This is a genomic window from Paracoccus sp. MKU1 (assembly GCF_001447385.1).
Lineage (GTDB): Bacteria > Pseudomonadota > Alphaproteobacteria > Rhodobacterales > Rhodobacteraceae > Paracoccus.
The window spans coordinates 1-54,523 of sequence record NZ_LLWQ01000202.1; the positions used below are offsets into that span (position 1 = coordinate 1).

56 protein-coding genes and 1 pseudogene (1 of these 57 cut by a window edge) are annotated in these 54,523 nt (G+C 66.8%); 36 read left to right on the top strand and 21 right to left on the bottom strand.

Annotated elements, in window-relative coordinates; genetic code table 11:
* A pseudogene (locus AQY21_RS28015) lies at window positions 1-135 on the bottom strand (acyl-CoA dehydrogenase family protein); the annotation flags it as partial.
* 1 nt (window position 136) lies between these two features.
* Between AQY21_RS28015 and AQY21_RS19080 the strand changes: the two are divergent.
* Together AQY21_RS19080 and AQY21_RS19085 are read left to right on the top strand one after the other, a co-directional pair.
* On the top strand, window positions 137-421 hold the full coding sequence (locus tag AQY21_RS19080) for a Dps family protein (protein WP_082658181.1): 285 nt from the start codon (window positions 137-139) through the stop codon (window positions 419-421).
* 120 nt (window positions 422-541) lie between these two features.
* The gene (locus AQY21_RS19085; protein ID WP_058099194.1) at window positions 542-1,438 is read left to right on the top strand and encodes an NmrA/HSCARG family protein; all 897 of its coding nucleotides are present in this window, start codon (window positions 542-544) and stop codon (window positions 1,436-1,438) included.
* 148 nt (window positions 1,439-1,586) lie between these two features.
* Here AQY21_RS19085 and AQY21_RS19090 read toward each other — a convergent pair whose 3' ends face one another.
* Window positions 1,587-2,468, bottom strand: coding sequence for a PrsW family intramembrane metalloprotease (locus AQY21_RS19090; protein ID WP_058099195.1), 882 nt, complete (start codon window positions 2,466-2,468; stop codon window positions 1,587-1,589).
* Between the two features lie 131 nt (window positions 2,469-2,599).
* A complete protein-coding gene (locus AQY21_RS19095; RefSeq protein WP_058099196.1) occupies window positions 2,600-3,586 on the bottom strand; it encodes an alpha/beta fold hydrolase in 987 nt (328 codons plus the stop codon).
* Between the two features lie 147 nt (window positions 3,587-3,733).
* On the opposite strand from AQY21_RS19095, the gene AQY21_RS19100 reads away from it, so the two are divergent.
* Window positions 3,734-4,156 carry an Rrf2 family transcriptional regulator gene (locus tag AQY21_RS19100; RefSeq protein ID WP_058099197.1) on the top strand — a complete coding sequence of 141 codons (423 nt, stop codon included), beginning with the start codon at window positions 3,734-3,736 and terminating at the stop codon, window positions 4,154-4,156.
* Window positions 4,157-4,196: 40 nt separating this feature from the next.
* Here AQY21_RS19100 and AQY21_RS19105 read toward each other — a convergent pair whose 3' ends face one another.
* Window positions 4,197-5,048: a LysR family transcriptional regulator gene (locus AQY21_RS19105; protein ID WP_058099198.1), complete on the bottom strand. Its 852-nt coding sequence runs from the start codon at window positions 5,046-5,048 to the stop codon at window positions 4,197-4,199.
* Between the two features lie 96 nt (window positions 5,049-5,144).
* On the opposite strand from AQY21_RS19105, the gene AQY21_RS19110 reads away from it, so the two are divergent.
* Complete coding sequence (locus AQY21_RS19110) at window positions 5,145-6,458, top strand: aspartate aminotransferase family protein (protein ID WP_238986835.1); 1,314 nt, start codon at window positions 5,145-5,147, stop codon at window positions 6,456-6,458.
* Between the two features lie 218 nt (window positions 6,459-6,676).
* Here AQY21_RS19110 and AQY21_RS19115 read toward each other — a convergent pair whose 3' ends face one another.
* Window positions 6,677-7,297 carry a bifunctional 2-polyprenyl-6-hydroxyphenol methylase/3-demethylubiquinol 3-O-methyltransferase UbiG gene (locus AQY21_RS19115; RefSeq protein ID WP_058099200.1) on the bottom strand — a complete coding sequence of 207 codons (621 nt, stop codon included), beginning with the start codon at window positions 7,295-7,297 and terminating at the stop codon, window positions 6,677-6,679.
* Window positions 7,298-7,309: 12 nt separating this feature from the next.
* Window positions 7,310-8,227 (bottom strand): NAD(P)/FAD-dependent oxidoreductase, encoded by a 918-nt coding sequence (locus AQY21_RS19120; RefSeq protein ID WP_058099201.1) that lies wholly within the window; start codon window positions 8,225-8,227, stop codon window positions 7,310-7,312.
* A gap of 122 nt (window positions 8,228-8,349) precedes the next feature.
* On the opposite strand from AQY21_RS19120, the gene AQY21_RS19125 reads away from it, so the two are divergent.
* Window positions 8,350-8,820 carry an Rrf2 family transcriptional regulator gene (locus AQY21_RS19125; protein WP_058099202.1) on the top strand — a complete coding sequence of 157 codons (471 nt, stop codon included), beginning with the start codon at window positions 8,350-8,352 and terminating at the stop codon, window positions 8,818-8,820.
* 71 nt (window positions 8,821-8,891) lie between these two features.
* Here AQY21_RS19125 and AQY21_RS19130 read toward each other — a convergent pair whose 3' ends face one another.
* Window positions 8,892-9,947 (bottom strand): site-specific integrase, encoded by a 1,056-nt coding sequence (locus AQY21_RS19130; protein ID WP_058099203.1) that lies wholly within the window; start codon window positions 9,945-9,947, stop codon window positions 8,892-8,894.
* Between the two features lie 151 nt (window positions 9,948-10,098).
* Here AQY21_RS19130 and dusA point away from each other — a divergent pair, with 151 nt between their 5' ends.
* Window positions 10,099-11,049, top strand: coding sequence for a tRNA dihydrouridine(20/20a) synthase DusA (gene dusA / locus AQY21_RS19135; RefSeq protein ID WP_238986836.1), 951 nt, complete (start codon window positions 10,099-10,101; stop codon window positions 11,047-11,049).
* On the opposite strand, the gene AQY21_RS19140 is transcribed toward dusA, so the two are convergent.
* Both AQY21_RS19140 and mazG read right to left on the bottom strand, forming a co-directional pair.
* Entirely contained in the window at window positions 11,033-11,938 is a 906-nt protein-coding gene (locus AQY21_RS19140) for a phosphotransferase (RefSeq protein WP_058099205.1), read from the bottom strand. The genes dusA and AQY21_RS19140 overlap by 17 nt on opposite strands.
* Before the next feature lie 4 nt (window positions 11,939-11,942).
* Entirely contained in the window at window positions 11,943-12,779 is an 837-nt protein-coding gene (gene mazG / locus AQY21_RS19145; protein WP_058099206.1) for a nucleoside triphosphate pyrophosphohydrolase, read from the bottom strand.
* Between the two features lie 191 nt (window positions 12,780-12,970).
* Here mazG and yajC point away from each other — a divergent pair, with 191 nt between their 5' ends.
* The 11 genes from yajC to AQY21_RS19200 all read left to right on the top strand — a co-directional run bounded on the left by yajC (window position 12,971) and on the right by AQY21_RS19200 (window position 21,312).
* On the top strand, window positions 12,971-13,303 hold the full coding sequence (gene yajC, locus AQY21_RS19150) for a preprotein translocase subunit YajC (RefSeq protein WP_058099207.1): 333 nt from the start codon (window positions 12,971-12,973) through the stop codon (window positions 13,301-13,303).
* 16 nt (window positions 13,304-13,319) lie between these two features.
* A complete protein-coding gene (secD, locus tag AQY21_RS19155) occupies window positions 13,320-14,984 on the top strand; it encodes a protein translocase subunit SecD (RefSeq protein WP_058099208.1) in 1,665 nt (554 codons plus the stop codon).
* A gap of 12 nt (window positions 14,985-14,996) precedes the next feature.
* Window positions 14,997-15,989, top strand: coding sequence for a protein translocase subunit SecF (gene secF / locus AQY21_RS19160; protein ID WP_058099209.1), 993 nt, complete (start codon window positions 14,997-14,999; stop codon window positions 15,987-15,989).
* A complete protein-coding gene (locus tag AQY21_RS19165) occupies window positions 15,989-16,345 on the top strand; it encodes an Mth938-like domain-containing protein (RefSeq protein WP_152988278.1) in 357 nt (118 codons plus the stop codon). Before secF ends, AQY21_RS19165 begins: the two co-directional genes overlap by 1 nt.
* Window positions 16,342-16,974 carry a heme ABC exporter ATP-binding protein CcmA gene (gene ccmA, locus AQY21_RS19170; protein ID WP_058099210.1) on the top strand — a complete coding sequence of 211 codons (633 nt, stop codon included), beginning with the start codon at window positions 16,342-16,344 and terminating at the stop codon, window positions 16,972-16,974. Before AQY21_RS19165 ends, ccmA begins: the two co-directional genes overlap by 4 nt.
* A gap of 10 nt (window positions 16,975-16,984) precedes the next feature.
* Complete coding sequence (ccmB, locus tag AQY21_RS19175; RefSeq protein ID WP_058099211.1) at window positions 16,985-17,641, top strand: heme exporter protein CcmB; 657 nt, start codon at window positions 16,985-16,987, stop codon at window positions 17,639-17,641.
* A 52-nt stretch (window positions 17,642-17,693) separates the two neighbouring features.
* On the top strand, window positions 17,694-18,419 hold the full coding sequence (locus AQY21_RS19180) for a heme ABC transporter permease (protein ID WP_058099212.1): 726 nt from the start codon (window positions 17,694-17,696) through the stop codon (window positions 18,417-18,419).
* Window positions 18,416-18,559, top strand: coding sequence for a heme exporter protein CcmD (ccmD, locus tag AQY21_RS19185; protein WP_058099213.1), 144 nt, complete (start codon window positions 18,416-18,418; stop codon window positions 18,557-18,559). Before AQY21_RS19180 ends, ccmD begins: the two co-directional genes overlap by 4 nt.
* A 13-nt stretch (window positions 18,560-18,572) precedes the next feature.
* A complete protein-coding gene (locus AQY21_RS19190; protein WP_058099246.1) occupies window positions 18,573-19,091 on the top strand; it encodes a DsbE family thiol:disulfide interchange protein in 519 nt (172 codons plus the stop codon).
* Between the two features lie 182 nt (window positions 19,092-19,273).
* The gene (gene hisC / locus AQY21_RS19195; RefSeq protein WP_058099214.1) at window positions 19,274-20,377 is read left to right on the top strand and encodes a histidinol-phosphate transaminase; all 1,104 of its coding nucleotides are present in this window, start codon (window positions 19,274-19,276) and stop codon (window positions 20,375-20,377) included.
* Window positions 20,377-21,312 carry a prephenate/arogenate dehydrogenase family protein gene (locus AQY21_RS19200; protein ID WP_058099215.1) on the top strand — a complete coding sequence of 312 codons (936 nt, stop codon included), beginning with the start codon at window positions 20,377-20,379 and terminating at the stop codon, window positions 21,310-21,312. Before hisC ends, AQY21_RS19200 begins: the two co-directional genes overlap by 1 nt.
* Here AQY21_RS19200 and AQY21_RS19205 read toward each other — a convergent pair.
* Window positions 21,309-22,316, bottom strand: a complete 1,008-nt coding sequence (locus tag AQY21_RS19205; protein ID WP_058099247.1) for a DUF2125 domain-containing protein — start codon at window positions 22,314-22,316, stop codon at window positions 21,309-21,311. The genes AQY21_RS19200 and AQY21_RS19205 overlap by 4 nt on opposite strands.
* A 92-nt stretch (window positions 22,317-22,408) precedes the next feature.
* Between AQY21_RS19205 and AQY21_RS19210 the strand changes: the two genes are divergently transcribed.
* From AQY21_RS19210 to AQY21_RS19220, 3 genes are all read left to right on the top strand, one after another.
* A complete protein-coding gene (locus AQY21_RS19210) occupies window positions 22,409-22,963 on the top strand; it encodes a gamma-glutamylcyclotransferase (RefSeq protein WP_058099216.1) in 555 nt (184 codons plus the stop codon).
* Window positions 22,964-23,046: 83 nt separating this feature from the next.
* Window positions 23,047-24,717: a hypothetical protein gene (locus tag AQY21_RS30275; protein WP_058099217.1), complete on the top strand. Its 1,671-nt coding sequence runs from the start codon at window positions 23,047-23,049 to the stop codon at window positions 24,715-24,717.
* Complete coding sequence (locus tag AQY21_RS19220) at window positions 24,707-26,098, top strand: peptidoglycan -binding protein (RefSeq protein ID WP_058099218.1); 1,392 nt, start codon at window positions 24,707-24,709, stop codon at window positions 26,096-26,098. Before AQY21_RS30275 ends, AQY21_RS19220 begins: the two co-directional genes overlap by 11 nt.
* 49 nt (window positions 26,099-26,147) lie before the next feature.
* Here the strand turns inward: AQY21_RS19220 and AQY21_RS19225 are convergent, their stop codons facing one another.
* Entirely contained in the window at window positions 26,148-26,699 is a 552-nt protein-coding gene (locus AQY21_RS19225) for an NYN domain-containing protein (protein ID WP_058099219.1), read from the bottom strand.
* Between the two features lie 12 nt (window positions 26,700-26,711).
* Between AQY21_RS19225 and folK the strand changes: the two genes are divergently transcribed.
* From folK to AQY21_RS19245, 4 genes are all read left to right on the top strand, one after another.
* Window positions 26,712-27,305: a 2-amino-4-hydroxy-6-hydroxymethyldihydropteridine diphosphokinase gene (gene folK / locus AQY21_RS27210; protein ID WP_065169961.1), complete on the top strand. Its 594-nt coding sequence runs from the start codon at window positions 26,712-26,714 to the stop codon at window positions 27,303-27,305.
* Window positions 27,306-27,376: 71 nt separating this feature from the next.
* The gene (gene rpoZ, locus AQY21_RS19235; RefSeq protein ID WP_058099220.1) at window positions 27,377-27,733 is read left to right on the top strand and encodes a DNA-directed RNA polymerase subunit omega; all 357 of its coding nucleotides are present in this window, start codon (window positions 27,377-27,379) and stop codon (window positions 27,731-27,733) included.
* A gap of 22 nt (window positions 27,734-27,755) precedes the next feature.
* The gene (locus tag AQY21_RS19240) at window positions 27,756-29,873 is read left to right on the top strand and encodes a bifunctional (p)ppGpp synthetase/guanosine-3',5'-bis(diphosphate) 3'-pyrophosphohydrolase (RefSeq protein ID WP_058099221.1); all 2,118 of its coding nucleotides are present in this window, start codon (window positions 27,756-27,758) and stop codon (window positions 29,871-29,873) included.
* 12 nt (window positions 29,874-29,885) lie between these two features.
* Window positions 29,886-30,530, top strand: coding sequence for a DUF2062 domain-containing protein (locus tag AQY21_RS19245; RefSeq protein WP_058099222.1), 645 nt, complete (start codon window positions 29,886-29,888; stop codon window positions 30,528-30,530).
* Here the strand turns inward: AQY21_RS19245 and AQY21_RS19250 are convergent.
* From AQY21_RS19250 to AQY21_RS19260, 3 genes are all read right to left on the bottom strand, one after another.
* Window positions 30,527-31,837 (bottom strand): FAD-binding oxidoreductase, encoded by a 1,311-nt coding sequence (locus tag AQY21_RS19250; protein ID WP_058099223.1) that lies wholly within the window; start codon window positions 31,835-31,837, stop codon window positions 30,527-30,529. The genes AQY21_RS19245 and AQY21_RS19250 overlap by 4 nt on opposite strands.
* Before the next feature lie 69 nt (window positions 31,838-31,906).
* Window positions 31,907-33,265, bottom strand: a complete 1,359-nt coding sequence (locus AQY21_RS19255) for a glutamine synthetase family protein (protein ID WP_058099224.1) — start codon at window positions 33,263-33,265, stop codon at window positions 31,907-31,909.
* Window positions 33,262-33,978 carry a type 1 glutamine amidotransferase gene (locus AQY21_RS19260; protein ID WP_058099225.1) on the bottom strand — a complete coding sequence of 239 codons (717 nt, stop codon included), beginning with the start codon at window positions 33,976-33,978 and terminating at the stop codon, window positions 33,262-33,264. Before AQY21_RS19260 ends, AQY21_RS19255 begins: the two co-directional genes overlap by 4 nt.
* A gap of 137 nt (window positions 33,979-34,115) precedes the next feature.
* On the opposite strand from AQY21_RS19260, the gene AQY21_RS19265 reads away from it, so the two are divergent.
* The 3 genes from AQY21_RS19265 (at window position 34,116) to AQY21_RS19275 (ending at window position 36,477) form a co-directional block, all read left to right on the top strand.
* Complete coding sequence (locus tag AQY21_RS19265) at window positions 34,116-35,243, top strand: aminotransferase class V-fold PLP-dependent enzyme (protein ID WP_058099226.1); 1,128 nt, start codon at window positions 34,116-34,118, stop codon at window positions 35,241-35,243.
* 97 nt (window positions 35,244-35,340) lie between these two features.
* Entirely contained in the window at window positions 35,341-35,769 is a 429-nt protein-coding gene (locus AQY21_RS19270) for a YqjD family protein (protein ID WP_058099227.1), read from the top strand.
* 6 nt (window positions 35,770-35,775) lie between these two features.
* Entirely contained in the window at window positions 35,776-36,477 is a 702-nt protein-coding gene (locus AQY21_RS19275; protein WP_058099228.1) for a phage holin family protein, read from the top strand.
* Window positions 36,478-36,557: 80 nt separating this feature from the next.
* Here AQY21_RS19275 and grxD read toward each other — a convergent pair whose 3' ends face one another.
* From grxD to AQY21_RS19300, 5 genes are all read right to left on the bottom strand, one after another.
* Window positions 36,558-36,920, bottom strand: coding sequence for a Grx4 family monothiol glutaredoxin (gene grxD / locus AQY21_RS19280; RefSeq protein ID WP_058099229.1), 363 nt, complete (start codon window positions 36,918-36,920; stop codon window positions 36,558-36,560).
* 51 nt (window positions 36,921-36,971) lie between these two features.
* Window positions 36,972-37,214: a BolA/IbaG family iron-sulfur metabolism protein gene (locus AQY21_RS19285; RefSeq protein ID WP_011747710.1), complete on the bottom strand. Its 243-nt coding sequence runs from the start codon at window positions 37,212-37,214 to the stop codon at window positions 36,972-36,974.
* Between the two features lie 644 nt (window positions 37,215-37,858).
* The gene (locus tag AQY21_RS19290) at window positions 37,859-38,983 is read right to left on the bottom strand and encodes a Hint domain-containing protein (protein ID WP_238986837.1); all 1,125 of its coding nucleotides are present in this window, start codon (window positions 38,981-38,983) and stop codon (window positions 37,859-37,861) included.
* Window positions 38,984-39,471: 488 nt separating this feature from the next.
* Entirely contained in the window at window positions 39,472-40,242 is a 771-nt protein-coding gene (locus AQY21_RS19295) for a Bax inhibitor-1/YccA family protein (protein WP_058099250.1), read from the bottom strand.
* A gap of 122 nt (window positions 40,243-40,364) precedes the next feature.
* Window positions 40,365-41,333: an NADPH:quinone oxidoreductase family protein gene (locus AQY21_RS19300; protein WP_058099230.1), complete on the bottom strand. Its 969-nt coding sequence runs from the start codon at window positions 41,331-41,333 to the stop codon at window positions 40,365-40,367.
* Window positions 41,334-41,511: 178 nt separating this feature from the next.
* Here AQY21_RS19300 and AQY21_RS19305 point away from each other — a divergent pair, with 178 nt between their 5' ends.
* From AQY21_RS19305 to AQY21_RS19335, 7 genes are all read left to right on the top strand, one after another.
* Window positions 41,512-41,871, top strand: coding sequence for a helix-turn-helix domain-containing protein (locus AQY21_RS19305; RefSeq protein WP_011747707.1), 360 nt, complete (start codon window positions 41,512-41,514; stop codon window positions 41,869-41,871).
* An 84-nt stretch (window positions 41,872-41,955) separates the two neighbouring features.
* Window positions 41,956-42,771, top strand: a complete 816-nt coding sequence (gene hisN / locus AQY21_RS19310) for a histidinol-phosphatase (protein WP_058099231.1) — start codon at window positions 41,956-41,958, stop codon at window positions 42,769-42,771.
* Between the two features lie 90 nt (window positions 42,772-42,861).
* Window positions 42,862-44,247, top strand: coding sequence for a magnesium transporter (gene mgtE / locus AQY21_RS19315; protein ID WP_058099232.1), 1,386 nt, complete (start codon window positions 42,862-42,864; stop codon window positions 44,245-44,247).
* Window positions 44,244-44,837 carry a 5-formyltetrahydrofolate cyclo-ligase gene (locus AQY21_RS19320; protein ID WP_058099233.1) on the top strand — a complete coding sequence of 198 codons (594 nt, stop codon included), beginning with the start codon at window positions 44,244-44,246 and terminating at the stop codon, window positions 44,835-44,837. The genes mgtE and AQY21_RS19320 overlap by 4 nt, the downstream gene beginning before the upstream one ends.
* Window positions 44,838-45,238: 401 nt before the next feature.
* On the top strand, window positions 45,239-48,859 hold the full coding sequence (locus AQY21_RS19325) for a vitamin B12-dependent ribonucleotide reductase (protein ID WP_058099234.1): 3,621 nt from the start codon (window positions 45,239-45,241) through the stop codon (window positions 48,857-48,859).
* A 62-nt stretch (window positions 48,860-48,921) separates the two neighbouring features.
* On the top strand, window positions 48,922-49,173 hold the full coding sequence (locus tag AQY21_RS19330; protein ID WP_058099235.1) for a hypothetical protein: 252 nt from the start codon (window positions 48,922-48,924) through the stop codon (window positions 49,171-49,173).
* 212 nt (window positions 49,174-49,385) lie between these two features.
* Window positions 49,386-50,930 carry a DegQ family serine endoprotease gene (locus tag AQY21_RS19335; RefSeq protein ID WP_058099236.1) on the top strand — a complete coding sequence of 515 codons (1,545 nt, stop codon included), beginning with the start codon at window positions 49,386-49,388 and terminating at the stop codon, window positions 50,928-50,930.
* Window positions 50,931-51,005: 75 nt separating this feature from the next.
* On the opposite strand, the gene AQY21_RS19340 is transcribed toward AQY21_RS19335, so the two are convergent.
* Complete coding sequence (locus AQY21_RS19340; protein ID WP_238986839.1) at window positions 51,006-51,773, bottom strand: invasion associated locus B family protein; 768 nt, start codon at window positions 51,771-51,773, stop codon at window positions 51,006-51,008.
* 482 nt (window positions 51,774-52,255) lie between these two features.
* On the opposite strand from AQY21_RS19340, the gene AQY21_RS19345 reads away from it, so the two are divergent.
* Window positions 52,256-53,827 carry a helicase HerA-like domain-containing protein gene (locus AQY21_RS19345; protein ID WP_058099238.1) on the top strand — a complete coding sequence of 524 codons (1,572 nt, stop codon included), beginning with the start codon at window positions 52,256-52,258 and terminating at the stop codon, window positions 53,825-53,827.
* Here the strand turns inward: AQY21_RS19345 and AQY21_RS19350 are convergent.
* Window positions 53,814-54,146, bottom strand: coding sequence for a DUF6477 family protein (locus tag AQY21_RS19350; RefSeq protein WP_058099239.1), 333 nt, complete (start codon window positions 54,144-54,146; stop codon window positions 53,814-53,816). The genes AQY21_RS19345 and AQY21_RS19350 overlap by 14 nt on opposite strands.
* Before the next feature lie 211 nt (window positions 54,147-54,357).
* On the opposite strand from AQY21_RS19350, the gene AQY21_RS19355 reads away from it, so the two are divergent.
* A protein-coding gene (locus tag AQY21_RS19355) for a DUF6456 domain-containing protein (RefSeq protein WP_058099240.1) crosses the window boundary here: on the top strand, window positions 54,358-54,523 show its 5' end (the start). 1,016 nt of this gene lie beyond the right edge of the window; 166 of the gene's 1,182 nt are visible here — the first part of the coding sequence; its start codon is at window positions 54,358-54,360; the stop codon falls past the right edge of the window.

Below are 54,523 nucleotides of genomic sequence, written 5' to 3' on the forward strand. Positions count from 1 at the left end.
CGACAGGAACGATCCGACCGAGGGGCAGGCCATGGCCAGCGCCTCGAAGACCAGCGTCGCGTCGAGGCGGGTGAGCCCGGTGCCGCCGTGCTCCTCGCCGACATAGACGCCGCCGAAGCCCAGCTCGGCCGAGCGCGTGCGCAAGCTGGGCGCGCCCACCATCCACTCCTATGCCGAGGTGCTCAAGCTCACCACGCTGACCGAGAACAATGATGGTTTCGTCTCTCCTGAAGCCATGTTCAATGAGCTGATCGCCGACAACAAGGCGCTCATCAAGACCATCCGCAATGCCCATGCCGTGACCGACGCGGCGGATGACATCGCCTCTGCTGGTCTGCTTGAAGGCTATATTGATGAAGCTGAAAAGCGGCTTTGGTTCCTATTCGAAACCAACCAGAACCGTGAGGACAGCGCGAGCTGACACCGGTCCGCTTTCGGGTGACATCGCACGGGTCTGGCGGATGACAGCAGAAATGTGCCGTCTTCCGGCGTGGCCGGAACCGTATATATGGATAGCCCTTGTTAGACATGAGGGTATCCCATGGCAAATGATCAGCTTCCAATCCTGGTTTTCGGAGCCACCGGCCGACAAGGTGGGTCGGTCGCGCGGGCGTTGTTAAAGGCCGGGTGGCCTGTGCGCGCCTTCGTGCTCGATCCGGCGAAACCCGAGTCCCGTGCATTGCAGCAGGTCGGCGCCGAGCTCGTGCGCGGGTCATTCGAAGAAATCCCGAGTGTCAAAGCTGCGATGAAGGGTGTCCATGGCGTCTTCAGCGTGCTGCCGGGCGACCTGTCAGCGGAGGACGAGGTTCGGTCTGGAACAACCATCGCCAATCTTGCCGCGGAGAGCCGGATCGACCATTTCGTCTACTCCTCGGGCGCAAGCGTCGGCGACCAGCTGACAGGAGTTCCGCGCTTCGATGCCAAGCCGCGTATCGAAGCCCATATCCGTGACCTGCCGCTCACCGCCACCATCATCCGGCCGATGATCTTCATGGAGATGCTCGTTCGGCCCGGATTCGGGCTGGAGGAGGGGCGGCTGATCTCCCTGATCCGGCCTGAACGCTCGATACAGCTCACCGCTGTCGAGGACATCGGAAAGATCGTTGCAGCGGTCTTTGCGGACAAGCCTCGTTTTGCCGGTGTCACCATGAAAATCGCCAGCGACAGGCTTTCCGGCCACGCATTGGCCGCCGCGCTCACCGAGGTCGCCGGCAAGCCCATCACCTATGCCCGGTTCCCGGATGATGTTCTGGCCGCCAATGCCGATCTGGCGCATATGGCGTCAAGTCTGGAGGGCGGTCCACTAGCAGACCATGTGGATCTGGAGCTTATGCGAGAACTCAATCCAGACTTGCTCTCGTTCCGGTCCTGGCTGGCTGGCAGCGGCCGCGCAGCCCTTGATGCCGCGCTCGCTGGTGGACCGGGCGGCAGCGGCTGATTGAAATTTGCTCTCATGTCCATGACGGGCAGTCAGATCGCCCCCCTTCGGCCATCACGGTCGAATTGGTGCCCCTCGGCGCACAGTGCGCCTGATCTGCCAACGCCGCGCCTTTGTAGCATCCGGAGCCGCATGCGGCCTTTGGTTCCTATGTTCGGACATCGCAGTTCGTGGAAATCGTTGGGGCTGGCGCCCATTGCCTGCGGCGCAAGAGCAACGCGAAAATGACCAGCCCAAGAAACAGAGGAAGCATCACAAACGTGTAGATTTTGAGGATAAAGAACCGATCACTAGCGGCCAGCCCGGCCCAATCCCACAGCCCATGCAGGAAGACAGCAAACAGGAAACCGACAATTACCGAGACCGCTTGACCAAAACGCCCCTCTATGGCCGTCGCGCAGGAAATTCCCAAGCCGATGAAAGCTACGAAAAAGGGGTGCATGAATGGGACCATGATGCCACGCAGGACGAGGCTTGTGACAAACGTTGTGACCGCTGATCCCTCAGTTGCGCGGTTACTCATGTAGGTAACCGTGACATTGCCGAAATACAGGATTTGTTCGGTGAAGGCGAAGCCCGCGCCGACGAGGCCACCCAGGACAATCCCATTCATCAGCCCACGGGTATCTGAGCGACGATAGACCAGCAACCAGAGCAGGAAGAGTCCTTTGAACGCCTCTTCCGTTACCGGTGTAATGACCAGAGGGCGAAACCAACGACCAAATTCGGGCCCGGCTTGTGTGTCGACCACGGTCTGTAAACCTTCCTGTGACCACAGGGAGAAGAACGGGGCCATCGTGGCCCCCCACACGAAGGCTGACAGCAGCAGATACCGCCTTGCCGGAGCCTGGCTTCCCAACCACAAGATCGTTCCAACCACCGGCACCGTTACAAGAAGCGACAGCAGAAAGCCGTATGCGATGCCGGCCAGGCCGATCTTTGTCTGGATCCAGACCAGGGAGGTAGCCCAGGCGAGCAGTGATGCTGACAGGAAATAGGCGCCGTATTTCTGAATCGTATCTTTGGTCATAGGGGGTTGGTATCCGAAATTCCTTCGATTTGGGAAGCCTGCGCGAGTCCGCGATCAAGGCAAAACACAAGTAGATTCTGGAGTTTCAGACGCGCCAAACGGCTTTGCCTTTTCTCTGAAGCATGGAGAGATCAACCTGCCACCGTGTCGAGAAAATCCGCCAGCCTGTCGCTCACCTCGGCGGGGCGCTCCTGCGGGGCCCAGTGCCCGCATTCCTCCAGAAAGACCGGCTTGCGCAGCTTGGGCGCCAGTGCCGTCTGAGCGTCGATCATGTCCCGCATGCCGGGCATCGCCAAGCCGGTATCGCGCGTCCCGACCATATAGAACGCGGGCACATCGACCGTTCGCCCCGAGAAGGCGGTGTGAAGGGCCCAGTTCCGATCGAGGTTCCGGTAAAGATTGAGGCCGCCGCGAAATCCGCTCGTGGAATAATCGGCCTCGAAGACCGCCAGATCGGCATCGCTCAGCCAGCTCAGGTCCTGGTCCGGCATCGGCAGCGGGGCCAGCAACCCATCCTTGCGTGAGACCATGGCGAAAGGGTTCGGTGTCGTATCGCCGGCGCCGCGCGGCCCGGCATCGCCGGACGCCGCATGATAGATCTTCCGCAGCGTTGCGTGGATATCGGCTTCGAATTCGGCCTCTGCCACGCCTTCCTCCTGGAAATAGAGCGTGTAGAACAGCGCATCCCCCATGTCGGGGAAAAGCTGCGTCGGCGGCACCGGCGGTTGGCCCATGATCGGCACACCGATTGCCGCGACGGCGCTGAACCTGTCGGGGCGCAGCAGGGCGGCCTGCCAGGCGAGCGTCGCACCCCAGTCGTTGCCGACGATGGCGGCGCTTTCCACGCCCAGCGTATCCAGCAGCGCGACCATGTCCCCGACAAGCACTTGCAGGGCATAGGCCTCGACGGCCTGCGGCGCGGAACTGCCGCCAAAGCCGCGCAGGTCCGGCGCCACGGCGCGATAGCCTCGGGCCGCGAGCGCCCGAAGCTGGTGCCGCCAGGCATAGGAGGTTTCCGGGAAGCCGTGGCAAAGCAGAACCAGCGGCCCCGCGCCGTGATCGGCGATCCGCATCCGCAGGCCATTCGCCTCCACCATGCGATAGGTCAATTCTGTCATGGTCGTCGCTCCACAGGGCTGGGCTATCGTTCGGGCGCCGGGCGTGACGGCGATTCACGGTGGTGCACGTAATCTGTAACGCCTATGGTGACATATACGCCGCCGCGCGCATAATGTAACCCATGAAATTACAGTTCTAGGCCCATCGTGACCCCCGACCTCCGGTTTCCCCGCGTTCTTCATGCCCTGATCCACCTGTCGCTTCGCGATCGGGTCATGTCCTCGGCCGAGATCGCGCAGATGCTGACGACCCATCCCGTCGTGGTCCGGCGTCTGCTCGCCGGGCTGCGCGACGCCGGACTGCTGGAGGCGACGAAGGGCAGAGCCGGGGGATGGCGTGTCGCCAGACCGCTGGACGAGATCACGATGGGCGACGTGTTCAGGGCGCTTGGCCGCCCCGGTCTGGTCGAGCCGCGCGTGACCGGCGACCACCCGGGGTGCCCGGTGGAGGGCGCCGTCAATCGCACCCTGATCGAGGTGGAAACCGAAGCCTCCGATCTCCTCCTCGCGCGGTACGAGGCCACGAGCCTGGGCGACATCGCCCGGGCGGCGATGACGGACGACAGATAGACCGCGCCCGGCCCCGTAGACCGCGCCCGGCCCCGAGCGCCTATGCCGTGGCGAGGTTCGACGCGATATAGGCGCCGAAGGACCGGACCGCCCGCGACGGGTTCGCCGAGGCATAGGCGAGGCTGACGCCAATGTCCGGCAGCGGCGGCAGGCCCTCGGTGACGATCGCCAGATCCTTCGGAACCGCCGCACGCGTCACCACGCTGATCGCGAGGCCCGAGCGCGCGACGGTCAGCAGGCCGGCCAGGCCGTTGCTGGCATGGGCGACGCGGTAGCGCAGGCCGGCCGCCTCCATCGCCTTGCGGGCCTCCTGATGGTCGATCGTGTCCGGGGCCGAGAGGGCCAGCGGCAGAACGGGCTCCCCCAGCAGGGCCGGGGCGCCGGTCGCCGCGATCCAGACCAGCGGCTCGCGCCGGATGACATCGCCGGGGCGCGCCGAGCCGGGCAGCGAGACCAGCGCCAGGTCGATCCGGCGCCGCTGCAACAGCGGATGCAACGCGACCGTGGGGGCACAGACGATGTCGATCTCGATCCCCGGATGCGCGGCGCCATATCGCCCCAGCAGGTCGGGAAAGAAGGCGGTCAGGTAGTCTTCGGGGCACCCGAAGGCGAGCGATCCCTGCACGCTTTCCGACCCCAGGCCCTCGAGGGTCTCGTCATGCGCCGCAAGGATCCGCTCGGCCCCGGCGAGGAAACGCTCGCCCGCGACGGTCAGCGCCACGCCGGACCCCATCCGGTGAAACAGCCTGTCGCCGACAATCGCCTCCAGCCGCTTGATCTGAAGGCTGACCGCCGATTGCGTACGCCCGACGCGCTCGGCCGCGGCGCGGATCGAGCCGGCACGGGACACAGCGATGAAGCTGCGCAGAAGGGCGATGTCGAGCGTCGGCATGGGTATGAGAATGACTCGATTCTGAATGCAAGGAAATGAATTATCCTTGATTTGCGATTGGCGATAGCATGGCCTCGCAACGCAATGGAGAGCGCCATGACCGATACGCCCCGAAACGACCGGTTCTGGTCCGATGTCTCGGACCATGTGATGCGCTACGGTCCGGTCTTTGAGCGGCGGATCATCGAGCGCGCCGAGGGCAGCTTCGTCTATGACAGCGAGGGCACCGCGATCCTCGACTTCACCTCGGGGCAGATGAGCGCGCTGCTTGGCCATTCCCACCCGGAGGTGGTGCGCGTCGTGCGCGATCAGATCGGCCGGCTGGATCACCTGTTCAGCGGGATGCTCTCCCCGCCGGTCGTCGAACTGTGCGCCCGGCTCGGCCGCATGGTGCCCGGGCTTGAAAAGGCGATGCTGTTGTCGACCGGCGGCGAGGCTAACGAGGCCGCAATCCGCCTGGCCAAATGCGTGACCGGCAAGCACGAAATCGTCGCCTTTTCCAAGAGCTGGCACGGCATGACCGGCAGCGCGGCCTCGGCCACCTACAGTGCCGCGCGCAAGGGCTACGGGCCGGCCTCGGTCGGCGCCTTTGCCATTCCCGCGCCGCAGGAATATCGTCCGCGCTTCCGGCACGCCGATGGCAGCCTCGACTGGCAGACCGAACTGGACGATGCCTTCGCCCTGATCGACGCCCAATCGACCGGCAGCCTTGCGGCCTTCATCGCCGAGCCGATCCTGTCCTCGGGCGGGATCATCGAATTGCCGATGGGTTATCTGACCGCGCTCAAGCGCAAATGCGAGGAGCGCGAGATGCTGCTGATCCTCGACGAGGCGCAGACCGGCATCGGGCGCACCGGCACCATGTTCGCTTTCGAGCGCGACGGCGTGACGCCGAACATCCTGACATTGTCCAAGACGCTGGGGGCGGGACTGCCGCTGTCGGCGGTGCTGACCAGCCGCGAGATTGAGGAGGCGGCGCATGAACGGGGCTTCATCTTCCTGACCACGCATGTCTCGGATCCGCTGCCGGCGGCGGTGGGGCTTACGGTGCTGGACGTGGTCGCGCGCGACGGGCTGATCGCGCGGGCGACCGAGGCCGGCGGGCGCCTGAGCGACGGGATGCGCGCGCTTCAGCAGCGCTACGATTGCATCGGCGACGTGCGCGGGCGCGGATTGCTGCTCGGACTCGAGATCGTGACGGATCGCGCCAGCAAGCAGCCGGACCTTGCCATGGGCGACCGGATCGCGGCGGCGGCGATGGCGCGCGGCTTGAGCATGAACATCGTCAAGGTCCCGGCGATGGGGGCGGTGTTCCGCATCGCGCCACCTTTGACGGCGAGCGATGCAGAGATCGACATGGGGCTCGATATCATGCGCGAGGCAATCGAGCATGCCACGAGGGCGTCTTAGACTTGGGTCTCGGAGCCAGAACAAGACAATTGCACCGGGCATGACTGTGGAGACGAGGGGTCTGGCACAACGGTCTTGTCTGGCGGGCGATGCGTCTCCGGTCGTGTAACCTGGAAAATTGAGGTGGAGCGGTTCAGCGACACCAAGCGTTGGCGGGGCGGGCGGGGCCGAAACGGAACACGTGGCTGCGCGCCCCGGCGGGCGCGCAGGAAGGTCGTTTATCCCAGCCGTTCCAGGAAGATCACGTTGTCCTCGACCGTTTCTCCCTGAACCTCGGCCCGGGTGCCGGTGCGCGCGATGGCGCAGACGCAAAGCCTCCGCCACTGACGGGGATCGAGCGCGAGCGAGGCCAGCGTCTCCTCAGCGGTTGGAAAAACCGTGTCCTCGGTTGCCTTGGATCCCGGCGGGCGCGAGGCGTGTTCGGTGATCAGAAGGCGCCCGCCGGTGGATACCGCGCCTGCCGCCCGAGCCAGCACGCGGGCGCGTGGCCAGTCCTGCGGTGATTGCAGGAAGCTGGCGACCACGAGGTCGAAGCTGCCTTTCGGGAAGGTTTCGGCCAGATCGTGTTCTTCGAAACGGATATTCCCGGCCAGTTCGGCGCGGCTGGCGCTATCCGACGCATAGGCGAGCGCCACGGCGGAGACGTCCACCGCCGTCACCCGCCAGCCCTGCTGGGCCAGCCAGAGCGCATCGTCCCCTCGGCCGCAGCCCAGTTCCAGCGCACGCCCTGGCACCAGCGGACCGGCGAACTGGGACAGGACGAGCCCGGGCTTGCCGGATGTCTCGCCGGTCTTTTCGCGGTATCGGTCGTTCCAGAAGTCTCGGGTTGTCTGTTGCATGGCGATGCTCCTTCAGGCCGCAGCGGTCAGATCGGGATCGAAGATCAGTGAGCGATGCGCGGCGGCGCCTGCCATCACGCCCGCCGCCGCGGCGATCGTGGCATTGGGCATGGGGCTGGCAAGGTCGCCGGCGGCGAAGACGCCGGGCTGGCTGGTGGCCTGCATCGGGTCGACGGCCACATAGGGGCCGGTCGGTCCGTCCTTCATGGTGCAGCCTAGCTGCGCAGCCAGATCGCAGGAGGGCGCTGTGTCCGGCGCCAGGAACAGCCCCGCCAGCGCGATCTCACGACCGTCATCCAGCCGCACACCGTCCAGCGCCGGGGCGGTGCCGATCAGCGCCGCGACAGGCGTTTCCTCGACCGTGACGCCCCGGGCGGTCAGGCCCTGCCGCTGTTCCCTGGTCAGCACGAGCGCCCCTTGCGTGAAAAGCGTGGTCGGCCCCCAGTCGGGCAGCAGCATCGCCTGATGCAGCGCCGCCTCGTCGCGCGCCAGAACGCCGACCGGCCCGCCGTTCAGCTCATAGCCGTGGCAATAGGGGCAATGCAGTACCGTGGCCCCCCAGCGTTCGGACAGACCCGGCAGATCGGGCAGGCTGTCGCGCACGCCGAAGGCCAGCACCAGCCGCCGCGCGGTGATGTCTCTACCCTCTGCCAATGCCACCCGAAATCCGCGTTCCTCGCGCGCAGCCGAGACCGCCGCGCCGTCCCGGAAGGACAGGGTAGGGTAGGCCGCGAGTTCGTGTCTGAGCGCGGCGCGGATGTCCTGCGGAGTGCGCCCGTCCTGCCCGGGAAACCCGTGCGAGGCTGTGGCAAAGCGGTTACGGGGGGCGCCGGTGTCGAGAACGCAAACGCGTCTGCGGGCGCGGGCAAGCTGCATCGCGGCGGCCAGCCCGGCAAAGCTGCCGCCGATGACGAGAACATCGTGATCCATGGTGGTTCCCTTTAATGTATCACTGAAAGTTACGTGATTCGGTGCGTCACTTCAAGACATGAAACTTTCATTGTTACGTGATTGCTGCTAAGGAGCCTGAAGAGGCAAGGAAAGGAAACCCCATGGCGCGCGATCTTCGTATGTCCCGGATGCTGCACGTCTTGATCCACATGGACCGACATGTCGGGCGTGCCACTTCGGAACAGATCGCGCAGATGATCTCGACCAACGCCGTGGTGGTGCGCAGGATGATGGCGGGGCTGCGCGAGCGGGGGATCGTGTCGTCGGAAAAGGGTCATGGCGGTGGCTGGCAGCTTGCTTGCCCGCTGGCCGAGATCAGCTTACTTGACGTCTACGAGGCGGTCGGCCACCCGCCGCTGTTCAACATTGGACCGCAGGCGGATCCGTCGCCCTGTCTGGTCGAGCAGGCGGTCGACGCGCGGCTCGATGCGACGCTGGCAGAGGCCGAGACACGGCTGCTGGCGCAATTCGCCGCGATCACGGTGGAGGAGGTCGCGCAGGATTTCGAGCGTCGTTTCGAAGAAAGCGGCCATGCGGTGCCGTTCCCTTGGCATGGCGCGACGGGGGAATGATCGGTGGTGGCACTATCTGTGCGGAGATTGCAGCGATGTGAGCCGCCAGAAGTCATTTCCAGATGTGAAGGCTAGGCAACCCTGCTTGCCGCGAGCGCATGGAGACCCTCTGGGCGGATGTGGGTGTAGCGGCGCAGCATTTTCCAGTCCTTGTGCCCGGTGACAAGGGCAACCTGTTCAATGGTGAAACCTGCCTCGAACAGTCGACTGGTCGCTTCGTGGCGCAGATCATGAAAATGCAAATCCTCGATGCCCAAGGTACGGCAGACCCGTCGGAATGCCGTGCCGATTGAGCGTCCGTTGTAAGGGAAGATTCTGCCGCGACTGCCCACCAGCGCACGTTGTTCTTCGATCAACGCGCAGGGGTCGTAACCAGAAACGGACAGCAGCGGGATGCGTTGGTCGTTGCCCGTCTTGCGGCGAGGGTCTTTGCGGTCCCGGATGAGCAGCATTTTGGTTCGAGGGTTGTAGTCTTCCCATCGCGCCCGAGAGATTTCATCTTGTCGCATGGCAGTCGCGATGGCGAAACGAACGACGCGCGCTACGGGGATGAACTGTCGTGGGTTGCTTTCAAGCGCCTTCAGGATCGCGTCGATCTCCTCTTCGCTCGGCCGACGATCCCGTTCGTTGCCTTTGCCCACCAGTCCGAGCCGGGTGAGCGCAATCCGAGCGAGATCGACTCCTTCGGTTGGTGCGATGATGCCGTGAACGGCGGCAGCATGCGAAAGGATCGTCTTGATGTATCCGAGGTCGATGCCAACCGTTACCGGGCCAGCCCCTTCCTTGGCGCGCTGGCGACCGAACTCGACGAGCTTTTCCCGGCTCAGCTCGGCGGGTTTCAAAGCCCCGAGGCGCAGCGCAAGAAAATCCAGGCTCGCGGCTTTCGACCGGCCGAGCGTTCTCCCGACTTCCGCCAGATCCGCTCTGTGAAGATCGATAAGGTCTCCGAATGTCTTGGCCGCACCAACGCCAATGTGTATAGGTTCCCCCCGATCGATCTTGCCCTCAATGGTCCGCGCCCAAAGCTCCGCGTCACCGCGGCGCAGGAAGGATTCACTGACGTAGTGCCCTTTGCGTCTGACCTGGACTCGCCAGGAGCCCGAAGGAAGCTTTGATATGGTCGCCATTTCGTGTGCTCTATGTGTGCAGTGCGCGGTCGAAACGTGGCGAAAAGGGGCGTATTGGGTCGTAAATTGGAGTGCACACGCCGCCGCGCAATGAGTTGATACTACTGGAAAAATGACGAAATATCAAGCACATAGACTTGCCATTGCGCCTATGATGGACTGGACCGACAGCCTGTGCCGGCGCATCCACCGGCTGCTGTCCCGTCGCGCGCTGCTTTATACCGAGATGGTGACTGCCCCGGCGCTGGTTTACGGCGACCGGGCGAAGCTGCTGGATTTCGACGCGGGCGAGCATCCCGTGGCGCTGCAACTGGGCGGCTCGGACCCGGCGCAGCTGGCCGAGGCGGCGCGGATCGGCGCCGATTGGGGCTATGACGAGATCAACCTGAATGTCGGCTGCCCCAGCGACCGGGTGCAATCGGGCTGTTTCGGCGCCGTGCTGATGACCCGGCCCGAACTGGTCGCCGAATGCGTCGCGGCGATGATCGCCGCCAGCCCCGTCGAGGTCACGGTGAAATGCCGCATCGGCGTGGACGAGCAGGATCCCGAGGCGGTTTTGCCCGACTTCATCGCCCGCATGCGCGAGGCGGGCGTGCGCCGCATGGCCATCCATGCCCGCAAGGCCTGGCTCCAGGGCCTGTCGCCGCGCGAGAATCGCGAGGTCCCGCCGCTGGATTATCCGCTGGTGCATCGCATGAAGCAGGCGTTCCCGGACCTGCACCTGTCGATCAACGGCGGCATCGCCTCGCTCGACGCCGTGCGCGATCATCTGGCGGCGATGGACGGCGTGATGATCGGGCGCGCGGCCTATCACCAGCCCTGGGACATGCTGGGCCAGGCCGACCGGCTTTGGGGCGAGGAGCCGCGCTTTGCCGATCCGCTGGAGGCAGCGCGGGCGCTGCGCGACCTGGTCGGGGCGCATCTGGCAGCGGGCGGGCGGTTGCACCAGGCGACGCGGCACATGCTGGGCCTGTTCCACGGCCGCCCCGGCGCGCGCGGCTGGCGGCGGCAATTGTCCGAAGGCGCGTCGCGCGCCCGCGACCGGGCCGAGGCGCTGGCTGTCTATGACGCCGCGCTGGCCGAGGTCATGGCACCGGCCTGACCGTGCCCTCCTGAGCGGCCCAGGCCCGCATCGCCCGCACCAAAGCCCGGCGCCGCAGCGGCTGGCGCGCGCTGTCGAGATAATAGGCCAGCATCAGTTCGCCGATCAGGAAGCGCAGGATCGGCGCCTGATCCGGGGCCAGAAGGCCCGGCACGCCGGTCAGGGCCAGCCAGTCGGGCAGGGCGATCCCGTCCCGCACCCGCGCCGGCGGCTGCTCGCGCCGGCTTTCCAGCCAGACCAGCAACCGCGCCATGTCGCGGGCCAGCGCCATGACCGTGCAGCCCTGCATGTCGATGGCAGTCAGCCGCAGCACGCCCGGGCGGGGAGTGTCGGCGAACAGGTTGTCGGGCGTCAGGTCGCCGTGGCAAAGCCCGCGCTCGACCGCGGCGCCGCGCAGCAGCTCGGCTTCGGAACGCATCCGCCGCATATGGCCGGCCACCAGGTCGCCGTCGATCCAGCCGCCCGAGGCAGCGGCGATCCGCGCCTCCAGCCCGTTCAGCCAGAAGCGCGGGCCGAACCTGCCGCGGGCGCGTGTCGGAGCGGCCAGTTGGCGCAGCCACGCCCCCATGCGGGCGATAAGCGCGGCGCGCTCTGCCTTGCCGGCCTCGGCCAGCAACTCGGCGACCGGACGGCCCGGCGCCGGGGCGGTGATCAGGATGCCCTGTTCGGGCAGCGCCAGCAGGGGCGGGGCGACGGCATCGAGGTCCTGGCCCAAAGCCAGCGCCGCCGCGTGCAGACGGGCCTCGGCCTGACGCACGCTGGCCGCCGGTTCGGTGCCGCAGAACAGTTTCAGCCAGGCCGGGCGGCCGTCCAGCCGGACCTGTATGACCAGCCGGTCGGAGCGGTCGCGCACCAGGCGCAGCGGCTCGACCCCCGGCAGGGCGGCCAAGGGATCAGGCGCGTTCGGCAGCCTTGGCCTCGTTCCACAGCGCGTCCATCTCGGCCAGGTCGCTGTCCTGCGGGTGGCGGCCCTGCGCGGCCAGCGCCGCTTCGATGGACTGGAAGCGGCGGGTGAACTTGGCATTCGCCAGGCGCAGCGCCTCCTCTGGGTCGATATCCAGGTGCCGGGCCAGATTCGCCATCACGAACATCAGGTCGCCGAATTCCTCGGTCAAATGCGCGTGATCGGCGCTGTGCCTGGCCTCGACCAGTTCGCGGGTCTCCTCGGCGATCTTGTCCAGCACGTCGGCCGGGCCGGGCCAGTCGAAACCGACGCGGGCGGCGCGGTTTTGCAGCTTGATCGCGCGGGTCAGCGCCGGCAGGCCAAGTGCCACCCCGTCCAGCACGCCCTTTTCGGCCTTGGCGGCGCGTTCGCGTGCCTTGATCGCTTCCCAGTCCTTGATCTGCTGGGCGGCCGACTTGTCGCGGGATTCGTCGCCGAAGATATGCGGGTGGCGGTCGATCATCTTGTCCGAGATGTTGGCCACCACGTCGGCGAAATCGAACATGCCCGCTTCTTCGGCCATTTGCGCGTGGAAAACCACCTGGAGCAGCAGGTCGCCCAGCTCGCCGGGCAGTTCCTCCCAGGCCTCGCGCGTGATGGCGTCGGCGACCTCATGCGCCTCTTCGATGGTATAGGGCGCGATCGAGGTGAAGTCCTGTTCGATGTCCCAGGGGCAGCCGCTCTGCGGGTCGCGCAGCGCCGCCATGATCGCCAGCAGGCGGCGGATGCCGGTGCGGTCCGCTGCGTCATGGGCCAGCGCGGGATGGGTCGCCTTGTCCTCAGCCATCGTGATCCCCCTTGGTCGGCTTGGCCCGCATTGACCTGCCACATGCGCGGCCCCATGTCCACGCCAGTCCACGCCGCGTTACGCCCCCCGCCGGGTCCGGGCTTTCTTGCCATCGCTCCGAGCCGCGGATAGGGTGCGCGCCAATTCCGCCGGGGGACCGCCCGGAGATCGACAGCACAGGGATAGACTTAATGCTCGTGACCCCCGCCTATGCCCAGGCCGCAGGAGGCGCTTCCGGCGCCGCAGGACTTGCCTCGTTCCTGCCGCTCATCCTGATCTTCGTCATCATGTATTTCCTGATGATCCGCCCGCAGCAGAAGCGCATGAAGGAACATCGCGCCATGGTCGAGGCGCTGAAGAAGGGTGACGAGATCGTGACCCAGGGCGGGCTGATCGGCAAGGTCACCTCGGTGCGCGAGAACGAGCTCGAGGTCGAGATCGCCCCCGGCGTCAAGGTTCGCGTGATCCGCTCGACCGTGACCGGGCTCGTGAACCGCACCCAACCTGCCGCTGCCAACAGCTGAAGGCCGCATTCCCGCCATGCTGGACATCCCGTTCTGGAAGCGTCTGCTGATCCTGGGCCTTGTCGCCCTGGGCCTGCTCTATGCCACGCCGAACCTGTTCTACACCAAGGTCGAGCAGCATAACGACGCCATCACCGCCGCCGAACGCAACGGTTTCGAAACCCCCGAGGAGGCCGCGGCCCGCGCCGGCTGGCCGGACTGGCTGCCTTCGGGTCTGGTCAACCTGGGCCTCGACCTGCGGGGCGGCGCCCATCTTCTGGGCGAGGTGCATGTCCAGGATGTCTACAAGGCGCGCATGGATTCGCTCTGGCCGGAACTGCGCGACGCGCTGGTGGCGCAGCGCGAGGTGGTGGGCGCCGTCCGCCGCGTCCAGGCGCCCGAGGGCCAGCTGGCGGTCGAGATCGGCAATCCCGAGCAGATGGCCAAGGCGGTCGAGATCGCCCGCGGCCTTGCCACGCCCGTCGCCTCGCTGACCGGCGCGGGGCAGAGCGACCTTGCGATCTCGGCCAGCGGCAACCGGCTCAACGTGCAGCTTTCGGATGCGGAAAAGGCCGCGACCGATGATCGCACCGTGCAGCAGTCGCTGGAGATCATCCGCCGCCGCATCGACGAGGTCGGCACGCGCGAACCGACGATCATGCGCCAGGGCAAGGACCGCATCCTGATCCAGGTGCCCGGCATCGGCTCGGCCGAAGAGCTCAAGCAGCTGATCGGCACCACGGCGAAGCTGACCTTCAACCCGGTGGTCAGCCGCACCGCCGACGCCAATGCGCGTCCCGGCCCCGGCAATGTGCTGCTGCCCTCGATGGACGAACCCGGCGTCTTCTACGTCATCGAGGAAAGCCCGGTCGTCACCGGCGAGGAGCTGACCGATGCCCGGCCGAGCTTCGATCAGAACGGCCAGCCGGCGGTGGATTTCCGCTTCGGCCCCTCGGGGGCAAAGCGGTTCGGGGCCTATACCTCGGCCAATATCGGCCAGCCCTTCGCCATCGTGCTGGACAACCAGGTGATCTCGGCGCCGGTGATCCGGCAGGCGATCACCACCGGCTCGGGCCAGATTTCCGGCGCGATGAACGTGGAGGAATCGACCCGCCTGGCCGTGCTGCTGCGCGCGGGTGCCCTGCCGGCGCAGATGACCTTCCTCGAGGAACGCACCATCGGCCCGGAACTGGGGCAGGATTCGATCGATGCGGGCCGGCTGTCCTCGATCATCGCCACGGTCGCCGTGGTGGCCTATATGGTCGCGAGCTACGGGCTGTTCGGCGTCTTTGCCTCGATCGCGGTGATCGTCAACGTCATCCTGATCCTGTCGGTCATGTCGATGATGGGGGCGACGCTGACGCTTCCCGGCATCGCCGGCATCGTGCTGACCGTCGGCACGGCGGTCGATGCCAACGTCATCATCTATGAGCGCATCCGCGAGGAATTGCGCGCCGGCAAGCGCATCATCAAGGCCATCGACGACGGCTTCAGCGAGGCGATGTCTGCGATCATCGACGCCAACGTCACCAGCTTCATCGCCGCCGCGGTGATGTTCTTCCTGGGCTCCGGCCCGGTCAAGGGCTTCGCGGTCACGCTGACCATCGGCCTGGTTACCTCGGTCTTTACCGCCATCTACCTGACGCGGTTGATGATCGTGTTCTGGCTGGAATGGCGCAAGCCCAAAGAACTGATCTTGTAAGGGAGCAGGACCATGGCATTTCGTCTGAAACTCGTTCCCGACAACACGTCCTTCAACTTCTTCCGCTGGCAATGGCTGACCTTCGGCGTCTCGGCGGCGGCCATGGTCGGCTCGGTCCTGCTTCTGCTGGTGATGGGGCTGAACTTCGGCATCGACTTCAAGGGCGGCACCACCATCCGCACCGAAAGTCCGACGGCTTTCGAGGTCGGCGACTATCGGCAGGCGATGAGCGATCTGGACCTGGGCGATGTCTCGATCACCGAGGTCTTCGACCCCGCCTTCGGCACCACCAAGCACGTCGCCATGATCCGCATCGGCACCACGGACGAGACCGGCTCGGTCACGCCCGAACAGCTGAACGAGATCGAGGCGGCGCTGAAGACCGTCGATCCGCAGGTGGTCTTTGCCGCCGTGGAATCGGTCGGCCCCAAGGTCTCGGGCGAGCTGATCAAGACCGCCCTCTATGCGGTGGGTGCGGCGACCATCGGCATCATGTTCTATATCTGGCTGCGCTTCGAATGGCAGTTCGCGCTGGGGGCGGTGATCTCGCTGATCCATGACGTGCTGCTGACGGTCGGGCTGTTCTCGCTGTTCCAGCTGCGCTTCGACCTGACCACCATTGCGGCGCTGCTGACCACGCTGGGCTTTTCCTGCAACGATACGGTCGTGGTCTTCGACCGGCTGCGCGAGAACCTGATCAAGTACAAGACGCGGCCCCTGCTCGACCTGATGAACCTGACCTGCAACGAGACGCTGTCGCGCACCATCATGACCGCCGTCACCACCGCCATCGCCCTGACCGCGATGCTGATCTTCGGCGGCGACGTGATCCGCGACTTCGTCATCGCCATGCTCTGGGGCGTGATCGTCGGCTGCTATTCGACGATCTATGTCGCCAAGAACATCGTGCTGTGGCTGGGCGTCAAGCGCGACTGGTCCAAGCCCGATCCCAAGGAAAAGGCGCCGGGCGAGGAAATCCCCGCCGCCTTCCGGGACGCGCCCTGATGCCCAGCATGGTGCCGACGGAATTTGCCGGGGCCGTGCCGGTAGACGGGTACGGCCCCGGCTTCTTTCGCGTCGGCGGCGTCGTGCATCACGGTGCGGTGATCGTCACCGCCGCGGGCGTGACGCCCTGGGGCGGGCTCGAGGACCGCGCCGCCCTGCTGGCGCTGGCCGGCCGGGTGGATGTGCTTTTCCTCGGCATGGGAGCCGATATCGCCTTTCCGCCGCCCGCGCTGACCGCGGCGCTGGAGGAGGCCGGGGTGATGGCCGAGCCGATGAGCTCGCCCTCGGCCGCGCGCAGCTACAATGTCACGCTGTCGGAAGGCCGGCGCGTGGCCTGCGCGCTGGTCCCGTTATGAGCCTGCTCGCGGTCCGCGACCTCGCCGTGGCGCGGGGCGGGCTGCGCGCCGTCGAGGGCGTCAGCTTCAGCCTGGACCCGGGCGGCGCGCTGGTGCTGCGCGGGCCGAACGGCATCGGCAAGACCACGCTGCTGCGCACGCTGGCCGGTTTGCAGCCCGCAGTTGCGGGCGTGATCGAGGCCGCGCCAGACGCCATCGCCTATGCCGGCCATTCCGACGGGCTGAAACCGGCGCTGACCGTGACCGAGAACCTGCGTTTCTGGTCCGAGATCTTCGGCGGTCCCGACATCGCCGCCGCGCTGGAGGCGATGAACCTGCGCGAGCTGGCCGCGCGCCCCGCCCATGCGCTGTCCGCCGGGCAGAAACGACGGCTGGGGCTGGCGCGGCTGATGGTGACCGGGCGTCCGGTCTGGCTGCTCGATGAGCCGACGGTGTCGCTGGACCGCGCTTCCGTGGCTCTGTTCGCCGCCATGCTGCGCGCCCATCTGGGCCGGGGCGGGGCAGCGGTGATCGCCACCCATATCGAACTGGGCCTGCCCGAGGCCGAGATCCTCGAGCTTGGCCCCTATCGCGCCAGGGAAACCCGCCGCGAGTCGCGCCCAGCCGGCTTCAACGAGGCGTTCGGATGAGGGCGGGCGGATGAGGGCGCTGCTGATCCGCGATCTGCGGCTGGCCACGCGCGCCGGCGGCGGCTTTGGCCTGGCGCTGGCGTTTTTCCTGATCGTCTGCACGCTGGTCCCCTTCGGCGTCGGCCCCGAGGGCGGCACCCTGTCGCGGATCGCGCCCGGCATCCTCTGGGTCGGGGCGCTGCTCTCCTGCCTGCTGTCGCTCGACCGCATCTTCGCGCTGGATTTCGAGGACGGCTCGCTGGACCTGCTGGCGACCGCGCCGCTGCCGCTGGAGGGTGCGGTGGCGATCAAGGCGCTCGCGCATTGGCTGGTCACCGGCCTGCCGCTGGCGCTGTCGGCGCCGGTCTTCGCGCTGCTTCTGCACCTGCCGGGCCCGGCCTATCCCTGGCTTGTCGCCTCGCTGATCCTCGGCACGCCGGCGCTGTCGATGCTCGGCGCCTTTGGCGCCGCGGTGACGGTCGGGCTGCGCCGCGGCGGGCTTTTGCTGTCGCTGCTGGTGCTGCCGCTCTATGTTCCGACGCTGATCTTCGGCGCCGAGGCGGTGCGGCGCGGTGCCGCAGGGGCCGATCCGGTGGCGCCTCTGGTCTTCCTCGCGGCGATCACGCTCGCCACATTGGCTCTGGCGCCCTTTGCCGCGGCGGCTGCGCTGCGTGTCAATCTGCGGTGAGGGCGGCGTCGAGCCACTTGAGCGGGCGGCGTGCCCGATTTAGGAAGCAAACATGTCGATCTGGGAATATGCCAACCCCGTCAAGTTCATGCGCACCTCGGGCGCCATCCTGCCATGGGTGGTGGCCGGCGCGGCGCTTTGCACCGTGGCGGGGCTGGTCTGGGGCTTTCTGACCCCCGAGGATTACAAGCAGGGCTCGACGGTCAAGATCATCTTCCTGCATGTGCCTGCGGCGCTGATGGCGATCAACATCTGGCTGATGATGCTGGTCACCTCGCTGATCTGGCTGATCCGGCGCCACCATGTCAGCGCCCTGGCCGCCAAGGCCGCAGCACCCGTGGGCGCCGTGATGACGCTGATCGCGCTGATCACTGGGGCGATCTGGGGCCAGCCGATGTGGGGGACATGGTGGGAATGGGATCCGCGGCTGACCTCGTTCCTGATCCTGTTCCTGTTCTACCTGGGCTACATGGCGCTGTGGGAGGCGGTCGAGAACGCCGACAGCGCCGCCGACCTGACCGGGGTGCTATGCCTGGTCGGCTCGGTCTTTGCGCTGCTGTCGCGCTATGCGGTGAATTTCTGGAACCAGGGCCTGCACCAGGGAGCCTCGCTGTCCCTGGCGCCGGGCGAGCGCATGGCGGCGGTCTATCGCTATCCGCTCTACCTGACCATGGCGGGGTTCTTCCTGCTGTTCCTGGCGCTTTTGCTGATCCGCACCCGCACCGAGATCCGCCGCCGTCGTCTGGCCGCATTGCTGGCAAGGGAGAATCGTGCATGACCGAACTTGGCAGATATGCCGGAACCGTCCTGGCCGCCTATGGCGCCAGCCTGGTGCTGCTGGTCGGCATCATCGTCCAGACCGTGCTGGCCAATGCCCGCGCCCGCCGCGAATTGCAGGAGCATGAACGCCGTGGCTAGGATTTCGCCGATGATGCTGCTGCCGGTGGCGGTCTTCGCCGGCTTCGCCGCGCTGGCCGGCTGGGCCTTGATGCGCGATGATCCCGACGCGCTGCCTTCGGCCATGGTCGGGCGCGAGGCGCCCTCGGTCGGCGAGACCACGCTGCCGGACAAGGTGCAGCTGACCGACGGGATGCTGCGCCAGCCGGGCGTGAAGCTGGTGAATTTCTGGGCCAGCTGGTGCCCGCCCTGCCGTGCCGAGCATCCGACCCTGACCGAGCTTTCGGCCCGGCTTCCGGTCTATGGCGTGGACCTGAAGGATCCCGAGGGGGCCGCGCTGGGATTCCTGTCCGAACACGGCGATCCGTTCCATGCGCTGGCCACCGATCCGCGGGGGCGGGTGGCGATCGACTGGGGCGTGACCGCGCCGCCCGAGACCTTCATCATCGACGGCTCGGGCCGCATCCTCTATCGCCATGCCGGCCCGCTGGTGCGCGAGGATTACACGAACCGCTTCCTGCCCGAGCTGGAAAAGGCGCTGGCGGCCGAATGATGGCGGTGCTGGCCGGGGCGGCGGCCTTGCATGGGTATTTGAGCAACGAAGAAGAGCCCGGGTTGCGCCTTGGGGCGCCGTCGCATGAGTATTTGGGAAACGGTGAAAGTGCGGGCGTTGTGGTAGGGCTTTCCAAGCCGGGAGCCGGGCGCTAAGACGGCCGGGCTTGCAAGAGGGCCGCCATGTCGCAGAACCAGACGACCATCGCTCCGCAGCCTGGCATCATGGAGATCTCGCTTTACGAAGGCGGGGCTTCGAAGGTGGCCGGGGTCGAGAATGTCGTGAAGCTTTCCTCGAACGAGAACCCCTTCGGGCCTTCGGACAAGGCGCGCGAGGCGGTGATCCGTGCTGCGCACAGCCTGCATCGCTATCCGAATACCGACCATGCCGGGCTGCGCGCCGCCATCGGCGAGGTGCACGGGCTGGACCCCGACCGCATCATCTGCGGCGTGGGCTCGGACGAGATCATCCATTTCCTCTGCCAGGCCTATGCCGGGCCGGGAACCGAGGTTCTGTTCACCGAGCATGGTTTCCTGATGTATCGCATCTCGGCCCATGCCGCGGGCGCGACCCCGGTGCAGGTGGCCGAGCGCGACCGGGTGACCGATGTGGACGCGCTGATCGCCGGCGCGACCCCACGCACGCGGCTGATCTTCGTCGCCAATCCGAACAACCCGACCGGCACCATGATCGGCCTGCCGGAGCTGGAGCGGCTGGCCCGCGCCGTGCCGCAGGCGATCCTGGTGGTCGATGCCGCCTATGCCGAATATGTCGAGGATTACGACGGCGGCGCGGATCTTGCGACGCGGCTGCCCAACGTGTTCATGACCCGGACTTTCTCGAAGATCTACGGGCTGGGGGGCTTGCGCGTCGGCTGGGGCTACGGCCCGCGCGAGATCGTCGATGTGCTGAACCGCATCCGCGGCCCCTTCAACCTGTCCAATGTCGCGTTGGAGGGGGCCGAGGCCGCCATGCGCGATCGCGAGCACATCGCCCGCTGCCAGGCCGAGAATGCCCGCATGCGCGCCTGGCTGGCCGAGGCGCTGGCCGAGAAGGGCGTGCCTTCGGACACCTCCTGCGCGAATTTCATCCTGGCGCGCTTTGCCGATGCCGGGACCGCGGGGGCCTGCGACGACTATCTGAAGGCGCAGGGGCTGATCGTGCGCCGCGTCGCCGGCTACGGCCTGCCGCATTGCCTGCGCATCACCGTGGGCGACGAGGCCTCCTGTCGGCGCGTCGCCCATGTCATCGGCCAGTTCATGGCCGAGCGCGCGGGGAGCCGCTGATGGCCGCGATCTATGACCGGGTGGCGCTGATCGGGCTGGGGCTGATCGCCGGTTCGATGTCACTCGCCATGCGCGAGGCCGGGCTGGCGCGCGAGGTGGTGGGCCATGCCCGCAGCCCCGAGACCCGCGCCGTCGCGCGCGAGATCGGGCTGGTCGATCGCGTTGTCGAGAGTGCCGGCGAGGCGGTCAAGGGCGCCGACCTGGTGGTTCTGGCGGTGCCGGTTGGCGCCATGGGCGCGGTCGCGGCCGAGATCGCGCCGCATCTGAAGCCGGGCGCGACGGTAACCGATGTGGGCTCGGTCAAGCAGGCGGTGATCGAGGCGGTGGCGCCGCATATTCCGGTGGGCGTGCATTTCATCCCGGGCCATCCGCTGGCCGGGACCGAGCATTCCGGCCCGCGCTCGGGCTTTGCCTCGCTGTTTCGCAACCGCTGGTGGCTGCTGACCCCGGTCGAGGGCAGCGATCCGGCGGCGGTCGAGCGGCTGTCGGTGCTGATCCGCGCCATGGGCGCCAATGTCGAGGCGATGGACGCCGCGCATCACGACCTGGTGCTGGCGGTGACCAGCCACACGCCGCACCTGATCGCCTATACCATGGTCGGGGTGGCGGATCACCTCAAGCGGGTGACCGAAAGCGAGGTCATCAAATATTCCGCCGCCGGTTTCCGGGACTTCACCCGCATCGCCGCCTCGGACCCGACCATGTGGCGCGACGTGTTCTTGCAGAACAAGGAGGCGGTTCTGGACATCCTGGGCCGCTTCACCGAGGAGCTGTTCGTGCTGCAACGTGCCATCCGCATGGGCGACGGGCCGCATCTGCACGATTACTTCACCCGCACCCGGGCGATCCGGCGCGGCATCATCGAGGCCGGGCAGGACACCGCGGCGCCCGATTTCGGCCGCAGCCTGGCGGCGGGAGAGGCGCCCAAACCCTAGCGGCGCGGGAACAGCGGTGCCGGGCCGAGCACCATCGGGCCAAGGCTCATCTTGCCGTCGGCAAAGCTCAGCGGCAGGCGCAATTCGCCCTCGGCCGGGGGCGGAAAGCGGAAGCCGGCATCCTCCGGCAGCGGCAGGTCCGAAATGTTCTTCAGCATGGTTCCGGCCAGCGTCACCACCTTGGGCGGGATCAGCCCGGCCGTGGCGGCGGCTTGCAGCAGCGGTCCTGCATCGGCGGTATAGAGCGCGACCCGGCCCCGGGCGCGGCCCTGCGCATCCGCATCGATCCGGCCGAGGATGCGCGCCTGTACCGCGCCCAGGCGCAATTCGGCATGGTCGAGTTGCAGGCCCACTGGCAGCGGCGCCAGATCGGGCGCCAGCGTCGCGGGCCGGGGCAGGGCGTCCAGCCAGACCCGGCCGGTCACGGTCAGGCTCAGCCGGCCCGGCAGGGGCAGGGTCGCGACCAGGCCCGGCTCCAGATCGTCGAGCCGGAGGTTCAGATCATAGGCGGCGGCCGCATCGGGCGGCGCTTCCGCCTCCAGCGCCGCCAGTTCCGCATCGGCTTGCAGCCCCTTCGCCAGTTCCGCCCCCTGAAGCGTCAGCATGCCGGTCTCGATCCCGGCCGAGGCCATGCCCATGCCGTTCAGCGGCTGCACGCGCATCCGGGCCGTGGCATCGGCCAGCCCAAGCTCCAGCGGGCCGGAGCCGGAATCCAGCCTCGCCTGGGGTGGCAGGGCCAGCCGCAGCGTGGTCGGGCGCAAGGGGGTCAGCCAAAGCTCGGCCTGCGGCAGTTCGATCCGGCCGGCATCGGTCTGCAACGCCAGCGCCAGAGCCCGCACCCCGATCCGCCCCGGCTCGCGCAATTCCTGCACCGCGCCCAGTTCCGCCATGGGCTCTTGGGCCGCGATCCGGCGCAATTGCTGCGCCACCAGGCTTTCACCGCCCAGCCAGAGCCCGCCCAGGATCAGGACAAGAACGACCAGGGGGGCAAACAGTCGGCGCATCGTATCCTCGCGGTATTCATGGCGTCTTGGAACGCCGGCCATGCTGTCCTAAGTTTTTCCTGACCGAATTATCTAGGGCACCGGGGTAAAGAATGGGTGAACGGCCGCAGCATTGGGTCTTTGCCTATGGCTCGCTGATGTGGGATCCGGGCTTTGCCGTGGCCGAAATGGCGCCCGCCCGGCTCGAGGGCTATGCCCGCAGCTTCTGTCTGCGCTCGGTGGTCTATCGCGGCACCAGCGAGGTGCCGGGGCTGGTGTTGGGCCTTGATGCCATGGCGGGCGCGCATTGCCGCGGCCTGGCGCTGCGCGTGGCCGAGCCGGAATGGGAGGAGACCCTGGCGGGTCTGCGCGCGCGCGAGCTGACCACCAATGCCTATGTGGAACTCTCTCTGCCGCTGGCGCTGGAGGACGGGCGCCGGGTCGAGGCGATCACCTATGTCATCCGCCGCGACCATGACCAATATGCCGGCGCCATGGACCTGCACGAGCAGGCCCGGATCATCGCCCGGGCGCAGGGCGGGCGCGGACCGAACGCGGATTACCTGTTCAACACCGCCCGGCACCTGGAGCAGATGGGCATCGAGGACCTGGCCATGGCCGAGCTGGCGCGGCAGGTGCGCGGGCTGTTGCAGCCCGGGCAGAAATAGCGACGATCCGATCCGGCCACGGCGCTTGGCAGCCGCGGGTCCGGGCTCTACAGTCGGGGCGGAAAGCTGCAAGGGGGTCGAACTTGTCCCGAACCGACGCTGAACCGCCCGAGGATCCGCCGGCCGCGCCGGAAGGCCGCCGCTCTCGCGCCGCCCGGCTGGCGGCGACGCGCGAGGGGGGGCCGGGCGGGACCGGCCCTGCGCAGCCGCAATTCTCGCAGCCGGTGCGGCAGATCGTGCTGATGCTGATCGTGCTGGTGCTGGTGGTGGCCGGGGCCTGGTTCGCCTATGGCCGGATCCTGTCGATCTTTCACTCGAACGAATATCTCAACGGGCTGATCCTGGCCGTTTTCGTCATGGGCGTGCTGGGCTGTTTCTGGCAAGTGGCCGAGCTGGTGAAATCCGTCAGCTGGATCGAGCGTTTCGCCGCCCACCGCCGCAATGCCGCCGAACGCGGCGTCAGCGCAGCCGAGCCGGCCGGGCCGGATGACGCGCCGCGCCTGCTGGCGCCCCTGGCCGCGCTTCTGGGCCAGCGCGGGCCGGTGGGCGGGGCGATCTCGACCGAATCCTCGCGCTCGATCCTGGAATCGGTGGCGACGCGGATCGACGAGGCGCGCGACATCACCCGCTACTTGGCGAACCTGCTGATCTTTCTGGGCCTGCTGGGAACGTTCTACGGGCTTGCCACCACGGTGCCCGCGGTGGTGGACACGATCCGCGCGCTGGCACCGCAGGAAGGCGAGTCCGGGCTCGAGGTGTTCAACAAGCTGATGACCGGGCTGGAATCGCAGCTCGGCGGCATGGCGACGGCCTTTTCCAGCTCGCTGCTGGGTCTGGCGGGCTCGCTGGTGGTCGGGTTGCTGGAGCTGTTCGTCGCCCATGGCCAGAACCGCTTCTATCGCGAGCTCGAGGAGTGGATGTCGGGCTTTACCCGCATCGGCCTGGGCGGCGCCGAGGGGCAGGGGCTGGGCGAGGCGGCGCTGGCCGGCTTCATCGAGCGGGTCGAGGCGCAACTGGCCGGGTTGCAGGACTTCTACCTGCGCCGCGATGAATTGCGCGACCAGGAGGCGGCCGCTGCCGATCAGCGCTCTCTGGCGCTGGCCGAGGGGGTGGAGCGGCTGGCCGGTCTGCTCGGCTCGGACCGCGACCGGCTGGGCGAGACGCTGGCCGCCGAGCGCGCGGCCACGGCGCAGGCGCTGGCCGGGGTGGAGCGGGCCATCGGCGGGCTGGCCGAGCCGCGCCGCGACCCGGATCTGGTCGCGCTGCTCGACCGGCTGGCCGAGGGGCAGGATCGGCTTGCTGCCGAACCGCGGCATGATCCGGCCCTGCCCGCGGTTCTGGAGCGAATTGCCGAGGGACAGACGCGGCTTGCGGCCCTGGCCGAGGCGCCGCCGCAGCCGGGAATCGACGGCGCCATGGCCGAGGCGCTGGACCGGCTGGCCGAGGGCCAAGCCCGGCTGGCGGTCCTGACCGAGACCGCGGCGCCCGACAACTCCCGGCTGGTGCGCGTACTGGAGCGGCTGGCCGAGGGGCAGGACCGCATCCTGGAACAGGGCGCGCAGCGGCCGGCCCCCGCCCCCGTCTCGGGCGACGATCCCGAGGCGCGGATGCGGCTGCGCTCGATCGACGTGCAGCTGGGCCGGCTGGTCGAGGAAGCCGCCAGCGGCCGCGATGGGTTGATCGCCGAGTTGCGCAGCGACCTGGCGGCGCTGACCCGCGCCATCCGCAACCTGGAGCGCGGCGATGGGACTTAGCCGGGGCGGTGGCAACCGTTTCTCTGCGACGATCTGGCCGGGCTTCGTCGATGCGATGACGGCGCTGCTGATGGTCATGATGTTCGTGCTGACCATCTTTTTGCTGGTGCAATCGGTGCTGCGCGACCAGATCACCACCCAGGACAGCGAGCTGGACCAGCTTGGCCGGCAGGTGGCCGAGCTTTCGGACGCGCTGTCCACTTCGCAGGCGCGGGCAGCCACGCTGGACCGCGACCTGGCGGCCGAGCGCGAGCGGCTGCGGCGATCCGAGCAGGCCGTGACGGCCGCCCGGGCCGAAATCGACGCCCAGACCGAGGCCGCAAGGCTGGCCGCCGCTCGGCGCGAGGCGTTGGAGGCGCTGATCGGCGACCTGCGGCGCCGGGACGCCGAAACCCAGCAGCAACTGGACGAGACCGAGGCCGCGCGGCTGGCCGATGCTGCCGCCGCCGAGGCGCTGCGCGAGCGGCTGGCGAAATCCGATGCCGAGCTTGATGCCACCATGCTGGAACTGGAGGCGGTGCGAAAGCAGGCCGAGGAAACCCTGACCCTGCTGGCCGCCGCCGAGGCTGCCAAGCAGGAGCTGGGCGAACAGGCCGAGGCGCAGTCCAGCGAGGCCGAGAAGCAGGCCGCCCTGCTGGCCCTGGCCCGGCAGCAGCTTTCCGAGCAGGAGGCGCTGTCGGTCGAGGACCGGCGGCGGATGGCGGCGCTGAACCAGCAGGTGGCGCGGCTCAACGACCAGTTGGGCAGCCTGCGCGCGGTGCTGGATGCGGCCGGCGAGGAGCGCCGCGAGGCCGATTTGCGCGCCGAGGATCTGGGCCGGCAGCTGAACGTCGCGCTGCTGCGCGCCGCCGAGGAGGAGCGCAAGCGCCGCGCGCTGGAGGAGGAGGCGCGCGCCAAGGCCGAAGCCGAGGCGAAGGATCTGGCGCGCTATCGCTCGGAATTCTTCGGGCGGCTGTCGCAGATCCTCGAGGGGCGCGAGGGCGTGCAGGTCGTGGGCGACCGTTTCGTCTTCTCCTCGGAGGTGCTGTTTGCGCCGGGCGAGGCGACGCTGTCGCCCGAGGGCCGGACGCAGGTCGCGCGCGTGGCGGACATGCTCAGGCAGATCTCCGGCGACATCCCGCCCGAGATCGACTGGATGATCCGCGTCGACGGCCATACCGACAACCTGCCGCTTTCGGGGCAGGGGCGTTATCGCGACAATTGGGAACTCAGCCAGGCGAGGGCGCTGGCGGTGGTGCGCTACATGGTGGACGATCTGGGCTTTCCGGCCAATCGACTGGCGCCCGCCGGTTTCGCCGATACCCGTCCGGTGGCGCGGGGCGATACGCCCGAGGTCCGGGCCCAGAACCGCCGCATCGAGCTGAAGCTGACCGAGCGCTAGGCGCGTGGCAGGCCGCTGTCAGGCTGCGATGGCGCAGGCCGGTGCCGGATCAGCTTTCCTGCGGGGCGGTTTCGCGCGGCGGACGGCCGATGATGTCGCGCAGCGCGTCCAGCTCGATGAAATTGTCTGCCTGGCGGCGCAATTCGTCGGCGATCATCGGCGGCTGGCTGCGCATGGTCGAGACCACAGAGACCCGGACGCCCTGGCGTTGCAGCGCCTCGACCAGCGGCCGGAAATCGCCGTCGCCCGAGAACAACACCGCGTGATCCAGCCGCGGCGCCAGTTCCATGGCGTTGATGACCAGCTCGACATCCATGTTGCCCTTGACCTTGCGGCGCCCCAGCGCGTCGGTATATTCGCGCGCGGGTTTCGTCACCATGGAATAGCCGTTGTAATGCAGCCAATCGACAAGCGGGCGAATCGGTGAGTAATCCTCGTTCTCCAGCAATGCCGTATAATAATAGGCGCGGACCAGCTTGCCGCGCCGTTCGAATTCCTGCCGCAGCAGCTTGTAGTCGATATCGAAGCCCAGCGACTTTGCCGCAGCATAAAGATTCGACCCGTCTATGAACAACGCCAGCCGGTCGTCCTTGTAGAACACGATGCCCCCGAAATGTCTCGAAACCTAAGTCAGAAAGCGAACTTAGTCCTGGTTGCCCTGGGTGCAAACCTGCCTAGTTCGGCAGGTTTGCCGGCGGACAGCCTGCGTTTTGCCCTGCGCAAGATCTTGAAATTACCTGAGGTTGTGCCGGTGGCTGTCAGCCGATTCTGGTTTACCCCGGCATTTCCTGCCGGCTCGGGTCCCGAATATGTGAACGCGGCGGCGTCTTTTCGCTGCTCGCTTTCGCCTGAACAACTCCTGCGCGAGCTGCATGCGATCGAGGCCGAACTGGGCCGCAGCCGCGACGGCGCACGCTGGCAGTCGCGCGGGCTGGATCTGGATCTGCTGGCCCATGGCGATCTGGTGCTGCCCGATGTCCCGGCGCAGGACCATTGGCGCGGCCTGCCACCCGAGGAGCAGGCGCTGCACGCTCCCGAACGGCTGATCCTGCCGCATCCGCGCCTGCAGGACCGCGGCTTCGTGCTGATGCCGCTGGCCGAGATCGCGCCGAACTGGGTGCATCCGCGCCTGGGGCGCAGCGTGGCGCAGATGCTGGCAGCGCTTCCGCCTGAGGCCCTGGCGGAGATGCGGCCCGCAAGTGCTTGACATTTCCGTTCCGGGCGCCCAAATATCCGGCCTCGCCCCCTGCACCCCGATTCCAGCTGATAAGGTGACCGATGGCCCGCGTTACAGTCGAAGATTGCGTCGATAAGGTTCCGAACCGTTTTGACCTGGTAATGCTGGCGTCCCATCGCGCGCGCGAAATCGCGGCGGGCAGCCCGTTGACCGTCGATCGCGACAACGACAAGAACCCCGTCGTCGCGCTGCGCGAGATCGCGGACGAAACCCAGCCCGTGGACGATCTGCGCGAGCGCATGATCGAAGCCCATCAGACCCAGATCGAGGTCGATGAGCCCGAGGAGGACGCCATGGCGTTGCTGCTGGGCGCCGAGATGGACCGTCCGAAACCCGCCGACGAGGAATCGGAGGAGCGCATGCTGCGCATGATGCTGGAAGCACAGAGCAGGAACTGAATCCAAAGGTCTTCGGCACATCATGATCGACGTCGAAGACCTCATCGCGCTTATCCGCAATTACAACCCGCGCACCAATGCCGACCTGATCCGCGACGCCTATGAATACGGGCGTCGCATGCATGAGGGGCAGTTCCGCCACTCGGGCGAGCCCTATTTCACCCATCCGGTCGCCGTCGCCGCCATCCTGACCGAGATGCGGCTGGACGATGCCACCATCGTCACCGCGCTTTTGCACGACACCATCGAGGACACGCGCTCGACCTGGGCCGAGGTGGCGCAGATCTTCGGGCGCGAGATCGCCGATCTGGTCGATGGCGTGACCAAGCTGACCAATCTGCAACTCTCCGGGGCGCATTCCAAGCAAGCCGAGAATTTCCGCAAGCTTTTCATGGCCATGTCGCGCGATCTTCGCGTGATCCTGGTCAAGCTGGCCGACCGCCTGCACAACATGCGGACCATCAAGTCCATGCGCCTCGAAAAGCAGTCGCAGAAGGCGCGCGAGACCATGGACATCTATGCGCCGCTGGCCGGCCGCATGGGCATGCAATGGATGCGCGAGGAGCTGGAGGACCTGGCCTTCAAGGTCATCAACCCCGAGGCGCGCAATTCGATCATCCGCCGCTTCGTCAGCCTGCAACGCGAATCCGGCGACGTGATCCCCAAGATCACCGCCGATATCCGCGCAGAACTGGAGCGCGAGGGGATCGAGGCCGATGTCTATGGCCGCGCCAAGCGCCCCTTCAGCATCTGGCGCAAGATGCAGGAAAAGCAGCTTTCCTTCTCGCGCCTGTCGGACATCTACGGTTTCCGCATCATCACCCGGACCGAGCCGGATTGCTATCGCACGCTGGGCGTGATCCATCACCGCTGGCGCGCGGTGCCGGGCCGGTTCAAGGATTACATCAGCCAGCCCAAGGCGAACGGCTATCGCTCGATCCACACCACCGTCTCGGGCCGCGACGGCAAGCGGGTCGAGGTGCAGATCCGCACCCGGCAGATGCATGAGGTCGCCGAGGCGGGCGTGGCCGCGCATTGGGCCTATCGTGACGGGGTGCGCACCGCGAACCCCTTTGCCGTCGATCCGGGCGAATGGATCGCCAGCCTGACCGAGCGCTTCGGCGAGGAGGATCACGACGAATTCCTCGAGCATGTGAAGCTCGAGATGTATTCGGACCAGGTGTTCTGCTTCACGCCCAAGGGCGACGTGATCCCGCTGCCCAAGGGCGCGACGCCGCTGGATTTCGCCTATGCGATTCATACCCGGCTGGGAGCGTCCTGTGTCGGCGCCAAGGTGGACGGCATCCGCGTGCCCTTGTGGACGCGGCTGAAGAACGGCCAGTCGGTCGACATCATCGCCGCCTCGGGCCAGCGCCCGCAGGCGACCTGGCTCGACATCGTCGTCACCGGCCGCGCCAAGGCGGCGATCCGGCGCAGCCTGCGGCAAGAGGACCGGACCCGCTTTATCCGGCTGGGTTCGGAACTGGTGCGGGTGGCCTTCGAACATGTCGGGCGCAAGGTCAGCGACAAGGCGCTGCGCACCGCCGCCAAGACCATGGCGCTGCCCGATACCGACGAACTGCTGGCCCGCATCGGCAGCGCCGAGATCTCGGCCCATGACGTGCTGACCACGCTTTACCCCGAGCTGGCCGAAAAGCGCAGCGAGATCGACGCCAAGCGCGCCGTCGCCGGGCTAGAGGCAGACCAGGAATTCACCCGCGCCCCCTGCTGCAACCCGTTGCCGGGCGAGCGCATCGTCGGCATCACCTATCGCGGCAAGGGCGTGGTGATCCATGCCATCGACTGCCCGGTGCTGGCCGAATTCGAGGACAGCCCGGAACGCTGGGTCGACCTGCATTGGCGCGAGGGCCAGCACCCGGCCGCCTATTCGACCATGCTGTCCCTGACCATCCGCCATGATGCCGGGGTGCTGGGCCGGATCTGCACGCTGATCGGCGCGCAGGGGGCGAATATCTCGGACCTGGAATTCATCGATCGCAAGCCGGATTTCTATCGCCTGCGGGTCGAGGTCGAGCTGCGCGACCGCGAGCATCTGCATGCGCTGCTGACGGCGCTGGAAACCGAAAGCGACGTGGCGCAGGTCTCGCGCATCCGGGATCCTTCCGCCCACATGAGCTGAGGGCGCGGCGGCATGTTCAAGAGACGCAAGCCGCTGAGCTATGCTCAGATGTGGACCGAGATGTTCTATCCGCGCTCGGGCTGGAAGCGGGCGTCGAAATATGTGCTGCACCGGCTGCGGCGCCTGCCGGACCAGCCGCATCGGGTGGCGCGCGGCTGGGCCTGCGGCATCTTCATTTCGTTCACGCCGTTCTTCGGCTTTCATTTCATGGGCGCGGCGGCGCTGGCCTGGCTGATCCGCGGCAATATCCTGGCGGCGCTGCTGGGCACCTTCGTCGGCAATCCGCTGACCACGCCTTTCATTGCGCTGACCTCGGTGGGGCTGGGGCGCTGGATGCTGGGGGTCGAGGGCAAGTTCACCCCGCATCTGATCTTTGACGAATTCACCCGGGCCGGCAGCGAGCTGTGGAACAACCTGCTGGCGCCGCTGAGCGCGGAACGCACGGCGCATTGGGACCAGCTCATGCAATTCAACGAGCAGATCTTCCTGCCCTATGCGGTGGGGGGCGTGCTGCCCGGCCTCGCAATCTCGGTCGCGGCGCATTACCTGACCGTGCCGCTGATCAAGGCCTATCATCGCCACCGCGAAAGGCAGATGGCCGAGCGCATCGCCCGCGCCAAGGCCCGGCGTGAGCGTGAACTGGCGGAAAAGCGCTAGAAGCCCAGCCGGTCGCGCAGCGAATACCAGCTCATCCCGGCGACCAGCAGCGGCCAGCGCAGCGCCGCGCCGCCGGGAAAAGAGGGCGAGGGCAGGGCTGCCATGGTATCGAAGCCCTCGCTTTGGCCCTGCACGGCTTGCGCCATCAGCTTGCCGGCCAGCGTCGCCAGCGCCAACCCGTGGCCGGAATAGCCGCTGGCCGACAGGCAATTCGGTGCCGGCCGGGCAAAGCAGGGCATGCGGTTCATGGTGATCGCCAGCGTGCCGCCCCAGGCATGGGTCAGCGCCACATCGGCAAGGCCGGGATAGATCTCCAGCAGCGGCTTGCGCACCTTGGCGGCAATGTCAGCGGGAAAGCGATAGCTGACATTCTCGCCCCCGCCGAAGATCAGCCGCCCCTCGGCATCGAGCCGCCAGTAATTCACCACGAATTTCGTGTCATGCACGCCGATGGGCCGGGTCAGCACCTCGGCAGCGCGCGGACCCAAAGGCTCGGTCGCGACGATGAAGTTGTTGATCGGCATGACGCGGGCGGCGACATGGGTGTCGAGATGACCCAGATAGCCATTGGCCGCCAGGATGACATGGTCGCAGATCACCCGGCCCTTGCCGGTCTGGACGATACTCTTTTCGCCGGTCTTTCGGCCGTGGCGGATGTGATGGACATGGCTCAGCTCGCGGATCCGCGCCCCGGCCGCAGCGGTCAGCCGGGCCATGCCGATGGCCAGGTTCAGCGGGTGCAGATGCCCGGCGCCATGATCGAGCTCGCCGGCGATATAGGCCTCCGAGGGCACCAGCGCGCGGAAGGCATCGCGGTCGAGCGGCTCGATCCGGTCATAGCCGTAATCGCGGGAAAGCCTGTCGATCATGGCACGGGCATGGTCGAACTCGGCGGGCTTGCGAAAGGCATGGGCGATGCCGTCCATCACCGGCACCCCTGAACGCGCCGCCAGATCGCGGGTCAGTCGCTTGGCCTCCTCGGCCATGTCCCAGAGCCGGCGGGCGGCCTCGCCCCCCGCCATCCGCTCCAGCTCATCGACCTCCAGCCGCTGGCCCGAGCCGAGCTGGCCGCCATTGCGCCCCGAGGCGCCGAAGCCGACGCGATGCGCCTCCAACACCACGACGTCGCGGCCCGCCTCGGCTAGGTGCAGCGCGGCGGAAAGCCCGGTATAGCCAGCGCCCACCACCACGACATCGGCGCGCTCCTCGCCGCGCTGCTGGGGAAAGGCGGGCAGTGGGTCGCGGGTCGCGGCATAGAGGCTGGGCGGATATTCCCCCAGCCGGTCGTTGGAAAACAGCAGATTCATGCTTCGGCTTTCACCGTTGTTCAAATACCCATCCGAACGGCGCGCATATCGCCCGGCCGCGCCCGGGGGTCACACGTTCAACAGCAGATGCTCGCGTTCCCAGGGGCTGATGACTTGCAGGAACTCCTTGTATTCGTTGCGCTTGACGGCCTGGTAGACGGCGATGAACTCGGTGCCCAGCACCTCGCGCATCGCCGCGTTCTCGTCCATCAGGTCCAGCGCATCGCCCAGATTATAGGGCAGTTCGTCCTCGGACATATAGGCATCGCCCAGACATTCGGAGCGCGGATTCTCGCCCTCGATCAGGCCCAGATAGCCGCAGGCCAGGCTGGCGGCGAGGCCCAGATAGGGGTTGCAATCCATGCCCGCCAGCCGGTTCTCGACCCGCCGCGCCTCCGGTTTCGAGACCGGCACGCGCAGCCCGGTGGTGCGGTTGTCGCGACCCCATTCCAGGTTGATTGGTGCCGCGAAATCGGGGACATAGCGGCGATAGCTGTTGACATAGGGCGCAAGCAGCGCCACCGCCGCCGGCAGGTGCTTCTGCATGCCGGCGATGAAGTGCATGAAGGCCGGCGTCTCGCGCCCCTGCTGGTCCGAGAAGATGTTGCAGCCATCCGTCAGCCCCACGACCGAGTGGTGGATATGCATGGCGCTGCCCGGCTCGCCCTCGATGGGCTTGGCCATGAAGGTGGCGAAACAGTCGTGGCGCAGCGCCGCCTCGCGGATCAGGCGCTTGAAATAGAAGATCTGGTCGGCCAGGGCGACCGGATCGCCGTGGTTGAGGTTGATCTCGACCTGGCCGGCGCCGCCTTCCTGAAGGATGCCGTCGATCTCGAAGCCCTGCGCCTCGGCGAAGTCGTAGATGTCGTCGATCACCTTGCCGTATTCGTCCACCGCTGACATGGAATAGGCCTGCTTGGCGGCGGCGCGGCGGCCGGTGCGGCCCATGGGCGGCATGATCGGCTGGTTCGGGTCGATGTTGCGCGCGACCAGGAAGAACTCCATCTCGGGCGCGACGATGGGGCGCCAGCCCTTTTGCCGATACAGGTCCACGATGCGCTTGAGCACGTTGCGCGGCGCGATGGGCACCGGGTTGCCGGACTGGTCGCTCACGTCGTGAATGACCTGCAAGGTCACGTCCGCCGTCCAGGGCGCCGCCGTCGCGGTCGAGAAATCCGGCGTCAGGATCATGTCCGGCTCGGTGAAGGCGCCCGAGGGGTTGTCGGCCCAGTCGCCGGTGATGGTTTGCAGGAAGATCGAGTTCGGCAGGTAGAACCGTTCCTGATGCGCGAATTTCGAGGCGGGCATGGCCTTGCCCCGCGCCACGCCGGCGATGTCGGCGACGATGCATTCCACCTCGTCCAGCCGCCGCCCGGCGACGTAATCCTGCGCGGCCTGCGGGGTTTCCTCGATCCAGTGCGATTTCATGCGGCCCCCTGCCGGATCTGCGCCCGGGCCCGGAAACCGGCGGGATCCTTGAAGAACGCCTCGATCCGGTCGGCGATGCCGGCCGATTGCCGCGGGGTGCCCATGCGGGCGCGGGCCTGGTCCAGCAGCGGCTCGGGCACCGTGCCGCGGGCGCGATGCTCGATCAGCCCTTCGATGAAGGCATCGGAAAATTCCGGATGCGCCTGCACGGTAAAGGCGCGGTCGTCATAGATGAGCGCGGCGTTCTCGCAAAAGCCGTTGCCGGCAAGCACCTGGGCGCTTTCCGGCCGGTGGATCACCTGGTCCTGATGCCAGGCGTTCAGCGTGACATTCTCGCCGCCGAAATCGTAATCCTGCGCACCGACGGCCCAGCCGGCCGGATGCTTTGTCACCCTGCCGCCAAGCGCCTGGGCGATGAGCTGGTGGCCGAAGCAGATGCCGACCAGCGGCACCCGTGCGGCATAGGCGGCGCGGACGAAGTCCTGAAGCGGCGGGATGAAGGCATGGTCCTCGTAGACGCCATGGCGCGAGCCGGTCAGCAGCCAGCCCTGTGCGTCATGGACGCCTTGCGGGAAGTCCATGTGCTCCACGTGATAGCTGGCGAATTCGAAGCCGCGCCCGGCAAGGAGCCGCTCGAACATGGTGTCATAGTCGCCCAGTTCGCCGCGAAGTTCCTCGGGCGATTGGCCGCATTTCAGGATGCCGATACGCATGGATTGGCCTGTCGGTTGTTCGCTCTCAAGCTAGTCGCGAGGGCGGGCGCGGGCAAGGGGGCTGCGACTTCCGCGGGGCTGGTCCATGCCCGCTGCCCGCGCTAGGCTGCCGGCGAAACCAGCAGAAAGGATCGGCCATGCCCGGACTTCGCCCCGATGTGGACCCCGAGGGATTGCAGGAATTCTCGGTCGTCTTCACCGACCGCTCGCTCAACCACATGTCGCAGAAATTCCAGGCTGCGATGCGCGACATCTCGGCCACGCTGCGCGAGGTCTATGGGGCGGAAGCCGTGGTGCTGGTCCCGGGCGGCGGCACCTGCGCCATGGAGGCGGTGGCGCGTCAGTTCGGCCGCGACGCCCATGCGCTGATCGTCAGGAACGGCTTTTTCAGCTATCGCTGGAGCCAGATCTTCGAGGCGGGCGGCTTTGCGCGCCAGACCACGGTGATGGCGGCGCGGCCGCAGGGCAACGAGCCGCGCGCGCCCTTTGCCCCCGCGCCTGTCGAGGAGGTGGTCGAGAAGATCCGCGACGCCCGCCCCGACGCCGTCTTTGCCCCGCATGTCGAGACGGCATCGGGCATGATCCTGCCCGACGCCTATATCAAGGCGCTGGCCGATGCCGCGCATGAGGTGGGTGCGATCATGGTGCTGGACTGCATCGCCTCGGGCGCGATCTGGGTCGATATGCGCGAAACCGGCGTGGACGTGCTGATCTCGGCGCCGCAAAAGGGCTGGTCGGCCTCGCCCTCGGCCGGGATGGTCATGCTGTCCCCGCGCGGGATCGAGCGACTGGAGACCACGGTCAGCGACAGCTTCGCGCTGGACCTGAAGAAATGGCGCGCGATCATGAAGGCCTATGAGGACGGCGGCCACGCCTATCACGCCACCCTGCCGACCGATGCGCTGCTGGGCCTGCGCGATGCGATGAACGAGACGCGCGAGATGGGCTTCGAGGCGGCGCGCGAGGCGCAATGGCGGCTGGGCGACGCGGTGCGCGAGGAGCTGGCGCGGCGCGGGCTGCGCTCGGTCGCGGCCGAGGGTTTTGCTGCGCCGGGGGTGGTGGTCTGCCATACTGACGACCCCGAGGTACAGAGCGGCCGCAAGTTCCTGGCCGCCGGCTATCAGATCGCTGCCGGCGTGCCCTTGCAGGTCGGCGAGGGCGAGGGCTTCCGCAGCTTCCGCATCGGGCTGTTCGGGCTCGACAAGCTGAAGGATGTCGAGGGCACGCTGGCGCGGCTGATCCCGGCCCTTGACGCGGCGCTTTGACGCGACGGCCGGGAAATCGCGGGGGCTCCGGGAACGATCTGCGCCTTTGCGGGTTGGCTATCCGAAAACCGATACAGCCCTGTGAAAGGACAATATCATGGCGAACCACGAAGCCACCGCCGACGAACTCAAGGCCAAGGCGCGCGATGCCGCTGACGATGTGGGTCGTCACGCCCGCCGTGCCGCCGATGAAGCGAACGAAGCTTTCGAGACCGCTCGCGAGCGCGGTGCCGAGCTTTACGAAACCGCCCGCGAGAAGGGTGCCGAGTTCGTCGAAACGGCCAAGAAGCGCGGTGCCGACTATGCGGAATCGGTGCGCGAGCGCGGCCATGAATATGCCGAGCGTGCCCGCGACGAGGCCCGGCGGCTTTATCGCCAGGGCGAACGCCAGGCGCATGAGGTCGCGGCCCATGCCGAGGAATATTACGACGAGGTCTCGGACATGGTGCGGCGCCATCCGGCGCAGGCCCTGGGGATCGCGGCCGGTGTCGGCTTCCTGCTGGGCCTGATCATCGCGCGCCGCTGAGCCCCGATGTTCGATTATACCAGGAACTTGCAGCTTGCCCTGACGGACAGGCTGCGCCGCGCCGGGCTTGGCGCCGGGGCCGGGGTCGCCCTGCTGATCGGGGCGGGCTTCCTGCTGGCGGCGCTTTGGACCTGGCTTGCCCATCATCTGGGCTGGGGGGCGCTCGGCGCCTCGCTGGCCATCGGCATCGCCTTTGTCCTGATCGGGCTGGTGGTGATGCTGATGGCGAAAAAGGAACGCCATCCGGTGCCGACCACGGACGAGTTGAAAGCCGAGGTCGAGCAGCGGCTGATGCTTGCGGCCGATGTCGCCATCGGAAAGGCCACCGGCGCGGCGGATGCGGCGCTGGAGCGCGCCTCGCAAAAGGCCAGCCGGTTGATGGAACAGGCCGAGCAGCGGGTGCATTCGGTGACCGACAGCCTGTCCTACAAGGCCGACCGCATGGCCGACCGGGCCGAGGCGCGAGTCTATGGCGCCGCACGCCGGGCGGGCGAGGAGGCCGCGCACCGGCTGGGCCTGCCCCCCGATGCGCTGCGCCGCGCCGCAGGGCAGGTCCAGGGCGCCTCGCAGTCGCGGGCGGCGGCTATCGCGCCGCTGATCGGGGCCTTCGCCGTGGGCATGACCCTGGCCTCGCGTTTCCAGGACTGGCGCCATCGCGACGAACCGGACTGGGAAGAAGCGGAGGACTGGAAAGAGGATCCCTATTGAGGACCCTGCCGGCAACCCGCTGATAAGGAAAGACCCCACCTGTGGCGAGGTCTTTCATGCCTGGGACGGGGCGGCTGCCGTCAGGCATTCGCCTCGCGGATCTTGTTCGCGGCATCCTTGTCATAGACCACGCCGGCCTTGTCGAAAAGCTGGTCGAGCTCGCCCGACAGCGTCATCTCGGTGACGATGTCGCAGCCGCCGACGAACTCGCCCTTGACATAGAGCTGCGGGATAGTGGGCCAGTCCGAGAAATCCTTGATGCCCTGGCGGATCGCCTCGTTGGCAAGCACGTTCACGTCGCGATACTGGACGTTCATATAGTTCAGTACCCCGGCTACGCGGCTTGAAAAGCCGCATTGGGGCATCTCTTTGGTGCCTTTCATGAACAGGACGACATCGTTTCCGTCGATCGTCTCCTGGATCTGCTGGCGTGCATCGGTCATTCTGCTGGTCCTTGCTGAAGCGCCGCCGGGATGCGACGCTTGCGGTTGATCTTACTCGGGGGCCTTGGTGGTCAGCGCAAGCGCATGCAGCGCCCCGTTCGGGCCGTCCATATGGCCCTGCAAGGCGGCATAGACGGCGCGTTGCTGCTGCACGCGGTTCTGGCCGCGGAAGCTTTCGTCGATCACCTCGGCGGCATAGTGATTTCCGTCTCCGGCAAGGTCGGTGATCGTGATCTTGGCATGCGGAAATGCAGCGCGGATCAGGGCTTCGATATCCTGGGCTTCCATCGCCATGGCGGATCCTTTCTTTGTTCTCCAAGATGTAGGGGAAGCCTGCGCGGGCCGCAAGATCGGCCGGCGCGGCATCGCGTCCGGCCACAGAGCCGGCATTCGTTCGCACCCATGCCTGTGCTCCAGGCGCGGCACTGTCCCACCGCAGCCTGCCGGCTTTCGCGTTTCGGAGCACCTGTCCCTTGCCGAGCCGCCGGTGGCTCGGGCTTGGCAGATTGGCTGCATAGCCGATGCTGTGGCTATTTGATCGGGCAGCCGGAATGCCTGCGCAAGGCCCAGGTCCTGTCCCATATCGGCCGCTCCTCGTGCCGCCTCAATCGGTTTCCTACGGTGAGGACAATGGCGGGGCTGGGATTTCGGGCGCTGGGCCGAAGTCGCGAAAGCGGCGCGGCTGCCGCCGGGGCGAATCCGCAAACTTCATTCAGGGCGAGCTGGGCTTGCCATGCGACAGCTCGCCTCTTGCCGGCCCGCCGCGCCGCCATGTGCATGGGAAGGGGGGCACGAACGTTTCGCGGGATTCTGGCGGAGAAAATCGCGACCGCCTGCCTGGTTCAAGTGCCGGAACGTTCCCCTCCCGCCCCGGGGGGCAAGTAAAAGAGGGCCGGCCGGGAGGCCGACCCCAAGGTGGTTTTGCCGCCGTCCAGGCTCTATTGCAGCAGGGCTTTGCGATGCTGGGCGTGGCGCACTGCCAGCTTGCGGCCCATCCGCCCGGAGGCGAGCAGACGCGCCCCGGGCGGCATCTGGTCTTCGGGCCGGTCGCGCAGCTCGGGGAAAAGGCCGAAAATCTCTGCCTGGGCCTCGCGGCCGACGGATTTCAGCGCCTCGGGCCCGGTATAGAGAGATTCGGTTTCGGCGCCTTCGGACAGGACGATCTCGTGGCGGTCGAACAGGAAATGGAAATACTCCACCGCCGTCAGGTCATCGGCGATGTCGATGCCGTCGATCTGCAAAAGCTGCTTGGCGGCGACCAGCACCTCGGCGGTGCCGAACATCTTTTGCGCGATCTTCGACCGCACCAGCACGCGATGCTGCGGCGAGACGATCAGGTCGCGCTGCGGCAAGCCCTTGCCGAGCGCGCCGGCGGCGATACGGATCGGGCGCAGGTTCGGGCTTGCCTCCAGCGCCCTGCTGCCCAGCACGCGCGAGCCGATCCAGCGCAGCGGCTGCAACCCGTGATCGCGGGTCACCACCAGCATGCCGGGCACCAGGCTCTCGACGGGCAGGGGGCCGTGTTCGGTTTCGATCAGCGTTCCGCGCGCGAAGCAGGGAAAGCAATGCCGGTCGGTGAAGATGGCGTTATAGTCGAGCTGGTAATATTTCGACTGGCTCGGGAAGCTGACCGAGACAATGGGGCGGGTGGTCAGCGCCTCGACCTCGGCGGCCGACGCGCCCTTGGGCGGCGGCATCAGGAACGTATTGCCGGCCGAATCCTGCATGATGCGGACCGGCAGATGCAGCGTCTCAAAGCTGCCGTCGGGGTTGCGGAAGGTTACCGCGGTGTTCTTGACCAGGAAGGTCGAATCGACCTTGTAGCTGGAGATGTTGCCGTCGCCATCGGCGTCATGCCGGATCGATTCGGAAGGCCCGAGCGATTCATCGGTGCGGATGATCCCATCGCGGTTGGTGTCAACGGCACTGACCTCGACCAGCCGGCGCGACAGCGGGTCCGTCTGAGAGCCGAAATTGGTGCCGCCCAGTACGGCGCTGGCCTTTTCCGCCCCCGGAATAAACTCCTTGGGGTCCATGTCGGGCAGTTTGCCGAGAAAGATCATCTTCTCACAATCGGGTCCGGAAGGACCGCCGTGATGATCGAAAGACATTTTTAACACTCACCATCAGATACGCAGCGTGAGGCCAGGCTGCGTAATCGGTTGCCTCGCGCGTCTGGATCCCGGGCAAGCATAGCCATTCGCCAAAAGTGGCGTTTTCAGCCCAAAGGGGCCGACAAACCTGTCAGGAGCCGCGACGCACAGTATCGGGCCAACAGGGCGCCGACATGATTTGTCTAAAAGATATGCACCCTATGGCAAGCTGAAAAACTGAACGGTTTTGTTAAAAATCAAGACAATTCAGTAGGTTTGTCAGGGTTTCTGTATGGAGGAGGATGCCGGGAAGGCAAGCTTCTGGCATGCATATCGACATTATGCCGGAGATGCGGCGCCCGCGGATCCTGCCGCAGATGGCAATCCGGTCCCGCGAAGGGCCGAAAACAAAAGGGCCGGGCGAATGCCCGGCCCCCAATCCGTCCTGTCTCTGGCGATCACTCGCGATTGCCGAGGAATTGCAGCAGGAACATGAACAGGTTCAGGAAGTCCAGATAGAGCTGCAACGCCCCCATGATCGCGGCCTTGCCAAGGAAGTCGCGGTCCGAATTCGCCAGTTGCAGATAGGTGTTCTTGATGTTCTGCGTGTCATAGGCGGTCAGGCCGGCAAAGATCAGCACGCCTATCGCCGAGATGGCGAATTGCATCGCGCTCGATTGCAGGAAAATGTTCACGATCATCGCGACGATCAGGCCGATCAGGCCCATCATCAGGAACGTGCCCATCCCCGACAGGTCGCGCTTGGTCGTATAGCCGTAAAGCGACAGCCCGGCGAAGGCGATGGCGGTGATCAGGAAGGTCTGGATGATCGAGAAGCTGGTATAGGCCGCGAAGATCCAGCTGATCGAGATGCCCATCACCGCGGCGAAGGCATAGAACAGCGTCGTCGCACCCTGCACCGACAGCCGGTTCAGCGCGGCGCCGAAGGCGAAGACCATGACCAGCGGCGCGAACATCACCAGCCATTTCAGCGGCGACAGGTAGAGCGTCTTGCCGAACTCGGTCAGGTAATGGCCGTTGCCGAGCGCCCATTGCGTCGGCGTGTCGGAGAGCGCCAGCCCGGCCATGCCCCAGGCGGCGCCGGCGGTGACCAGCATGCCCACGGCCATCAGGCCGTAGACCTTGTTCATATAGGCGCGCAGGCCTTCATCCACGGCAGCCGAGCGCGTCGCGGTCCCGGCCGTGCGGATCGAATTGTAGTCTTGCATAGGTTCTCCCCGGTCGAAAATCGCGGTGCGGCCCGGATGGCCCACCATCCACGCAGATATTGGCAAAGGATGCCGATTTTTCAATGTGCAACCGTCGCTTTTGCCGCCCTCTGACGAAAATTTCAGATGCTAACGATCACCTTGCCGGTCGAGCGCCGGGATTCGAGCAGCTCGTAGCCCTCGGCCAGCCGCTCCAAGGGCAGGGTGGCGCCGACATGCGGGCGCAGCCGGCCCTGATCGTAGAGCGCGAGGAGCGCTGCGATGTCCCGTTGCAGCAGCCCGGGGTCCAGCTTGCGATAGCCGCCCCAGTAGAAGCCGTGGATGGCGATGTTCTTGACCAGGGCATGGTTCAGCGGCAGGGCCGGGGGCTTGCCGCCGGCAAAGCCGATGACCAGGAAGCGGCCGCCCGGCCGCAGGGCGCCGAAGGCGGCCTCGCCGGGGGCGTCTCCGACCGGATCATAGACCACGTCGACGCCGCCCAGCTCGCGCAGCGCGCCGCGCAGGTCGGGGCAGGTCTCGCTGTCGATGCAATCCGTGGCGCCGGCCGTCCGCGCCACCGCCAGCTTGTCGGCGCCGCGCGCCACGGCGATCACCCGGGCGCCGAGAGCAGCGCCGATCTCGACCGCCGTCAGCCCCACGCCGCCCGCCGCGCCCAGCACCGCCAGGGTTTCGCCCGCGCGCAGGCCCGCGCGCAGGGTCAGGGCGAAATGGCTGGTGCCATAGGCGATCAGGAAGCCGGCCGCCTCCTCATGGCTCATCGCGTCCGGGATCGGATGGCAGCTTTCGGCGGGAAACAGGTTGGCCTGGGTCATGGTGCCCTGGCCCTGCACGGCGACGCGGGTGCCGGGGGCCAGGGCCACGCCCTCGCCCGCGGCCAGCACCTCGCCCGCACCCTCCAGCCCGGGGATGAAGGGCAGGGGCGGCGTTTCCTGATACCGCCCCCGGGTCATCAGCAGATCGGCGAAATTCAGCGCAGCCGCCCGCAGCCTGACCAGCACCTCGCCCGGGCCGGGCGGAGCGAGCGTCAGCTCACCCGCGATGGGTGAACCGGACATTGTCTTGATTTGCATCATTTTCCAGGTTGCCGGCATGATTCCTCCCGCTTGTTCGCTATGCTGGCCGCGCCGCTTTCTTCCATGTTTCCGGGGGGTTCGGCCAGAAGTATTCGGGGCTAGCAACTGATTGTCTTTTTGGACAAGTGGTCATAATCGACCTCGAAAATTGCGCCGATCTGGTGTAGCGCCCGTTTAGATTGAGTGAGGTGTTACCATGAAACATAACGTGGATGTCCATGTCGGAAAGCGAATCCGCCATCGCCGATGGATGATCGGGATGACGCAGCAGCAGCTTGCCGAGAAGGTCGGGATCAAGTTCCAGCAGATCCAGAAATACGAAACCGGGATGAACCGTGTCTCGGCTTCGCGGCTTTGGGACATCGCGCAGGCGGTGGACGTCCCGGTCAGCTTCTTCTTTGAGGGGCTCGAGGACGGCCATGTGCATAACGCGGTCGAGGGCGATATCCTGGCCGACAAGGAGGCGCTGCAACTGGTGCGGGCCTATTACGCCATGCCCGAGGCGCAGCGGCGCCAGATCTTCGAGCTTGCCCGCGTCCTGTCGGACGCCGCCTGACCCGGACAGCCGCCGTTCCGGGGCTTTCGCTTGCGGGATACTGCGGCTAAACCTGCGCCCGACACTCAGCCGCGGGGGCAGGTCATGACACGCGCGAACAAGACCAATCCTGTCGAAGGGGCCGAACGGATCGTGGCGGTTGCGCATCGCCTTGCCGATGCCGCGCGGGCCGAGACGCTGAACCTGTTCCGCAGCCCGGCGCTGCGACCCGACAACAAGTCCGCCACCGGCTTCGACCCGGTGACCGAGGCCGATCGGGCCAGCGAACGCGCCATGCGCGCCATCCTGGCCGCCGAGCGCCCCGAGGATGGCATCCTGGGCGAGGAATACGGCGTCCAGGATGGACGGAGCGGCCTGACCTGGGTTCTTGATCCCATCGACGGCACCCGCGCCTTCATGGCCGGGGCGCCGAGCTGGGGCGTGCTGATCGGGCTGTCCGACGCGCAAGGCCCGATCTATGGCATCGTCGATCAGCCGCATCTGGACGAGCGGTTCGAGGGCGGGCTCGGCCATGCCCGGCTGATCTCGCGCGCGGGGGCGGTGCCGCTTCGGGCGCGGCAGGGCGTCGCCCTGGCCCAAGCCACGCTGATGACCACCTATCCCGAGGTCGGCAGCCCCGCCGAGCATGCCGCTTTTTCTCGGGTCGCGGCGCAGGCGCGGCTGGTCCGCTATGGGCTCGACTGCTATGCCTATGCGCTGCTGGCCGCCGGCCATGTCGATCTGGTGATCGAGGCCGGGCTGCAACCCTATGACGTGGTCGCGCCCATCGCCGTGGTGCAGGCCGCGGGCGGCGTGGTGACCGACTGGCAGGGCGGGCCGGCCCATGGCGGCGGCACGATCCTGGCCGCGGGGTCACATGAATTACATGCCGAGGCGCTAGCCCTTCTGAAGGGCGATTGAGGCCCGGATGCAGGCCCCCTATGGTGCCTCCGACCGACTTGCCCCGACCGCAATCCTCGTCGCAAGACCCGAACCCCGAGGAGCCAGCCGATGACCGAGCCGCGCGAAGCCGAGACGGATGTCCCCGAAACCGATTTCCAGCTGAGCCGGCAGGATCTCGAAGCGATCAACAAGGCCATCGACGACGGCGACGGGCCGGCGCTGGACGCGCTGCTGGAACCGGTCCATGCCGCCGACATCGCCGACCTGATCGAGCAGCTGACGCCGCCGCGGCGGCGCGCGTTCCTGCATCTCTATTCCGGCGAGATCGACGGCGAGATCCTGTCCGAGATCGACGAATCCATCCGCGACGAGGTCATCGAGCAGCTGCCGCACGAGGTGCTGACCGAAGCCGTGCGCGAGATGGACAGCGACGACGTCGTCGACCTGATCGAGGATATGGAGGCGCCCGAGCAGCAGGCCATCCTGGCGGCGCTGGACGATTCCGACCGGGCCGCCGTCGAACGCTCGCTGACCTGGCCGGAATATTCGGCCGGCCGCCTCATGCAATCCGAGGTGGTCACCGCCCCCGAGCATTGGAGCGTGGGCGAGACCATCGACTTCCTGCGCGCCGAGGAATGGCTGCCCGACCAGTTCTATCACGTGGTGCTGGTCGATCCGCGCCGCCATCCGACCGGCTATGTCACGCTGGGCAAGCTGCTGGCCTCGCGCCGGCATGTGCTGCTGCGCGAGATCGCCGAGGACAGTTTCCGCACCATATCGGCCCGCCAGGACGAGGGCGACGTGGCGCATGTCTTCAACAAATACCACCTGATCTCGGCTCCGGTGGTCGATGACCATGACCGGCTGGTCGGCGTCATCACCATCGACGACGCCATGTCGGTGCTGGACGAGGAGCACGAGGAGGACATCCTGCGCCTGGCCGGGGTTGGCGAAGACAGCGCCATCTCGGATACGGTGGTCGAGACCATGCGCCAGCGCGTGCCCTGGCTGGCGGTCAACATCTTGACAGCGCTGGTCTCGGCCTCGGTCATCGCCTTGTTCGAGGACGCCATCGCCAAGCTGGTCGCGCTGGCCGTGCTGATGCCGATCGTCGCCTCGATGGGCGGCAATGCCGCAACCCAGACCCTGACCATCGCCGTGCGCGGCCTGGCGACCAAGAGCCTGTCCCCCGCCAATGCGCTGCGCGTCGTGCGCCGGGAGCTGGTGGTGGGGCTGAGCAACGGGCTGCTGTTCGGCCTGGCGCTGGCGCTGGTTACCTATGTCTGGTTCCAGGATGCCAAGCTCAGCCTGGTCATCGCCATGGCGATGGTGGTGAACCTGTTCGTCGCCGCCCTGGGCGGCATCCTGATTCCGCTGGGGCTGGAAAAGGCTGGGGCCGATCCGGCGCTGGCTTCGGGGACCTTCGTAACCACGGTGACCGATGTGGTGGGCTTCTTCACCTTCCTGGGCTTGGCGGCGGTGATCCTGCTATGAACGTGGATCCGGCTCTCAAGGACGCGCTGCGCAAGGCGGCGCTGGCGGCCCGGGCGCAGGGCGGCGACGATGCCGCCCTGACCCGGCACCTGGTCGCGGCGCTGGCGCCCTATCGCGGCAAGGTGCTGGCTGGCTATTGGCCGATGCGGGGCGAGGCCGACCCGCGCCCGGCCATGGCGGCGCATGAGGGACCGGTCTGCCTGCCGGTGGTGACAGGGCCGGCGCGGCCGCTGGAATTCCGGGCCTATGACGGCCGGCTGGAGCCGGGCCGCTTCGGCACCAGCCATCCGCCGGCCGATTCGCCGGTGCTGGTTCCCGAGGTGCTGATCGTGCCGCTGGCCGGATTCGACCGCGCGGGTCACCGGCTGGGCTATGGCGGCGGCTTCTACGATCGCACGCTGGCCGGCCTGCGCGCCGCGGGGTGGCCGGCCACGGCGATCGGCTTCGCCTATGCCGCGCAGGAGATTCGCGCCATCCCCGCCGAGGCGACCGACCAGCCGCTGGACCTGATCGTCACCGAGAGGGGGGGCATCATGCCGCAGCCGGAAAAATCGCAGAGCGCGAATGCTGGAACGAAATTGCAACCGTGATGCTTGCCCGCTGGGGATAAGCCTGTGGAAAATGGGTGAGCGGCTGCGAAGAACCCCACCAGAACGCTTGGCTTTTCGCCCCCTGCCGGAATTTGCCACTTGTTAACAATGCAGTTGCAGCGAATCTGCTATGCGGTGAGGGGGCCGCAAATGGCGTCGCTGTCCAGTAAAAATTTTGATTGAAATGCGCCATATCTCGGGTCAATTTGTGGCCCAGGCCGGCGGCGCCACCAGATCTTGTGTCCCTCTCGACATCTGATTGGGTTCGGCGGCGAGCGGCAGAGATCAGGAAAAAGGCTTTCGGGTGCCGGGCGATCCGGCCGCCTGCATCCGTGTCTTGCGACGCGGACGGCGGTGGAATGGTTGCGCGGTCCCGGGCGAACGAAGGGGACAGTCAGGGCATGCGGATCGAACGGCGCTTCACTACGGCCGAGAGCGGGGCTTACGGCGCGCTTTCCTTTACCACCACCACCAGCGAGATCCGCAACCCCGACGGCAAGATCGTCTTTCGCAACGAGGCGGTGGAGGTGCCGCAGGGCTGGAGCCAGGTGGCCTCGGACGTGATCGCCCAGAAATACTTCCGCAAGGCCGGCGTGCCGGCGCGGCTGAAGCGGGTCAAGGAAAAGGGTGTGCCGGAATTCCTGTGGCGCTCGGTCCCCGACGAGGAGGCGCTGGCGAAGCTGCCCGAGGAGGCGCGCTATGGCGGCGAGACCTCGGCGCGCCAGGTCTTTGACCGGCTGGCCGGCGCCTGGGCCTATTGGGGCTGGAAGGGCGGGTATTTTTCCAACGAAGAAGACGCCCGCGCCTATTACGACGAGATGCGCTTCATGCTGGCGGCGCAGATGGGGGCGCCGAACAGCCCGCAATGGTTCAATACCGGGCTGCACTGGGCCTATGGCATCGACGGGCCGTCGCAGGGCCATTTCTATGTCGATTACAAGACGGGCAAGCTGGTCAAGTCGGACAGCGCCTATGAGCATCCGCAGCCGCATGCCTGCTTCATCCAGTCGGTCAGCGACGACCTGGTGAACGAGGGCGGCATCATGGACCTGTGGGTCCGCGAGGCGCGGCTTTTCAAATACGGCTCGGGCACGGGCACCAATTTTTCGTCCCTTCGAGGGGAGGGCGAGAAACTGTCGGGCGGCGGGAAATCTTCGGGGCTCATGGGCTTCCTGAAGATAGGAGACCGCGCAGCCGGCGCGATCAAATCGGGCGGAACGACCCGGCGCGCGGCAAAGATGGTGATCTGCGACATGGATCACCCCGACATCGAGCAGTTCATCAACTGGAAGGTCATCGAGGAGCAGAAGGTCGCCTCTCTGGTGGCTGGCTCCAAGATGCACGAGCGCAAGCTCAACGAGATCTTCGCCGCGATCCGGGACTGGGACGGCAGCATCGAGGATGCCACCGACCCCGGCCGGAACGCGGCGTTGAAATCGGCGATCCGCTCGGCCAAGCGCGTGATGATCCCGGAGACCTATATCAACCGGGTTCTTCAATATGCCCGTCAGGGCTTTGATTCGATTGAGTTCCCGACCTATGATACCGATTGGGACTCGGAAGCCTATGTCTCGGTCTCGGGGCAGAATTCCAACAACTCGGTCCGCGTGACGGATGCCTTCCTGCGCGCGGTCCGCGACGATCTGCCCTGGGAGCTGGTGCGCCGCACCGACGGCAAGGTGGCCAAGACCGTCTCGGCGCGCGCGCTCTGGGACCAGATCGGCCATGCCGCCTGGGCCTGCGCCGATCCGGGTATCCAGTTCCACGACACCATCAACGCCTGGCATACCTGCCCGGAGGACGGGTCGATCCGGGCCTCGAACCCGTGCAGCGAATACATGTTCCTGGACGACACGGCCTGCAACCTGGCCTCGATGAACCTGCTGACCTTCTGGGACGGCAAGGAATTCGACGCCGACGGCTATGTCCATGCCAGCCGGCTCTGGACCGTCACGCTGGAGATCTCGGTGCTGATGGCACAGTTCCCCAGCAAGGAGATCGCGCAGCGCAGCTACGACTTCCGCACGCTGGGCCTGGGCTATGCCAATATCGGCGGCCTCTTGATGAACATGGGCCTGGGCTATGACAGCGAGCAGGGCCGGGCGCTGTGCGGGGCGCTGAGCGCGATCATGACCGGCGTGGCCTATGCCACCTCGGCCGAGATGGCGGCGGAACTGGGGCCGTTCCCCGGCTACAAGAAGAACGCCCGCCACATGCTGCGGGTGATCCGCAACCACCGGGCGGCGGCGTATGGTACCGGCGCCTATGATGGGGTCAACGTCCGCCCCGTCGAACTCGACGCCGCGAATTGCCCCGATCCGCGTCTGGTGGCCCTGGCGCAGGGCGCCTGGGACGAGGCGCTGACCCTGGGCGAGGAGCACGGCTATCGCAACGCCCAGGCCACGGTGATCGCGCCGACCGGCACCATCGGGCTGGTGATGGATTGCGACACCACCGGCATCGAGCCCGATTTCGCGCTGGTGAAGTTCAAGAAGCTGGCCGGCGGCGGCTATTTCAAGATCATCAACCGCTCGGTCCCGGCGGCGCTGGAGACGCTGGGCTATGGCTCGGCGCAGATCGAGGAGATCATCGCCTATGCCGTGGGTCATGCCAGCCTTGGCAATTGCCCCGGCATCAACCATGCCAGCCTGATCGGCCACGGCTTCGGTCCGCGCGAGCTGGAAAAGATCGACGCGGCGCTGGCCTCGGCCTTCGACATCCGCTTCGTCTTCAACCAGTGGACGCTGGGCGAGGCCTTCTGCCGCGAGACCCTGGGCATCCCGGCCGAAAAGCTGAACGACCCGACCTTCGACCTGCTGCGGCACCTGGGCTTCACCCGGGCGCAGATCGAGGCGGCCAACGACCATGTCTGCGGCACCATGACGCTGGAGGGCGCGCCGCATCTGAAGCCCGAGCATTACCCGGTCTTCGACTGCGCCAATGCCTGCGGCAAGAAGGGCAGGCGCTACCTGTCGGTGGACAGCCATATCCGCATGATGGCGGCTGCGCAGAGCTTCATCTCGGGGGCGATCTCCAAGACCATCAACATGCCGAACTCGGCCTCCATCGCCGATGCGCTGGCCGCCTATGAGCTGAGCTGGTCGCTGGGCATCAAGGCCAATGCGCTTTACCGTGACGGCTCGAAACTGTCGCAGCCGCTGGCCTCGGCGCTGGTCGAGGATGACGAGGAGGCCGAGGAGATCCTGGCCACCGGCAATGTGCAGGAAAAGGTCGCGGTCATCGCCGAGAAGGTGGTCGAGAAGATCATCGTCAAGGAGGCGGTGCGCAGCCATCGCGAAAAGCTGCCGCAGCGCCGCAAGGGCTATACCCAGAAGGCGATCATCGGCGGGCACAAGGTCTATCTGCGCACCGGCGAATATGACGACGGCAAGCTGGGCGAGATCTTCATCGACATGCACAAGGAAGGCGCGGGCTTCCGGGCGATGATGAACAATTTCGCCATCGCCGTGTCGGTGGGCCTGCAATACGGCGTGCCGCTGGAGGAATTCGTCGATGCCTTCACCTTCACCCGGTTCGAGCCGGCGGGCATGGTGCAGGGCAATGACAGCATCAAGAACGCGACCTCGATCCTCGACTATGTGTTCCGCGAACTGGCGGTGTCCTATCTGGATCGCACCGACCTCGCGCATGTGAAACCGCAGGGTGCGCGCTTCGACGATCTGGGCGGCGGCGAGGCCGAGAGCCAGCCCAATGTCGCCCCGGTCAGCGAGGGCGCCTCGCGCTCGCTGGAGATGCTCAAGCAGATCAGTTCGACCGGCTATCTGAGGAAGCGCCTGCCGCAGGATCTGGTGGCGCTGCAATCCGGCGTCTCGGTCGCGGCGGTCTCGACCGCCGATGGCGCAACGGCGGCGGTCGGCGTCGTTACCATGGATGCGCGCGCCAAGGCCCGGATGCAGGGCTATGAGGGCGATCCCTGCGGCGACTGCGGCAATTACACGCTGGTGCGCAACGGCACCTGCATGAAGTGCAACACCTGCGGCGCGACCAGCGGTTGCAGCTAAGGGCGATCCGGGTCCGGGCGCCGCGCGCGGCCGGACCTTCCCGGAAAGAACAGGGGCAAGACATGGAACTGATCGTCGGCAACAGGCGCATCACCGCCGCCGCCATCCATCCGATTCCGGGCGGGATCGAGGCCGAGCTACGGGGCGAAGCGGTCCTGCCCTTGCTTGACGAAGCCTTTCAGGGCACGGGCCGGATCGAGATCCTGGGCGGCGGGATGGACCGCCGGCCGATGGATGTGGCGGGCATCGAGATGCGCGGCGCCTCGACCCTGGTCACGCTGCTTTGCGCGGGTGAGGCAGCGCGGCTGCACTGAAGATCATCGCTGCGATGAAACCTGTTCCGCGTCCCCAGGGCCGCGGAACTTTTTATGGTCCGGCACTTATGCCCGGCATTGCCTGCAAGTCACGATCAGTTCATCCTTTGCGAGCGTGGTTCATTTGCAACGGGCTCGAAAATCCCCTTGAACATGAGCATATTGCCAGGAGGCCGGGTAGCGCCGCCCCGGCATGGAAGGAGATAATCCAGATGAACAGACCCTCTTGCCGCCACTTCCTGACCGCCTCGGGCCTTGCATTGCTCATGGCGCTGACGCCGGCCTTCGCGCAAGAGCCGACCACGCCCGACGCCGAGGCCGCGCAGGAAGCCGCGAACAACAACCAGCCGCTGACCGCGCCCGACAGCCAGGCCCGCCAGCAGCAGGTCATGCCGGAAAGCTTTGCCGATCTGGTCGAAAAGGTCAGCCCTGCCGTCGTCAACATCACCACCACCTCGACGGTTTCGACGCCGCTGGTGCGCGGGCCGCAATTGCCCGAGGGCAGCCCGTTCAGCGACCTGTTCCGCGAGTTCGGCTTTCCCGGCTTCCCGCCGGGCGAGGGCAATCCCTTCCAGCGCGGGCCGCAGCCCGAGCAACGCTCGAACGCGTTGGGATCGGGCTTCGTGATCTCGCCCGAGGGGCTGATCGTGACCAACAATCACGTTATCGACGGTGCCGATTCGATCGAGATCGAGTTCTTTTCCGGCCAGCGGTTGCCGGCCAAGGTGATCGGCAAGGACGACAAGACCGACATCGCCGTGCTCAAGGTGGAAAGCAAGGATCCCTTGCCCTTCGTCAAGTTCGGCGACAGCGACAGGGCGCGGGTCGGCGACTGGGTGCTGGCGCTCGGCAACCCTCTGGGGCAGGGCTTCTCCGCCTCGACCGGGATCGTCTCGGCGCGCAACCGGGCGCTTTCGGGCACCTATGACGATTTCATCCAGACCGACGCGGCGATCAACCGGGGCAACTCCGGCGGGCCTCTGTTCAATATGGACGGCGAAGTGATCGGGGTGAACACAGCGATCCTGTCGCCGAATGGCGGCTCGATCGGCATCGGCTTCTCGATGGCCTCGAACGTGGTCAGCAAGGTCGTCGAGCAACTCGAGGAATATGGCGAGACCCGGCGCGGCTGGCTGGGCGTCAAGATCCAGCCGGTGACGGACGACATCGCCGAATCGCTGGGCCTGGCCGAGGCCAAGGGGGCCATGGTCACCGATGTGCCGGCCGGCCCGGCCGCCGATGCCGGGATGAAGGCGGGCGACGTCATCACCAGCTTTGCCGGCGGCACGGTCGAGGATCCACGCGATCTGGTGCGCCGGGTGGCCGATGCGCCGGTGGGCGAGGCGGTCGAGGTTGTGGTCCAGCGCGACGGCAAGCCAGTCGAGCTGAAGGTGACGTTGGGCCGGCGCGAACTGGCCGAGGGCACCGGCAGCGGCAAGGTGGACAGCGCCGAGGAGACGGCAAGCGACCTGATGGGCATGACCCTGGCGCCGCTGACGCCGGAAATCGCTGCCGAGCTGGGCGTCTCGCGCGATATGCAGGGGCTGGTGGTGCAGTCGGTCGACCCAAGCGGCGCCGCGGCGGACAAGGGACTGGCCGCGGGCGATGTCATCACCGAGGCCGGCCAGCAGCCGGTCGCCACGCTGGCCGATCTGGAAACCCGCATCAAGGAGGCGCGCGATGCCGGCCGCAAGTCCATCCTGGTCATGGTGCGCCGTGCGGGTGAGCCGCGCTTTGTCGCCCTGCCCGTGGGGTGAACGCATGAAAAAGGGCCGGGGATGACCCGGCCCGAGCGGTTCGGGGCGCCCCTTGGGCGCCCCTTTCCTATTGGCTTATTGCTGGGGTGCCTCGGCCGGCGCAGCAGCGGGCGCGGGCGTACCGGCCGGGGCCGGTGCGGCGGCGATATCCTTGTTCGCCTCGACCAGCGCGTTCATGCCGGCGGTGAAGCCGCTCAGCGACAGCGGCAGCTTGACCATCTGTTCCTCCGGCGCACCGAAGGGCAGCAGCGACACGGTCGCGGCCTTGCCGCGCTTCAGCGGGCCAAGGTCGGCCTCGGCCATGCCGATGCGCGAGACGCAGCCGACCTGGGCGCAAAGCAGGAAGGGATAGCGCGATGCCTTGCCCGAATCGACCTGAAGGCCGAGACCGGCCTGAAGATCGGTTTCGAGCGGCGCGATGAAGGTGATGACGGCCTGGACATTGCCGGTCATCGGGATGACCGAAGTCTCGGCCACCGGCGAATCGTTCTGGTCCCTGAGAAGCTGGTAGAGTTCGCAGGGATCCTTGCCGTCCTCGGTCTTCATGCAGCGCAGCGTCCAGTCGCCATGGGTCGATCTGGCATAGGGCTGGCCGACCTTCGGCTCGCCATTTTCGGCGGCCTGGCCTTCCGGCGCGGCATCGGCGGCGGGGGTTTCGGCTGCCGCTTCGGCGGCAGGGGCCTCGGCCGCAGGCGTTTCGGTTGCGGGCGCTTCGGCCGCGGGGGCCTCGGCGGCGGGCTGGGCCGGGGTCTCGGTGCTCGCGTCTTGCGCCATCACGCCGGAGGCGGTGCCTGCCAGCGTAAAGAGGGCGGCAACCAGTGCCGCGGATGTCCTGTTGACCATGTTCTCTTCCTTTGGTCCATGCATCGGCCCCGGTCCTAACATGGGCGTCGCGCCTTGTCAGGGCGGATCGCATCGCGCGACGTCACCTTTGCGTTGGCGACGGCAAACCCATTCGGGAGAGGGAGTCACAGGCCGGAAATGCGAGGATCCGGGGCGCAAGACCGCTGCCCCGGATCCCCACGGCTTACCTTCCCTGCCGGACTGGCCGGTCATCATTGCGCCGAAGGCTAGATGCAGCGAGCGAAGCCGTCAACTGTCCTAAACGTCAATTATGACATCGGCGCGACGCCTTAACGAACCGCCCGAACGGAAGGCAACTCGTGCAAAAAATGCCGCGCCCGAAGGCGCGGCAGTCCAACAGGGAGGAAGCCGGCCATCCGCCGATGCGGGGTCCGGCACGGTATAGACTGGCACAAAATCCTTGCGGTTGTATTCTCCTTTCGTCCAAGCCTTGCGCTTTTTTGCCGATCCGTGGAGGAAATATGACAGGTATCGTCGATCTGGACGCCGGAACGGTCCTCGTGGGCGGCGGCGGGGCGGATTATGCGCTGCCGCAGGTGCTGCTGCTGAAATATGCCAATCGCCACGGGCTGATCGCCGGCGCGACCGGGACCGGCAAGACGGTGACCCTGCAAACGCTGGCCGAATCGTTCTCGCGCGCCGGGGTGCCGGTCTTCATGGCCGACGTGAAGGGCGACCTGGCCGGCATCGCCAAGCCCGGCGATCCGAACGGCAAGCTGCATGACGCCTTTCAGAAGCGCGCCGAAACCATAGGCATGACGCTGGACTATCAGGATTTCCCCGTAACCTTCTGGGATATCTGGGGCGAGCGCGGACATCCGGTCCGCACCACCCCGGCCGAGATGGGCCCCTTGCTGCTGTCGCGGCTTCTGGGGCTGACCGAGGCGCAGGAAGGCGTGATGAACATCGCCTTCCGCGTCGCCGACGAGCAGGGGCTGGCGCTGCTGGACATGAAGGACTTGCAGGCCATGCTGGTCTGGGTCGGCCAGAACGCCAAGGAGCTGTCGCTGCAATACGGCAATGTCTCGACCGCCTCGGTGGGCGCGATCCAGCGCGCGCTGATGGTGCTGGAGAACGAGGGCGGCGACCGGCTGTTCGGCGAACCGGCGCTGGAACTGGCCGACATGATGCGGCTCGATGCCTCGGGCAAGGGCATGATCAACATCCTCTCGGCCGAGAAGCTGATGAACGCGCCGCGGCTCTATGCGACCTTCCTGCTGTGGCTGATGTCCGAGCTGTTCGAGCAATTGCCCGAGGTGGGCGACCCGGACAAGCCGAAGATCGCCTTCTTCTTCGACGAGGCGCATCTGCTGTTCGACGACGCGCCCCCGGCGCTGGTGGACAAGATCGAGCAGGTGGCGCGGCTGATCCGGTCCAAGGGCGTCAGCCTGTGGTTCATCAGCCAGAACCCGGCCGACCTGCCGGAATCGGTGCTGGGACAATTGGGCAACCGGGTGCAGCACGCGCTGCGGGCGTTCACCGCCAAGGACCAGAAGGCGCTGCGGCTGGCGGCGCAGAACTATCGCCCGAACCCGGATTTCGACACCGCCGAGGCGATCCAGGCGGTCGGCACCGGCGAGGCGGTGACCTCGCTGCTGGAGGCCAAGGGCGTGCCGGGTATCGTGCAGCGCACCTTGATTCGGCCGCCGCTGTCGCAACTTGGCCCGATCCCGGATGCCGAGCGTGGGGCGATCAACGCGGCCTCGCCCATGGCGCTGAAATACGGCGGGCTGCTGGACCGCGAGTCGGCGGCCGAACTGCTGGCCAAGCGCGCCGAGGCGGCCGCCGCGGACAGCGCCGGGGCAGGGGCCAAGGGTTCGGACGAGGATCTGTGGCAGATGGACCGCGAGCACACCCGTGGACGCCGCTATGACCCGGGCCTCCAGATCCCCGCCGAGCCCAAAGCCCGCCGCCGCTCGAACAGCGATTCGATCGCCGTGACCTTCGGCAAGAGCCTGGCCCGGCAATTGGGCACCAAGACCGGGCAGGCGCTGGTGCGCGGCGTCCTCGGTTCGCTGTTCAGGGGCAAGTGACCGGGTTCGGAACCGGCCGGGGCATCGCCGCGGCGGTCTCGGCCAGGATCGCGATCAGCAGCATGATGTGGCGGTGCATGTCGTAGCCGGCCACCCCTTCGCGTCGGACCAGATCGAGTTGCTCCTCCTCGGCCAGTAGCCGGGCCAGCGCCAGACCGGCCGGCGGGGGTATGTCGCATTTCAGCACCCGGCGCAGGTCGCGCCGCCGGTTCCAGCCGGCCAGCCCCGCCCTGGCCGCCTGCACCAGCAGGCGCGGGCGACGCAGATGCGGGCGCGCCATGCGCGGTTGAAAGGCGATCACATTGCTCATCATCGTCATGGCGGTTTCCTCTGCCGGTCGAATCCAGGGAAATTATTCGCAACCTAAACGTGTGTTGCGCCGCAGCCTCGAGCTGCGCGCGCCGCGGCAAGGAATCTTTAGGAATTCTTAGCAAATATTGCTGCATCTCGACTTGATCCTGTGTCGCTGGACAGGGACGAGAAACAACCCATGGGCGAGTATCTGCCCGCTCGTCGCAGGAAGCGAAGGAATGACCATGACGATTTTGACGGGAGATTTCGCCCCGGACACCCTGATTGCCGCCCTGCCGGCCGGCATCGAGTCCAAGGATTGCAATCCGCCCGAACCCGCGCTTGTCCAGCAGGCCGAGGACAGCGATCTGAAGCTCTACCTTCGCCACGTCGAAGGCGGCGAAA

Bases quoted from the DNA above. Each gene is read 5' to 3' on its own strand.
- AQY21_RS19085 (WP_058099194.1), top strand. From the start codon at position 542: ATGGCAAATGATCAGCTTCCAATCCTGGTTTTCGGAGCCACCGGCCGA.
- AQY21_RS19090 (WP_058099195.1), bottom strand. From the start codon at position 2,468: ATGACCAAAGATACGATTCAGAAATACGGCGCCTATTTCCTGTCAGCA.
- AQY21_RS19095 (WP_058099196.1), bottom strand. From the start codon at position 3,586: ATGACAGAATTGACCTATCGCATGGTGGAGGCGAATGGCCTGCGGATG.
- AQY21_RS19105 (WP_058099198.1), bottom strand. From the start codon at position 5,048: ATGCCGACGCTCGACATCGCCCTTCTGCGCAGCTTCATCGCTGTGTCC.
- AQY21_RS19110 (WP_238986835.1), top strand. From the start codon at position 5,145: ATGACCGATACGCCCCGAAACGACCGGTTCTGGTCCGATGTCTCGGAC.
- AQY21_RS19115 (WP_058099200.1), bottom strand. From the start codon at position 7,297: ATGCAACAGACAACCCGAGACTTCTGGAACGACCGATACCGCGAAAAG.
- AQY21_RS19120 (WP_058099201.1), bottom strand. From the start codon at position 8,227: ATGGATCACGATGTTCTCGTCATCGGCGGCAGCTTTGCCGGGCTGGCC.
- AQY21_RS19125 (WP_058099202.1), top strand. From the start codon at position 8,350: ATGGCGCGCGATCTTCGTATGTCCCGGATGCTGCACGTCTTGATCCAC.
- AQY21_RS19130 (WP_058099203.1), bottom strand. From the start codon at position 9,947: ATGGCGACCATATCAAAGCTTCCTTCGGGCTCCTGGCGAGTCCAGGTC.
- dusA (WP_238986836.1), top strand. From the start codon at position 10,099: ATGATGGACTGGACCGACAGCCTGTGCCGGCGCATCCACCGGCTGCTG.
- mazG (WP_058099206.1), bottom strand. From the start codon at position 12,779: ATGGCTGAGGACAAGGCGACCCATCCCGCGCTGGCCCATGACGCAGCG.
- yajC (WP_058099207.1), top strand. From the start codon at position 12,971: ATGCTCGTGACCCCCGCCTATGCCCAGGCCGCAGGAGGCGCTTCCGGC.
- secD (WP_058099208.1), top strand. From the start codon at position 13,320: ATGCTGGACATCCCGTTCTGGAAGCGTCTGCTGATCCTGGGCCTTGTC.
- secF (WP_058099209.1), top strand. From the start codon at position 14,997: ATGGCATTTCGTCTGAAACTCGTTCCCGACAACACGTCCTTCAACTTC.
- AQY21_RS19165 (WP_152988278.1), top strand. From the start codon at position 15,989: ATGCCCAGCATGGTGCCGACGGAATTTGCCGGGGCCGTGCCGGTAGAC.
- ccmA (WP_058099210.1), top strand. From the start codon at position 16,342: ATGAGCCTGCTCGCGGTCCGCGACCTCGCCGTGGCGCGGGGCGGGCTG.
- ccmB (WP_058099211.1), top strand. From the start codon at position 16,985: ATGAGGGCGCTGCTGATCCGCGATCTGCGGCTGGCCACGCGCGCCGGC.
- AQY21_RS19180 (WP_058099212.1), top strand. From the start codon at position 17,694: ATGTCGATCTGGGAATATGCCAACCCCGTCAAGTTCATGCGCACCTCG.
- ccmD (WP_058099213.1), top strand. From the start codon at position 18,416: ATGACCGAACTTGGCAGATATGCCGGAACCGTCCTGGCCGCCTATGGC.
- AQY21_RS19190 (WP_058099246.1), top strand. From the start codon at position 18,573: ATGCTGCTGCCGGTGGCGGTCTTCGCCGGCTTCGCCGCGCTGGCCGGC.
- hisC (WP_058099214.1), top strand. From the start codon at position 19,274: ATGTCGCAGAACCAGACGACCATCGCTCCGCAGCCTGGCATCATGGAG.
- AQY21_RS19200 (WP_058099215.1), top strand. From the start codon at position 20,377: ATGGCCGCGATCTATGACCGGGTGGCGCTGATCGGGCTGGGGCTGATC.
- AQY21_RS19205 (WP_058099247.1), bottom strand. From the start codon at position 22,316: ATGCGCCGACTGTTTGCCCCCCTGGTCGTTCTTGTCCTGATCCTGGGC.
- AQY21_RS19210 (WP_058099216.1), top strand. From the start codon at position 22,409: ATGGGTGAACGGCCGCAGCATTGGGTCTTTGCCTATGGCTCGCTGATG.
- AQY21_RS19220 (WP_058099218.1), top strand. From the start codon at position 24,707: ATGGGACTTAGCCGGGGCGGTGGCAACCGTTTCTCTGCGACGATCTGG.
- folK (WP_065169961.1), top strand. From the start codon at position 26,712: ATGTCTCGAAACCTAAGTCAGAAAGCGAACTTAGTCCTGGTTGCCCTG.
- rpoZ (WP_058099220.1), top strand. From the start codon at position 27,377: ATGGCCCGCGTTACAGTCGAAGATTGCGTCGATAAGGTTCCGAACCGT.
- AQY21_RS19240 (WP_058099221.1), top strand. From the start codon at position 27,756: ATGATCGACGTCGAAGACCTCATCGCGCTTATCCGCAATTACAACCCG.
- AQY21_RS19245 (WP_058099222.1), top strand. From the start codon at position 29,886: ATGTTCAAGAGACGCAAGCCGCTGAGCTATGCTCAGATGTGGACCGAG.
- AQY21_RS19250 (WP_058099223.1), bottom strand. From the start codon at position 31,837: ATGAATCTGCTGTTTTCCAACGACCGGCTGGGGGAATATCCGCCCAGC.
- AQY21_RS19255 (WP_058099224.1), bottom strand. From the start codon at position 33,265: ATGAAATCGCACTGGATCGAGGAAACCCCGCAGGCCGCGCAGGATTAC.
- AQY21_RS19260 (WP_058099225.1), bottom strand. From the start codon at position 33,978: ATGCGTATCGGCATCCTGAAATGCGGCCAATCGCCCGAGGAACTTCGC.
- AQY21_RS19265 (WP_058099226.1), top strand. From the start codon at position 34,116: ATGCCCGGACTTCGCCCCGATGTGGACCCCGAGGGATTGCAGGAATTC.
- AQY21_RS19270 (WP_058099227.1), top strand. From the start codon at position 35,341: ATGGCGAACCACGAAGCCACCGCCGACGAACTCAAGGCCAAGGCGCGC.
- AQY21_RS19275 (WP_058099228.1), top strand. From the start codon at position 35,776: ATGTTCGATTATACCAGGAACTTGCAGCTTGCCCTGACGGACAGGCTG.
- grxD (WP_058099229.1), bottom strand. From the start codon at position 36,920: ATGACCGATGCACGCCAGCAGATCCAGGAGACGATCGACGGAAACGAT.
- AQY21_RS19285 (WP_011747710.1), bottom strand. From the start codon at position 37,214: ATGGCGATGGAAGCCCAGGATATCGAAGCCCTGATCCGCGCTGCATTT.
- AQY21_RS19290 (WP_238986837.1), bottom strand. From the start codon at position 38,983: ATGATCTTTCTCGGCAAACTGCCCGACATGGACCCCAAGGAGTTTATT.
- AQY21_RS19295 (WP_058099250.1), bottom strand. From the start codon at position 40,242: ATGCAAGACTACAATTCGATCCGCACGGCCGGGACCGCGACGCGCTCG.
- AQY21_RS19300 (WP_058099230.1), bottom strand. From the start codon at position 41,333: ATGCCGGCAACCTGGAAAATGATGCAAATCAAGACAATGTCCGGTTCA.
- AQY21_RS19305 (WP_011747707.1), top strand. From the start codon at position 41,512: ATGAAACATAACGTGGATGTCCATGTCGGAAAGCGAATCCGCCATCGC.
- hisN (WP_058099231.1), top strand. From the start codon at position 41,956: ATGACACGCGCGAACAAGACCAATCCTGTCGAAGGGGCCGAACGGATC.
- mgtE (WP_058099232.1), top strand. From the start codon at position 42,862: ATGACCGAGCCGCGCGAAGCCGAGACGGATGTCCCCGAAACCGATTTC.
- AQY21_RS19320 (WP_058099233.1), top strand. From the start codon at position 44,244: ATGAACGTGGATCCGGCTCTCAAGGACGCGCTGCGCAAGGCGGCGCTG.
- AQY21_RS19325 (WP_058099234.1), top strand. From the start codon at position 45,239: ATGCGGATCGAACGGCGCTTCACTACGGCCGAGAGCGGGGCTTACGGC.
- AQY21_RS19330 (WP_058099235.1), top strand. From the start codon at position 48,922: ATGGAACTGATCGTCGGCAACAGGCGCATCACCGCCGCCGCCATCCAT.
- AQY21_RS19335 (WP_058099236.1), top strand. From the start codon at position 49,386: ATGAACAGACCCTCTTGCCGCCACTTCCTGACCGCCTCGGGCCTTGCA.
- AQY21_RS19340 (WP_238986839.1), bottom strand. From the start codon at position 51,773: ATGGTCAACAGGACATCCGCGGCACTGGTTGCCGCCCTCTTTACGCTG.
- AQY21_RS19345 (WP_058099238.1), top strand. From the start codon at position 52,256: ATGACAGGTATCGTCGATCTGGACGCCGGAACGGTCCTCGTGGGCGGC.
- AQY21_RS19350 (WP_058099239.1), bottom strand. From the start codon at position 54,146: ATGACGATGATGAGCAATGTGATCGCCTTTCAACCGCGCATGGCGCGC.